This is a genomic window from Sporosarcina sp. Y1004 (genome assembly GCF_057669665.1).
Genome location: NZ_JBYHFQ010000033.1, coordinates 1 through 43,017 on the forward strand (window position 1 = coordinate 1; position 43,017 = coordinate 43,017).

At 38.8% G+C, this 43,017-nt stretch carries 36 protein-coding genes and 1 pseudogene; 29 read left to right on the top strand and 8 right to left on the bottom strand.

The genetic code is table 11. The features are described from left to right. The 6 genes from AC25Y6_RS17045 to AC25Y6_RS17070 form a co-directional block, all read left to right on the top strand. The coding region (locus tag AC25Y6_RS17045) for a CAP domain-containing protein (RefSeq protein ID WP_488143863.1) at positions 1 to 526 on the top strand (526 nt) is incomplete at its 5' end. Between the two features lie 92 nt (positions 527 to 618). Further along, positions 619 to 903 carry a CobW C-terminal domain-containing protein gene (locus AC25Y6_RS17050; RefSeq protein WP_488143887.1) on the top strand — a complete coding sequence of 95 codons (285 nt, stop codon included), beginning with the start codon at positions 619 to 621 and terminating at the stop codon, positions 901 to 903. A 146-nt stretch (positions 904 to 1,049) separates the two neighbouring features. Further along, on the top strand, positions 1,050 to 1,889 hold the full coding sequence (locus tag AC25Y6_RS17055; RefSeq protein ID WP_488143864.1) for a CAP domain-containing protein: 840 nt from the start codon (positions 1,050 to 1,052) through the stop codon (positions 1,887 to 1,889). Between the two features lie 234 nt (positions 1,890 to 2,123). Beyond that, positions 2,124 to 3,563, top strand: a complete 1,440-nt coding sequence (locus AC25Y6_RS17060; RefSeq protein ID WP_488143865.1) for a spore germination protein — start codon at positions 2,124 to 2,126, stop codon at positions 3,561 to 3,563. Beyond that, positions 3,560 to 4,579 carry a GerAB/ArcD/ProY family transporter gene (locus AC25Y6_RS17065; protein ID WP_488143866.1) on the top strand — a complete coding sequence of 340 codons (1,020 nt, stop codon included), beginning with the start codon at positions 3,560 to 3,562 and terminating at the stop codon, positions 4,577 to 4,579. Before AC25Y6_RS17060 ends, AC25Y6_RS17065 begins: the two co-directional genes overlap by 4 nt. Beyond that, a complete protein-coding gene (locus AC25Y6_RS17070) occupies positions 4,576 to 5,655 on the top strand; it encodes a Ger(x)C family spore germination protein (RefSeq protein WP_488143867.1) in 1,080 nt (359 codons plus the stop codon). The genes AC25Y6_RS17065 and AC25Y6_RS17070 overlap by 4 nt, the downstream gene beginning before the upstream one ends. 45 nt (positions 5,656 to 5,700) lie before the next feature. Here AC25Y6_RS17070 and AC25Y6_RS17075 read toward each other — a convergent pair whose 3' ends face one another. Continuing rightward, entirely contained in the window at positions 5,701 to 7,047 is a 1,347-nt protein-coding gene (locus AC25Y6_RS17075) for an MATE family efflux transporter (protein ID WP_488143868.1), read from the bottom strand. Between the two features lie 117 nt (positions 7,048 to 7,164). Between AC25Y6_RS17075 and murG the strand changes: the two genes are divergently transcribed. From murG to AC25Y6_RS17105, 6 genes are all read left to right on the top strand, one after another. Next, positions 7,165 to 8,241 carry an undecaprenyldiphospho-muramoylpentapeptide beta-N-acetylglucosaminyltransferase gene (gene murG, locus AC25Y6_RS17080; protein ID WP_488143888.1) on the top strand — a complete coding sequence of 359 codons (1,077 nt, stop codon included), beginning with the start codon at positions 7,165 to 7,167 and terminating at the stop codon, positions 8,239 to 8,241. 200 nt (positions 8,242 to 8,441) lie between these two features. Then, on the top strand, positions 8,442 to 11,252 hold the full coding sequence (locus tag AC25Y6_RS17085; RefSeq protein WP_482102594.1) for a 2-oxoglutarate dehydrogenase E1 component: 2,811 nt from the start codon (positions 8,442 to 8,444) through the stop codon (positions 11,250 to 11,252). A 69-nt stretch (positions 11,253 to 11,321) separates the two neighbouring features. After that, positions 11,322 to 12,545 carry a 2-oxoglutarate dehydrogenase complex dihydrolipoyllysine-residue succinyltransferase gene (odhB, locus tag AC25Y6_RS17090; protein WP_488143869.1) on the top strand — a complete coding sequence of 408 codons (1,224 nt, stop codon included), beginning with the start codon at positions 11,322 to 11,324 and terminating at the stop codon, positions 12,543 to 12,545. An 85-nt stretch (positions 12,546 to 12,630) separates the two neighbouring features. Beyond that, entirely contained in the window at positions 12,631 to 12,828 is a 198-nt protein-coding gene (locus AC25Y6_RS17095) for a DUF6501 family protein (protein WP_482102592.1), read from the top strand. A 101-nt stretch (positions 12,829 to 12,929) separates the two neighbouring features. Next, positions 12,930 to 13,793, top strand: coding sequence for an ATP-binding protein (locus tag AC25Y6_RS17100; RefSeq protein ID WP_488143870.1), 864 nt, complete (start codon positions 12,930 to 12,932; stop codon positions 13,791 to 13,793). A 10-nt stretch (positions 13,794 to 13,803) separates the two neighbouring features. Further along, positions 13,804 to 15,723 (top strand): vWA domain-containing protein, encoded by a 1,920-nt coding sequence (locus AC25Y6_RS17105; protein WP_488143871.1) that lies wholly within the window; start codon positions 13,804 to 13,806, stop codon positions 15,721 to 15,723. A 129-nt stretch (positions 15,724 to 15,852) separates the two neighbouring features. Here AC25Y6_RS17105 and AC25Y6_RS17110 read toward each other — a convergent pair whose 3' ends face one another. Beyond that, positions 15,853 to 17,037: a toxic anion resistance protein gene (locus AC25Y6_RS17110; protein ID WP_488143872.1), complete on the bottom strand. Its 1,185-nt coding sequence runs from the start codon at positions 17,035 to 17,037 to the stop codon at positions 15,853 to 15,855. Next, on the bottom strand, positions 17,024 to 17,686 hold the full coding sequence (locus AC25Y6_RS17115; RefSeq protein WP_488143873.1) for a 5-bromo-4-chloroindolyl phosphate hydrolysis family protein: 663 nt from the start codon (positions 17,684 to 17,686) through the stop codon (positions 17,024 to 17,026). The genes AC25Y6_RS17110 and AC25Y6_RS17115 overlap by 14 nt, the downstream gene beginning before the upstream one ends. Positions 17,687 to 17,890: 204 nt before the next feature. On the opposite strand from AC25Y6_RS17115, the gene AC25Y6_RS17120 reads away from it, so the two are divergent. Beyond that, positions 17,891 to 18,187, top strand: a complete 297-nt coding sequence (locus tag AC25Y6_RS17120) for a DUF1033 family protein (RefSeq protein ID WP_482102587.1) — start codon at positions 17,891 to 17,893, stop codon at positions 18,185 to 18,187. A gap of 86 nt (positions 18,188 to 18,273) precedes the next feature. Here AC25Y6_RS17120 and AC25Y6_RS17125 read toward each other — a convergent pair whose 3' ends face one another. Together AC25Y6_RS17125 and AC25Y6_RS17130 are read right to left on the bottom strand one after the other, a co-directional pair. After that, positions 18,274 to 18,942 (bottom strand): hypothetical protein, encoded by a 669-nt coding sequence (locus AC25Y6_RS17125; RefSeq protein ID WP_488143874.1) that lies wholly within the window; start codon positions 18,940 to 18,942, stop codon positions 18,274 to 18,276. Between the two features lie 134 nt (positions 18,943 to 19,076). Further along, positions 19,077 to 20,693 carry an ABC-F family ATP-binding cassette domain-containing protein gene (locus AC25Y6_RS17130; RefSeq protein WP_482105992.1) on the bottom strand — a complete coding sequence of 539 codons (1,617 nt, stop codon included), beginning with the start codon at positions 20,691 to 20,693 and terminating at the stop codon, positions 19,077 to 19,079. 442 nt (positions 20,694 to 21,135) lie between these two features. On the opposite strand from AC25Y6_RS17130, the gene AC25Y6_RS17135 reads away from it, so the two are divergent. Next, positions 21,136 to 22,335 (top strand): MFS transporter, encoded by a 1,200-nt coding sequence (locus AC25Y6_RS17135; RefSeq protein ID WP_488143875.1) that lies wholly within the window; start codon positions 21,136 to 21,138, stop codon positions 22,333 to 22,335. 213 nt (positions 22,336 to 22,548) lie between these two features. Here the strand turns inward: AC25Y6_RS17135 and AC25Y6_RS17140 are convergent, their stop codons facing one another. Beyond that, positions 22,549 to 22,686, bottom strand: coding sequence for a YjcZ family sporulation protein (locus AC25Y6_RS17140; RefSeq protein WP_482102583.1), 138 nt, complete (start codon positions 22,684 to 22,686; stop codon positions 22,549 to 22,551). A 217-nt stretch (positions 22,687 to 22,903) separates the two neighbouring features. Here AC25Y6_RS17140 and AC25Y6_RS17145 point away from each other — a divergent pair, with 217 nt between their 5' ends. From AC25Y6_RS17145 to AC25Y6_RS17190, 10 genes and pseudogenes are all read left to right on the top strand, one after another. Beyond that, entirely contained in the window at positions 22,904 to 23,863 is a 960-nt protein-coding gene (locus tag AC25Y6_RS17145) for an LCP family protein (RefSeq protein WP_482102582.1), read from the top strand. Between the two features lie 92 nt (positions 23,864 to 23,955). After that, positions 23,956 to 25,131: an AI-2E family transporter gene (locus AC25Y6_RS17150; protein ID WP_482102603.1), complete on the top strand. Its 1,176-nt coding sequence runs from the start codon at positions 23,956 to 23,958 to the stop codon at positions 25,129 to 25,131. 3 nt (positions 25,132 to 25,134) lie between these two features. Next, positions 25,135 to 25,512 (top strand): sporulation protein, encoded by a 378-nt coding sequence (locus AC25Y6_RS17155; RefSeq protein WP_482105990.1) that lies wholly within the window; start codon positions 25,135 to 25,137, stop codon positions 25,510 to 25,512. 105 nt (positions 25,513 to 25,617) lie between these two features. After that, positions 25,618 to 26,028, top strand: a complete 411-nt coding sequence (locus AC25Y6_RS17160; RefSeq protein ID WP_488143876.1) for a MarR family winged helix-turn-helix transcriptional regulator — start codon at positions 25,618 to 25,620, stop codon at positions 26,026 to 26,028. Between the two features lie 168 nt (positions 26,029 to 26,196). Next, a complete protein-coding gene (locus AC25Y6_RS17165; protein WP_488143877.1) occupies positions 26,197 to 29,367 on the top strand; it encodes an ATP-binding cassette domain-containing protein in 3,171 nt (1,056 codons plus the stop codon). Positions 29,368 to 29,919: 552 nt separating this feature from the next. After that, positions 29,920 to 30,189 (top strand): annotated as a pseudogene (locus tag AC25Y6_RS17170) (radical SAM/CxCxxxxC motif protein YfkAB); the annotation flags it as partial. A 485-nt stretch (positions 30,190 to 30,674) separates the two neighbouring features. Further along, positions 30,675 to 31,862 (top strand): radical SAM/CxCxxxxC motif protein YfkAB, encoded by a 1,188-nt coding sequence (gene yfkAB, locus AC25Y6_RS17175; protein WP_488143878.1) that lies wholly within the window; start codon positions 30,675 to 30,677, stop codon positions 31,860 to 31,862. A gap of 309 nt (positions 31,863 to 32,171) precedes the next feature. Next, the gene (locus tag AC25Y6_RS17180) at positions 32,172 to 33,983 is read left to right on the top strand and encodes a choline/carnitine O-acyltransferase (protein WP_488143879.1); all 1,812 of its coding nucleotides are present in this window, start codon (positions 32,172 to 32,174) and stop codon (positions 33,981 to 33,983) included. 239 nt (positions 33,984 to 34,222) lie between these two features. After that, positions 34,223 to 34,927: an EcsC family protein gene (locus AC25Y6_RS17185; protein WP_488143880.1), complete on the top strand. Its 705-nt coding sequence runs from the start codon at positions 34,223 to 34,225 to the stop codon at positions 34,925 to 34,927. 27 nt (positions 34,928 to 34,954) lie between these two features. Continuing rightward, on the top strand, positions 34,955 to 35,755 hold the full coding sequence (locus AC25Y6_RS17190; RefSeq protein ID WP_488143881.1) for a DUF4097 family beta strand repeat-containing protein: 801 nt from the start codon (positions 34,955 to 34,957) through the stop codon (positions 35,753 to 35,755). Positions 35,756 to 35,769: 14 nt separating this feature from the next. Here the strand turns inward: AC25Y6_RS17190 and AC25Y6_RS17195 are convergent, their stop codons facing one another. Both AC25Y6_RS17195 and AC25Y6_RS17200 read right to left on the bottom strand, forming a co-directional pair. After that, on the bottom strand, positions 35,770 to 36,384 hold the full coding sequence (locus AC25Y6_RS17195) for a nucleotidyltransferase family protein (protein ID WP_488143882.1): 615 nt from the start codon (positions 36,382 to 36,384) through the stop codon (positions 35,770 to 35,772). Between the two features lie 456 nt (positions 36,385 to 36,840). Continuing rightward, the gene (locus AC25Y6_RS17200) at positions 36,841 to 38,112 is read right to left on the bottom strand and encodes a glycoside hydrolase family 18 protein (protein WP_488143883.1); all 1,272 of its coding nucleotides are present in this window, start codon (positions 38,110 to 38,112) and stop codon (positions 36,841 to 36,843) included. Between the two features lie 244 nt (positions 38,113 to 38,356). On the opposite strand from AC25Y6_RS17200, the gene AC25Y6_RS17205 reads away from it, so the two are divergent. The 5 genes from AC25Y6_RS17205 (at position 38,357) to fni (ending at position 42,959) form a co-directional block, all read left to right on the top strand. Next, positions 38,357 to 39,658 carry a CitMHS family transporter gene (locus AC25Y6_RS17205; protein WP_488143884.1) on the top strand — a complete coding sequence of 434 codons (1,302 nt, stop codon included), beginning with the start codon at positions 38,357 to 38,359 and terminating at the stop codon, positions 39,656 to 39,658. Between the two features lie 168 nt (positions 39,659 to 39,826). Next, positions 39,827 to 40,495, top strand: coding sequence for an HAD family hydrolase (locus AC25Y6_RS17210; protein WP_488143889.1), 669 nt, complete (start codon positions 39,827 to 39,829; stop codon positions 40,493 to 40,495). 151 nt (positions 40,496 to 40,646) lie between these two features. Further along, on the top strand, positions 40,647 to 40,805 hold the full coding sequence (locus AC25Y6_RS17215; RefSeq protein WP_482102571.1) for a hypothetical protein: 159 nt from the start codon (positions 40,647 to 40,649) through the stop codon (positions 40,803 to 40,805). Positions 40,806 to 40,970: 165 nt separating this feature from the next. Next, positions 40,971 to 41,405, top strand: coding sequence for a GNAT family N-acetyltransferase (locus tag AC25Y6_RS17220; protein ID WP_488143885.1), 435 nt, complete (start codon positions 40,971 to 40,973; stop codon positions 41,403 to 41,405). A gap of 519 nt (positions 41,406 to 41,924) precedes the next feature. Beyond that, positions 41,925 to 42,959, top strand: coding sequence for a type 2 isopentenyl-diphosphate Delta-isomerase (fni, locus tag AC25Y6_RS17225; protein WP_488143886.1), 1,035 nt, complete (start codon positions 41,925 to 41,927; stop codon positions 42,957 to 42,959). The last annotated feature ends 58 nt before the right edge of the window (positions 42,960 to 43,017 follow it).

Below are 43,017 nucleotides of genomic sequence, written 5' to 3' on the forward strand. Positions count from 1 at the left end.
AAAACCAGTAGAGAAACCAGTACAGGAAAAACCGGTAGAGAAACCTGCTCCTACTAAACCAGCACCAGCGCCGGCACCGGCTCCGGCTCCGGAAAAACCTGCTGAAGTAGCACCTACTAAACCAGTAGAATCAGCGCAAAACACATCTGTTTCCGCGATTGAAAAAGCAGTGCTTGACTTAACAAATGTGGAAAGACAAAAAGCAGGTCTTAATCCATTGCAAACAGATGATAAGTTGATGAATTCTGCACGTCAAAAGTCGACAGATATGGCTTCAAAAGGATACTTTTCACATACTAGTCCAACATACGGTTCACCGTTTGATCAGATGAAAGCAAATGGCGTTTCGTATAAATCAGCAGCAGAAAACATTGCGATGGGTCAACGTTCAGCTGAAGAGGTTGTAAAAGGATGGATGGAATCACCAGGACATAGACAAAATATCTTAACACCTGAATTCACTCACATTGGTATCGGTTATGACAAAAGCGGTAATTACTGGACACAACAGTTTATCCAAAAATAATATAATCGAAGAGTTGTCCTTTGCATTGGAAGCATTCCAGTACAGAGGATGACTCTTTTTTTATTATATTACAGTTTTAGCAAACCATTTAAATTGATTGTACACACTACGCTTTTAACCATCTTCTAACATTTACGAATAGCGTTAATAAAGAAGAGTTTGAGTACTGGGTAAAATCATTACCGGAAACAGTATATAGAATGAAAGGTTATGTTCCAATCAACGGATTTAAAAACCCATATTTATTTCAATATGCTTATGGAATGGTCAACTGGATGCCAGAATACATTAAAATGGAGGCTCGTCTAGTTGTCATCGGAGAAGGAATAGAATCAATATATTACGAGGGTGTCAACCCCATTTCAGATGAAATATAAAGATAGTCGCCCAAAGTTATCCAATATCATGAATCATGAACTCTCTTACTAAGACACTTGATTAAGAATTGGATAGGTTGGTAATAAAAACCGATAATCTGATTCTCTCCCGCGTTATGATAGTTTGCGAAGGGAGGAGTAATGAGATGAAAAAATCGATTGCAGTACTCATGCTCGGTTCGGCGCTATTACTGCCGAACAACAATAATGTAGAGGCTTCATATTCAGAAAACAATGTACAGGTGCAAAAAGTACAACAGTATATTCAATTGTACATAGGGGGGGAGAAACAATCTTTTTCCTATAATCCAAAGTTCGGTAAAGATATTGATTTTGAAAAGCTTTACAGCTTGTTAAAATCATATGAAACAAATAAAGAGGTCGCTGTGCCGACCAAACCAGTAGAGAAACCAGTACAGGAAAAACCGGTAGAAAAACCAGTACAGGAAAAACCAGTAGAAAAACCAGTACAGGAAAAACCAGTACAGAAACCTGCTCCTACTAAACCAGTACCGGCACCAAAACCAGCTCCAACGCCAGCACCGGCTCCGGAAAAACCTGCTGAAGTAGCACCTACTAAACCAGTAGAATCAGCGCAAAACACATCTGTTTCCGCGATTGAAAAAGCAGTACTGGACTTAACAAATGTGGAAAGACAAAAAGCAGGTCTTAATCCATTGCAAACAGATGATAAGTTGATGAATTCTGCACGTCAAAAGTCGACAGATATGGCTTCAAAAGGATACTTTTCACATACTAGCCCAACATACGGTTCACCGTTTGATCAGATGAAAGCAAATGGCGTTTCGTATAAATCAGCAGCAGAAAACATTGCGATGGGTCAACGTTCAGCTGAAGAGGTTGTAAAAGGATGGATGGAATCCCCAGGACATAGAGAAAATATCTTAACACCTGGATTCACTCACATTGGTATCGGTTATGACAAAAACGGTAATTACTGGACACAACAGTTTATTCAAAAATAATATGATTGAAGAGTCGTCCTTTGCACTGGAAGCGTTCCGGTACAGAGGATGACTCTTTTTTATTTTGTTCTAGTTTTAGCTAACCATTAAAATTGTTTTTAACCATTTCATATTTTTCGAGTATGTCAGATAATATAGTTATGTAAACCAAATAGATTTTTGCATCCTAGACACACTTCCGGAAAAAGTTTAAAACTTTTTTACGTTGCGCATACTCTTAAAGAGGTGAGTATGATGAATGAAGTGAAGTCGAATGACAGTTTGATTTTATACATAAAAAATTTATTTCATGATTCGACGGATCTTATCGTACGGGAAGTCAATTGGAAAGATGGGGTCGGCATCGTCTGCTTTTTTAATACGATGACGGAAAGTGGTGAAGTGAATCTACAAATTGATATTATCCGGAAACGCGAGATTGATGAGCTTCCGAATTGGGGTGGAACTGCCGTATCGAGTGTGGAAGCATTTTCAGTACCGAAATTGGTCGAAAGTGTTACAAACGGGTTTGTTGCAATCTATTTCCCTGCAACGAACCTGATTATGACAATTACGATACCAGTTCATGAAGTTCGATCAACGTCTGAACCCACTAATGAATTTGTCATTCGGGGTGCCCATGAAGGTTTTGTAGAAAGCACCGACAAAAATATTTCCCTCATTCGCAAGCATCTTACAATCCCTGATTTAGTCGTAAAGGATATTCGGATTGGTAAAGTAACGAATACGAAAGTCACGTATGTCTACATTGAGTCAATCGCTGATAAAGACGTTGTTCAGGACGTTAAAAGTCGATTGGAAGCTATCGATGCACCCAAAGTATACAGCAATGGACAAATCGAAGATTATTTGGAGGATTCCGTTTGGTCCCCTTTCCCGCAGTTCCTTAACACGGAAAGGCCAGACCGTGTTGTCGCGAATTTGCTGGAAGGTAAGATAGCCATTTTCACCGACCAATCTCCTGCAGTGCTCGTTGCGCCGGTTACTTTTTTTTCGTTTTTCGAGTCACCGGACGACTTTAATGGACGTGTTTATGTCGGAACTTTCTTTCGTATACTCAGATTGATTTGTTTCATGATTGCTATTTTCTTGCCCGCATTTTATATTGCGGTAGTCGGTTTTCATTCTGAAATTTTGCCATTTGAACTAAGTGAAAAAGTCAAAATTGCTGTACAAGATATCCCATACCGTCCAATTGTTGAAGCTCTTATTGTCGAAACTTTCATTGAAGTCATACGTGAAGCGACAATCAGGCTGCCGGCACCGGTTGGACCTACAATTGGTATTGTAGGAGGCCTCGTTATCGGAGATGCAATTGTTAAGGCAGGACTTGTATCAAACTTGATGGTTATCGTCGTGGCGATGACCGCAATTTCAAGTTTTGTCATTCCAAACCTTGAAATGAACACGTCAATCCGACTCATCAGATATCCGATGATGGTTGCTGCAACTCTTTTTGGTTTTTTTGGCATCGCTATTGCGACACTCATCCTCTTTATCCATATGATGAATCAATCTTCACTGAAACAACCCTATTTGTCACCGTTGATTCCATTCGATCCTTCCCGATTCAAAAATGTATTCTTTAGGATTCCGTATTATAAAAACCATAAGCAACAACAGACATTAACGCACGGAGGAGAGGGCAAGCAGAAGGACGGTGAAGAAACTTGAATTTCAATTTGTCGAGGCTTCAGTTTTTTCTACTTCTTTTCATTATACAGACCGGATCGTCATTCTTTTCCTTTCCATCACCGTTCATTATTGCGTCGGGCAGAGATGCGTGGCTTGTGTTTCTCGTTGCCGGAGTCCTTCACTACTTGCTACTACTCTTTTATGAACGGTATTATAAGCGTTTTACTATTGGTCCATTTGTCGGTTGGGTGTATAAAGGGTACTGGCTTTTTGTTACGGTATCATATCTTGCATACATCGACTATACACTTGCAGTCTGGGGGTTCCCGGAAACACCTCAATTTATCGCCCTAGCGGCGATGGTTAGTGTATCGCTGTATGCAAATTTGAGCAGGGCAGAAACTGTCATTAATTTAACGGTCATTCTTATCCCGCTCATTATTCTTTTTATGATATTTCTGCAGTTTGCTTGGGGTGATCTCGTATGGACGAACATTTTCCCTTTAGGGGAATCGACTGGAAAGGAATGGGTTGGAGGTCTTATAAAGGCACAGACTGCTTTCTTAGGAATTGAATTATATTTGTTTTTCAGAAGGCACGTCGATGTAAAGGAGAAAATAAAAGGTTTCCCGTTATTCGTCTACCAAATGACGTGGTTTTCGTTCTTCTTTATATCCATCATGATTACAATGTTATATTTCACGTTCACCGGCTTGCAAACGATCCCGGAACCGCTTCTTTATATTTTGAAATCCCAGGAAGTAACTTTTGTCGAGCGTCTCGACTTGTTTTTCCTTTACATTTGGATGATTTGGAGCATCATTACCGTTGCAATCCTCTCTTTTTCCGCTTTGTATGTCCACCGGCTCCATGCAAACGAGCATCACAAAAGGGATACAATTATTTGGCATGTTTTGCTTGTTTTATTGCCCTTATTCTTTGTGTCAAAAAAGTATATAGAATTATTGAATGACGTAATCCCTTATGTGCATCTCTTATTTGCTATCATTATTCCAGCCATCGTCATCATTGCGAATAGGAGGAAAGAGAAATGAAGAAAATTGTAGTCATTTTCATCACATGTTCTTTCCTGTTGGCAGGATGTTGGGATGAACAATTATACAAGGAGGTCTCCATCGTCCCGCTCATTGGTATTGAGGAAGAGGACGGGAAATTCACGGGATACTACTCCTTCTCCGAAATATCCAATGAATCCATCAGTTATGGGACTGTTAAAGGAACTGGTGTTTCAAAAGTGGATATGCGATTTGACGCAAATCGGAAGACCAGTGAACTTCTTGATTTGTCGCACTTGCAAGTACTACTCATTACTGCAGAGACAGCGAAGTCGGATATAGCAAATACTTTTGATGCAATCTACAGAACGCCACGTAACCGGATGAGCGCTAGAGTGGTGGTTGTAGAAGGGGAAATGGCTCCATATATGGAGAAGTCAGAAAAGCTCTCCATAGAATTACCTGATTACTATCACGACATTTTAGAAACTGAATTAGCTTTATCTGTTCTGCCAGACATTGATATTCAGAACGTTGCTAGACTACTAATTGACGAAGGAATTGACCTTACACTGCCTTTCATTAAAATGTCCGAAAAGATGGGTACTCCTGAAGTGTCGGGTATAGCCTTATTCAGTGAAAAAGTTTTCACGGGACACACATTAGACAAGAAGGAATCCATAATCGTCCAAGTTCTTCAAAAGAAACCTGGAAAGTATGCACTGTTCACATATATGTGGAAAAAAGACGGCAAATCTTATCCACTTACGGTTGAGCTGTCGAGATATAAACGGAAATGGGACATTCGGGACGGCAAGATCGATGCAACTTATAAAATAAAATTCAGTGTAGAGGAATTTCCTCACGATCATTTGGATGAAGAAAAAACAAGGAAAGAAGTAGAGGAATTCCTTTCGAAAGAACTAACAAAGGATTTCAACAAAGTAATCAAAAAATTGCAAGAAGCTAAAAGTGATGCCGTTGGTTTCGGCAGGACAGTTCGCGCCTTCCATCCTAACTTATGGAACAAAGGGAAATGGCATGATACATTTTCGGAACTTGACATAAATGTTAAGGTCGAGGCGGAAATTACGCGGACGGGTATATTGAATTGAATTTATAGAAAACCCGCGAGCTTATATGCATCGCGGGTTTCATTTTTAACTGAATTTCTTTTTCTGAATATAGATGAGTCGAATTGTCAACGTGATAGCACCCACAGTCAGTCCGGCAATGAGTCCGACCCAGTAACCATACGGACCGAGATCAGTGAACGTCGCCATCACATAGCCGATGGGTAAACCAAGGACCCAGTAGGAGACAATCGCCATGATGAATGTCATATTGACGTCCTTATAGCCCCGTAATGCACCTTGGACAGGAGCCTGTATCGCATCCGACATTTGGAACAGCGCGGCATAGATGAAGAACTGTGTTGCCAATCCGATAATTTGTCCATCTGTGGTATACAGGGAAGCAATTGGAGCCCTGAAAACGAGAAGAATCGCAATTGACACAAAGCTGAACGCAATGGCAAGCCCAACACCGAGATAACTGTACTGTTTAGCATCGCGCATCTGTCCTGCACCGACAGCCTGACCGACAAGTATTGTTGCGCCCATCGAAATGCTCATTGGCAGCATATACAACAGCGATGTGAAATTAAGCGCAATTTGGTGTGCGGAAATAACCGCAGTTGAATAGTTACTCATCATTAGTGTTACAGCGGAAAAAATACTCGTTTCCACGAAGATCGAAATCCCAATCGGCACGCCGATGAATAAAATCTCTTTCCATCTTCTGAATGAAATTTTCCCCCATGCTTTAAACAGTTGGTAGTCACTGAATGATTGGTGTCTCCAGGCGACACCATAGGCAATGAAAAAAATGAGCCAATAGGTAATCGCAGCCGCATATCCCGCTCCTGCTCCACCGAGTTCGGGAAAGCCCCAGTTCCCGTAAATTAGAAGATAGTTCGTAAAGATCGTGAGAGGTGCTGATAAAAGAATAATGGCCATTGAAACGCGCGTTGCGCCGAGTGCGTCGAAGAAACAACGTAATACAGTATAGGCAAAAAGAGGAAATAGCCCTAAGCTCATCGCTTCTAAATAGTCGGCCGCAACAACCCGAACTTCATCTTCAAGCGGCATCGATTCAAGTATCGGTGAAACCCCATATCGTATGATCAGAAATACAATAGCAGCGAGGGCAACTGACACGTAGAGCCCTTGTTGTACAGAAAATTTCACTTCATCTTTCTGGCGAGCTCCTATAAGATGAGCAATAATCGGCGTTAGCCCCATCAAAATTCCAGCAAGCCCTGTATAGACAGGCACCCAGAAAGAAGAACCTATAGTGACGCCGGCAAGATGGTATGTATCATATCGCCCTGTCATAAGAATGTCGAAAAACGTCATCATATACAGTGCGACTTGTGTAACCAGAATCGGCAATACGATTGTCGCCAATCTTACCGATTTTTTCTTTAGTGGAACTGCAGTTTCCAAACAAATCACCCTTTATTCTTCAATTAAACACTATTATACCATGCTACGTTTGCTATAATAGCAAAGAGGTAACGTAAAGTTGTAGCATATTTCTTAATGTAGAAGAGGTGAGTGGACATTAAAACGCCGGTTATATTATTAACAGGGGGCGGTACAGCAGGACACGTATCTGTGAATGAAGCACTTATCCCTGTATTCAGTGAAAAAGGATATGAAATCCATTATATAGGCTCCCACGATGGTATCGAAAAGGAATTGATTGGTGATGGTCATCCCGAAGTTATTTATCATGCCATCCAAAGCGGGAAACTGCGTCGTTACTTTTCTATGAAAAATTTCACGGATCCTTTCCGTGTCGGGGCTGGTGTTATCCAGGCATTAGCAGTCATCCGGAAAATCAAACCGGAAATCATTTTTTCTAAGGGTGGATTTGTTTCAGTCCCTGTCGTATTAGCTGCGAAAATGACGAAAGTGCCTGTCGTTATCCATGAATCTGATGTGACGCCAGGGCTTGCTAACAAAATGGCATTGCCTTTTTCAAATCATATCTTTACCGTGTTCGAACAGACGCTGAATTATGTTCCAGCTGGGAAAGCGACGTGTTCGGGTGCAATCATTAGACCGGAATTGTTCAATGGTGTTCGGAAAGAAGGTTTGCGAATTGCGGGTCTATCAGGAGAAAAAAACGTGCTGATCATTATGGGAGGCAGTCAAGGTTCGGCCGTGCTAAACGAAGCTGTTCGGCAAGATTTAACTAGGATTTTGTCGAAGTTTGATATAATCCATCTCTGCGGGAAAGGGAACCTTGATGAAACTCTTGAAAGTACCATGGGTTATAGACAATTCGAATACGTGACGGATGGTCTTCCGCATTTATTGGCGGCATCTGATTTTGCGGTTTCAAGAGCGGGTTCGAATGCAATCTTTGAATTGCTGGCATTACGAAAACCAATGCTACTTATTCCGCTCTCCGCTGCAAAAAGTAGAGGGGATCAGATTTTGAATGCTGCTTATTTCGAATCACTCGGTCTTGCGCATGTGTTGAAAGAAGAAGATATAGGGCTTAGTCCACTATCCGAAGAATTCTTCACTTTTGTAGAAAAGAAGGGTAACTTGATAGAGAATATGAAAAAAGTTGCTACTCCTATAATACCGGAAGAAATGGTTGAAATGATCTTGTCACACCGGAAATAGTCGAAATGGAGATTCTCTCATTCTTCACTTATATCTCGAATAGTTGCAAGGCATGAAAATTCGGTGTATTCTTGTTCGTGGTAATAAAGTTAATGATTTTAACGCTAAACCCTTTCAGTTAAAGTGTTTGCGTGGTAATATTAACAAGAATTAAAATATAAACACAATATGCCTGTTGGCAAATGTGGAGGTCATTTTACATGTCGAATAATGCTGACGCCCATCGTTCCCCGTATGCTGCTTTTTCGGGTCCGAACCTTGGGTATATAATGGAAATGTACGAACTCTTCAAAATGTCACCTGAGTCTGTAGATGCTGAACTTGCCGAGATGTTCAGCCGTTTTGGTGCGCCTGAAATGAACGATTTGGGACATAACAAATCGGTGGAAGCAGTATCTACCGGAGATTTTGGAAAAGTATTATCCGCTTATCAGTTGCAGTCTGCCATCCGTACATACGGACATCTAGCAGCAGATATCTATCCGCTCAGTGATCGTCCAAAAGATTCAACACGACTGGAGCTTTCCACTTATGGACTATCTGAAAATGACTTGAAGGCAATGCCGGCTTCACTCTTCTTCAAAAATGTCCCATCCAGTGTAGAAAACGGACTTGAAGCAGTAAACTACTTAAAGTCCTTGTATACGGGTAAAATCGCCTATGAATTCGATCACGTAATTGATGAAGAAGAACGAAATTGGATTCAATCCAAAATAGAGAACGGAAATGTATCCACAGTATTTTCCGCTGATGAGAAAAAAGCACTTCTCGAACGATTGACGAAAATTGAAGGTTTTGAGAAATTCATCCATCGTACTTTCGTCGGTGCGAAACGATTCTCTATTGAAGGTCTTGATACACTAGTCGTCTTCCTAGACGAACTGGTTCGTCTTTCTGAAGAACAAAAAATGAAAAAAGTATTGATCGGGATGGCCCACCGTGGCCGCTTGAATGTACTAACACATATTTTAAATAAACCCTATGAAATGATGTTTGCACAATTTGCGGGTGTCCCTGAAGACCCGTTCCTTCCTGCCGACGGTTCACTTGAAACGACACGGGGCTGGTTCGGTGACGTGAAATACCATATGGGTGCTCTCTATAAAGGCGAATCAGGCATGCAACGTTTTCTTGCATATAACCCGTCACACTTGGAAGTCGTCAATCCCGTTGTTACAGGGCAGACAAGAGCTGCACAGGAAAACACGGATAATCCTGGTATACCTGTACAAGACCCTGATGCTGCATACGCTGTACTCATTCATGGAGACGCCGCATTCCCAGGACAAGGTATTGTTCCTGAATCATTCAATTACAGCCGTGTACGCGGTTTTAAAACAGGCGGTTCCATTCACGTCATTGCGAACAACATGATTGGCTTCACGACGGAATATTACGATTCTAGATCGACGCATTATTCATCAGATCCTGCAAAAGGGTATGAAGTACCCGTCCTGCATGTCAATGCGGATAGCCCAGAATCAGTTATCGCGTCAGCTTCATTCGCATTTGAATACCGTAGAAAGTTTGGCAAAGATATTCTGATTGACCTTCTCGGCTATCGTCGTTATGGACACAACGAGATGGATGAGCCCCTTGTTACGAACCCGGTAATGTATCATACAATACATGAGCATCCGACGGTTCGTGAACTTTACGGTTCTGAACTAGCCTCAGCTAACATCATGACTGAAGAAGATGTGACGAAACTCGATTCAGATGTTTTTGCAACGATGCAAGCTGCATACGACAGGGTTAAAGAAGAAACAGCACAAAAAACACTTCTTTCAAATGCTACACCTGAAGCAGTTCTCGCAGGATATCCAAGAGACCTTGAAACTGGTACGGATGAGGCAAACTTGCGTCGCATGAATGAGGAGTTGCTCATGTACCCTGACAGCTTTAATGTGTTCGGAAAACTGGGTAAAATTCTGAAACGCCGTGAAGAACCTTTCAATGGAAAAGGAAAAATCGATTGGGCTCATGCTGAAACGCTAGCATTTGGTGCTATTCTTCAAGATGGAAACCCAATTCGCATGACAGGTCAGGATGTGCAGCGTGGAACTTTCGCGCATCGTCACGTTGTACTACATGATGAAAAAACTGGTGATGAATTAGTGCCACTCCATCATATCAGCGGTTCAAAAGCTTCATTCGTTGCATATAACAGTCCTTTGACTGAAGCAGCAATTGTCGGCTATGAATTTGGCTATAATCTAGAAGACCAAAAAGTGTTATCTATTTGGGAAGCGCAATACGGGGACTTTTCAAATATGGCGCAAGTCATGTTCGATCAGTTCGTCTCGGCTAGTTACTCGAAATGGGGCCAACAGTCTGGACTCGTCTTGCTACTTCCGCATGGATACGAAGGCCAAGGACCTGAACATTCAAGTGCTAGGCTCGAACGTTACTTACAACTATGTGCTGAAAATAATTGGACGGTCGCAAATCTTTCTAGTTCTGCAAACTATTTCCATATTCTTCGCAGACAAGCAAAAATGCTTGGAGAAAAGTCAATGCGTCCGCTCGTGATTATGTCGCCTAAATCACTTCTTCGTCACCCGCTTGTCGGTGCTGACGTCAACGATTTGACAGAGGGTCATTTCCAAACCGTGCTCGAACAACCAGGAACAGGCAAGAAGACCGATAAAGTCGAGAAAGTCCTGTTCGCAAGTGGTAAAGTGGCAATTGATCTTGCTGAACGAGTGAAAGATGGCAAAGGCTATGATCATTTGCATATCGTCCGTGTGGAACAACTTTATCCGTTCCCAGCTGAAAAAATCAGTGATATTATTGCACGTTATCCTAATGTAAAAGATCTCGTTTGGGTACAAGAAGAACCTAAGAATATGGGATCATGGCATTTTGCAAACAATTATATCCGTGAAATTGCAGGCGATAAGAAAGTTTCTTACGTAGGAAGAATTCACCGTTCGAGCCCATCTGAAGGCGACGGAGAATCTCATAAAATTGAACAGAACCGCATCTTGGATGAGGCATTGAAGAAGTAATGTAAAGTGAAGTTATACTAAATAACAGCTATAACTCATTGTAACGGTAGACTAGAGGAGGAATTTATTGTGGCAGAAATTATAGTACCAGAACTTGCAGAATCGATTACAGAAGGAACGGTTGCACAATGGTTGAAACAACCAGGTGATAGTGTTGAAAAAGGTGAGTTCATCGTTGAACTTGAAACAGATAAAGTAAATGTTGAAATCATTTCTGAAGAAGCTGGAGTTGTTCAAGAGCATCTCGCAGCAGAAGGCGATACAGTACTTGTCGGACAAGTCATCGCAATTGTTGGTTCTGGATCAGGCGCACCAGCAGCGGCAGCTCCAGCTGCACCGACGGCAGAAACTGTTCAAAAAGTGGAAGCAGCACCAGTTGCTCCAGCAGCTACCGAAGATGCAAGCGGTTCTGAACGAACGATTGCCAGCCCAGCAGCACGTAAACTGGCTCGCGAGATAGGCATCGACCTTGCAGCAGTATCACCAGTTGATCCAATGGGACGCGTTCGTGTTCAAGACGTAGAAGCTCATGGTACAACTCCGAAAGCAGCACCAGCTGCAGCAGCGGCTCCAAAAGCAGATGTAGTAGATGATGGTCGTATAACTCGCGAGAAAATGACGCGTCGTCGACAAACAATTGCTAAACGTTTACTTGAAGTAAGGCAGTCTACTGCAATGCTTACAACGTTTAATGAAATTGACATGACAAACGTTATGGCACTTCGTTCACGTAAGAAAGACCAATTCTTCGATCAGAATGATGTTCGTTTAGGCTTTATGTCATTTTTCACAAAAGCAGTTGTAGCAGCGCTTAAGAAATATCCTTACGTTAATGCAGAAATCGACGGAGATGAAATTCTTCTTAAGAACTTCTATGATATCGGTGTCGCTATTTCAACTGATGGAGGATTAGTTGTACCGAACGTTATTGACGCAGACCGTAAAAACTTTGCTGAAATCGAAGGTTCTATCGTTGAACTCGCGAAAAAAGCACGTGATAACAAACTTACGATTGCTGACATGACAGGTGGTTCATTCACAATTACAAACGGTGGAGTCTTCGGTTCATTGATGTCAACACCAATCATGAATGGAACTCAAGTCGGAATCCTTGGAATGCATACAATTCAAAAACGTCCGATTGCGGTTGGAGACAATGTCGAAATCCGTCCGATGATGTATGTGGCCCTATCTTATGACCACCGTGTTATCGATGGTAAAGATTCAGTTGGCTTCTTGAAAATGGTAAAAGAATTAATTGAAAATCCTGAAGATCTTCTTCTTGGTTCTTAATTCGTAGAAATAGTTACTAATCGACCCGTTACTGTTAGCGGGTCGATTTTTCCTTATTCATTCCACAAGAAAGGCGTGATTGGCTATGACATTCAAAGATTGGACTACTGCACCTGCAATCCGTACTGTTGTTTGTAAACATGCAGAGGCTGAAAAGTATGTAGTTACAAACGTTCTGACACCTGGTAAAGAGTATGAAGTGAAAAATGAAACTGATGAGTTCATTTTCATACTTGATAACTCTGGGAAAGTCGGGGGCTATTACAAAACATATTTTGAATAATATGATGTGAAGTCTCTATGTTGAAATTTATTTACAAGACAATAACTAAAAGACCGCTAGCCACTCTATGGCATGCGGCCTTTTTAATAGGAGGACTACCCATGAACGCTCTCGTAGAAAAAGAAAAGAAAATTCGGTCGAAAAAAGCACATGGTCACGAAGCGATTCGATTAATACAAGAAGGGGGTTATGTATCCCCTAATCCTAATTTATGGGAAGATGTGCTAATTAGTATCGTATTAAAAAAACCTGTTCTATTGAAAGGTCCTTCTGGTTCTGGAAAAACGAAATTAGCGCAGACAATTTCAAGTTATTTCAATCAACCAATGCAAAGTATAAACTGTTCTGTCGATTTAGATGCGGAAGCGCTTCTTGGTTTTAAAACGATTATTAGTAAGGCGGGGGAAACATTTATAGAATTCGTTGAAGGTCCTGTAGTGCAAGCCATGAAAAAAGGACATATCTTATACATCGATGAAATCAATATGGCTAGGCCAGAAACGTTACCTATTCTTCATAGTGTCCTTGATCATCGCCGTATGCTGACGAATCCTTTTACTGGTGAAGTGGTTTTTGCACATGAAGATTTTACCGTTATTTCCGCTATAAATGAAGGGTATGTAGGAACCTCTCCAATGAACGAGGCCTTGAAAAATCGTTTTGTATCATTTACAGTGCCTTATTTGAGTGGAGCACAATTGGAAGCAGTCATAACAAATTCTCATCCGAATGCATCAAAGAAACTTATCGAGACATTCCTTCAAATCAGTAATGATTTAAAAAAACAAGTCATGAATGGACTGCTGTCCGATGAAGCAGCATCAGTTAGAAGTTTGCTGGATGCAATCGGCTTAGCGGAACATATACCCACAAAACGTGCTGTTCAGTACGCTATCGCAGAAAAAATGGATGATGTTATCGAACGCAGACTTGTCATGGAGTTAGTAGATACTTGGGTGAAATGAGGCGATTAGTATGGTGAAAATGAATCGATTCATACAATTCAATGATGAAACTGTTGATGCAAAAACTCTTTTATTATATGAACGGTTAGGGCGTGCATTGGCGGATGCACCCTTTCTTGAGTTAACCGAGCGAAAGTTGCTTGAATTCCGACCTAAAGAGTCAATTATTTCAATGAGCGTATTTTGGCGTCATCGAACAGAAGAAATAATTCATGCTGGAAGACTCTCTGATATATATTTACTAACATTGGGTTATTGGAAGCATTTCAGCGTTAATGCGTGGATTAATTTCAACATAAAAAACACCTCACAACCACTGCGAAATTTCGCCTCAGAACTAGTAATGATGTTGGAAGAGTTTCGATTAAGCGATTTAATTATTAAAGAAAGAGTAGGGACTACAAGCGTTTTTGATGTGAGAAGGGAAGCGTATGTACATTACCATCGTGGTGTTTTGTTATCAAATATACATAAAAACCACTATGCAGATGCTTTGATGAATCAGCTATTTATATGCCTTCATGAAGGCATATTTACGGAGATGACGATTGACTGGAATGAGGAAGTATTACCACACAGTGTCGATTTCATAACGATTCAAACTATTTTACAACAAGCATACGATTCAAGAAGTACCGAAGACAATATTATAATTGTTGAAAGAATTTTACAGATTGTTGTGATGTCTTTTAGCAAAGACTTGATGCATCAGTACTATTCAGCAGGGGACTCCATTACTCTGGATAATACGGTATTCCACTATCATAAAGGGATGGCTGACGCCGAACAGGGGGAGGAGGCTCCAAAAGAAACAATTGAAGAAGTATTCCGTTCTTGGCATCGTGAGAGCGAAAGTGAATCAGGTATTCATCTGGAATTTGAACTAGAACATGGACGCTCCGGGAAAAGTGATGCCAACGATGCTGCAAGTGGAGATGAAAGGGCTGCAATTGAAGAAACTGGATCTGGAAATTCAGAAGGTAATGATGATAACCAATGGACAGATGATACGAGTGATAAAACTGAAAAAAAGGATCACAGAATTAAAGCAGGAAAGATGTTCGGTAAAGAGCATATGAACGTGGTATACGAAGCGAAACGGATAGAAGTAGTGGATGAGGTTGACAATCGTCAAAAGTTGTCCATTTGGCGTGAAAATCAAAGGCCATATGTCCGATCTTTTGTAGTAGAAATAAAAAAACGTATCGATTTGAAAGAAGATTCGAGACGAGAGAGACTTATGAAAGGCCGGCTTTCAACAAAGTTAACGACATTAGTCGTCGATGAAAGACCCAAACCCTTTTACAGGAAAAATGCACCTTCTGTCAATTTGGATGCCGTGTTTGGTCTGCTCGTTGATGGGTCAGCATCCATGCTTGATAAATTGGACGAAACAAAGGGAGCTGTACTATTGTTTCATGACGTACTCCGTCATCTTGGGATAAAACATTTAATTTCATCTTATTATGAGGATGCATACCATGCGACGAAGGAGGTACAGCCAAATGTTTTTGGCCTAATGCACACATTTAATGATAGTTATAATGATAACGGACTTTCCATTTTATCGTTCGATGCGAATGAAGACAATCGCGATGGATTTGCGATTAGATGGATTGCAAATCAGCTGGCAGGAAGACAAGAAAAGCATAAATTTCTGCTTGTTTTCTCGGATGGAGAACCTTCTGCATTTGGCTATGATCGTAATGGAATACTTGATACAGCAGAAGCAGTGATGGAAACTGAAAAAAAAGGTATTTCCGTCATCCATTTATTTCTCTCGACTGAAGAACCTACAGATGATGAAAAGGCTATCATTTCAATGATGTTTGGTAATAAATCCGCATCTTCCAACTCCGTAGATAGTTTTACTGATCAGACATTACGGATATTGCGAAAACTTCTCTCGATTGTGATTCGAAATACGTAATTTTTTTAAAGGCAAAGTCCAGGAAGACTGTTTAGCTAGTTTATTTAATGACTGTCTGAAATTGGTGAAATCTCAAGATAGAAGGGATCCACTGTGTGGAAATTTAATTTTTCGAGAAAAAAACCGCCTTCAAACTGGGCGGTTTTGTGTTCTTTCATGGACAGCAAGAAGTCGCTGTTTTAGTTCTTCTTCCATACGACCGATTTCTACTTCGGCGGCTTTTCGTTTTGCACGACCATCTGCTTGGATAACAAGCGTCTCTTCAATCGTTTGAATTAAGTTTTCTTGTGTCTTTTTCAATGTATCGATTTCAATAATACCACGTTCGTTTTCTTTTGCAGTTTCAATAGAATTGATTTTCAGCATTTCTGAGTTTTTCAGTAACAAATCGTTTGTTGTTTTTGTAACTAGTTTCTGGGACTCGACTGCTTTCATTTGTCGGTTCAATGTCAATGCAATAGCGATTTGGTTTTTCCACAAGGGAATGGATGTCATAATGGATGATTGGATTTTTTCTGCAAGTGTTTGATTTGTCTGTTGAATCATTCGAATTTGTGGTGCGCTCTGAATCGTTATTTGTCGTGATAATTGCAAATCGTACAATCGTTTTTCCAACCTGTCTAGAAATTGAGCCATGTCATTCACTTCTTGAAATGCCATTTGGTCATTGGATAATTCGGCTTCTTTACGCATTTTTGGAATAATGTCATTAGCAATTTCTTCCTGTTTTAATTCAGCCGCAGCTATAAAAATATTCAATGCTTGAAAATATGTTTTATTTTGATCATATAAATTATCAAGCATCTGAACATCGTCTAATAGGCCGCGTTTTGAATGTTCAAGTTGGATACCAATCCGGTCAATTTGTGTACTTAGTTTCTGATACTTCGTCATCATTTCTTGTACAGATCGTGTAGCCTTATTAAATAACCTGCTTAAACCGGACTTTTTCTTGTTGGACAAATCGTCTGGATCTATTTCCGAAAGTTTGTTCATCAAGTCTTTTAAAACATCACCGACAGGACCGATGTCTTTACTTTGAACATGATCAAGCATCTGCGATGAGAACTTTGAGAGTTCGCCTTGTGCACTTGCTCCATACGTAATTATTGCCTCGTAATTGCCAACTGGAATTTGTTCAGCAAGCAATTTTGCTTTATCCCTTTCCTCACTTGATAAACGATCAATCAGTTTAAGACTTTTATCAGGCTCTTTATTGATAGTTTGCATTTCTTGGGGGAGGAGTGGCTCTTTAACATCAAAAGGACTATTTAGTAAATCATCAATGGTTTTTGAAGTGTTATTTTCTGTCATTGTTTGTATCTCCTTTCAGTTCAAGCGGTGTTTTACTATTTTTCATCGAGATATCGACAAAGTCAATCTCCATTTGGAGCTGTTCAATATCAGATGATAATGCGTTCTTCAAGTCTTGCTCTAGTTGTTTGTTAACGTCGCCAAGCGTTTCGCGCGTATTTTGAAGAGCAATGCGAAGATCTTTATCTTTTAGTGGCTGATTGACCAATAAAGCATATTTTGAAGTCAGTTCAACTGCTGAATCAAGATGGGCATAAAAAAACTTTTCTACATAATAGAATTTTCTTGGGTTGGTTCGGACAATACCAAGAATCCTTCGGGACAGATTATTCATTTCATGCAGTTGCTTAAATGCTTGGACTGAGCGTACTTGTCCGTATAGACTGTTTAGTTTTCTGACTTTAATTTTAGCACCTGTAATTTGGTCTTTTATATGACTGTATTCAGAACGGGACATCCCGAGTTTTTTTAAATTGGTTGAATGTTGAATTTGCTTCAAAGCGAAGTTTCCGCCAAGATAAATTGCTACGAGAAGGCCCGTGGCCACAACAATATGCAAACCTAATCCCAGAACGAAAAATAGCCAGGATCCAAAGCTGATCGGTGCAGTGATAAAGTGTCTAGTTAAAAATTGTTGGATTTCTTTCATAATATGTTCAAACCTCCTTTGACCTTATACTTTATACGTTTGAAAACGAATAAAGTTTCATGTCAGTACTTCAATTATACCCGATAAATGCACTGTGTACCTACCATTTGAATTTGCATGTAAAAGCAATTAATTGGACATTAGGTAGGAGTTTGTTAAAATGAAGGACATTAACCTACGAGTTACATAGGGAGGTTTCGAAAAATGTTTGAAGTTATATATATGAAAGCTGATTATGAGCCTTGGTGGATGTTTGATGAATGGGAGGAAACAATCCGTTCACGCCATTCATTCGACGATATTGTTTTGGCCGAGGCTCATTTTAAAAAACTGACTAGCGAATTAAGAACAAAACACAAGAGGGAAGCTATGAAAGAAAATTGCTTTTATGCTTTTTGGTCTGAGGATGAAATAAACTTCTGCGATGGCTGTGATGAAGATCTTCAATTATATCACGGAGTTATCTTGATGAAAGACGGGAAGCCCGATGCTTTCTGTTAAGATAAATAGAATTTATAGTACTTGGACTTAAGAAACGTACGTTGATTTAAAGAGGCGTCCTGAGAAGGGACGCCTCTTTTTCAAGCCTATTCTTCGATTGTTGACAAAGTTGAAGTAACAACGACTTCACCATCATCCATATACATTATAGATTCCCGTTTAACTTCGCCATAACCTTCAACAATATATTTTCGGTTGGTATAATCCTCAGTCTTTTCCTCAATAACTATCGCATGGTCGAATTTCTTATACGGTGTATCTATCGTTGTTTCGGTATCAATAATTGTCCATGTACCAAAAGTAGTTCCTGCTTCAAGAGGCTTTTGTAGATAAACACCACTCGGCTCTAACTTATCCAATTCTTCTTGAGAAGGGAAATCTTTTTGCAATTCCACAGTCATTTCTTCTAAGATGCTTATTTTGTCAGATTCAATTTTATAGATATGTCTAACAAGTGATCCTCCGTTGTTTTCATGGATGACAACATAATTTTCGAATGGACGTGTCACCTGGATATCAAGTTCTGCAAATTCATTTCCTTCTCCTAGATAATGCGCTTTTGAGCCATCCGGCATAAATAGGTCTGACAGGGGAATTTCACCGTCATTTTCATTTTCACTTTCGTTAACGACATTATCTCCAACTGTACCATTAGTTGATCCGGAATTATCAAGGGTAGTTGGCTCTTTTTTCGAACATCCTGAAAAGACTAAGATCATCACTAACAAAAAGATGGGAAACTTTATTCTCCTCATGAAAAACACTCCTTTCTATATGGTTATACCCATTTATACGGTTATCATACAGAATTTTTTATATTCCAATTAGACAGCAAACACCATTTAGTAGAAAAAATTGCCGTTTCCAGTTAAGAGGAAACGGCAATTGCTTATTTCTTTTTATTTTGTTTTTCTTGTAATTCTTTCCATTCAAGGTATTCTTCGTAGTTCATTAGCTTATCAAAAATCGAACCGTCTTCACGTATTTCAATGATTCGGTTTGCGACAGTTTGAATGAACTTTTGGTCATGTGATGTGAATATCATTGCGCCTTTGAATGCAATCAGGCCGTTGTTAAGCGCTTGAATTGACTCTAGGTCCAAGTGGTTCATAGGTTCATCCAGAAGGAGTACATTTGAACTTGTTAGCATCATTTTTGATAACATACAACGAACTTTTTCTCCACCTGATAAAACGGATGGTTCCTTGTTCACTTCTTCACCAGAAAACAGCATACGTCCAAGGAAACCACGTAGGAATGTTTCGGTTTGGTCATCAGGTGAATATTGTCGTAACCATTCAACAAGTGATTTCTCCGAGCCTCTAAAGTATTCGCTGTTGTCGATGGGAAGGTAGGCATGAGTTGTCGTAACGCCCCATTTAACTACACCAGAATCCGGATCAGATTCACCAGCAAGCAGTTGAAGAAGTGCTGTCTTAGCAAGTGGATCTCCAAGAAGAATAACTTTATCTTCTTTAGAAATAGTAAATGAAGCATCTTTCAGCAACACATTTCCATCTTGAGTTTTACTAACATCCTGAATGCTTAGTACGTCATTCCCAATCTCACGACCTATTTGGAAGTTGATAAACGGATAACGTCTAGATGATGGTTTAATATCATCCAGCTCTATTTTTTCTAACGTTTTCTTACGAGAAGTTGCTTGTTTGGATTTCGAAGCATTGGCACTGAAGCGGGCAACAAATGCTTGGAGTTCTTTGATTTTCTCTTCTTTTTTCTTGTTTTGGTCTTGTGACATTCTCAGTGCAAGTTGACTTGACTCGTACCAGAAATCATAGTTACCAGGATAAACTTGGATTTTCGAAAAGTCGACGTCTGCAATTTGCGTACAAACTTTGTTTAAGAAGTGACGGTCATGGGATACGACAATAAGCGTATTCTCAAAATTCATTAGAAACTCTTCAAGCCATTGAATTGCTTTTAAATCCAGTGAGTTTGTAGGCTCATCTAGCAGAAGTACATCAGGTTTACCGAACAATGCCTGTGCAAGTAGAACTTTCACTTTATCGGAACCGTTTAGTTCAGCCATTTTCAATTGATGGAATTCATCAGCGACACCTAGACCTTGTAATAGAATAGCAGCTTCGGATTCTGCTTCCCAACCGTTTAGGTCGCCAAATTCACCTTCAAGTTCAGCTGCACGCATGCCGTCCTCATCTGAAAAATCTTCTTTTGCATAGATAGCATTTTTCTCCATCATAATGTCATATAAACGTTTGTGACCCATAATAACTGTATCAAGAACGACGCTTTCTTCGTATTCGAAGTGATTCTGTTTCAAGAATGCAAGTCGTGCTTCCTTGTCCATAATGACATTTCCTGACTGAGGTTCTAGTTCACCCGACAAAATTTTAAGAAATGTAGATTTCCCCGCACCATTTGCACCAATTAGACCGTAACAATGTCCAGGATTAAACTGTATATTCACATCTTCAAAAAGCTTGCGATCGCCGAATTGAAGACTTACATTACTGACTGCTATCATTCAAAATCCTCCTAAATTCACAATGCTCCTATTATAGCACGAAAGAAAACGCATACGCAACAATGCTAATTCTATATGGTATCTATATTCGATATATCTGAAATACCTTATATTATATCAACAATTCGGCGACGCTGATTAATCGTATCAGTTCTGAATTACCGCATAACTTAGAAAAATGAATCTCTTAGGAATGCTTCTATATTACAAACAATCATGTTGCTGAATTGAGAAATACTGACTTCGTAGGGGCCCGCAAAGATTGTGTGAAATCAAGGTATATTGTAGCAATACATGCTTTCTAGGTGGTAAGCTAAGGAGTATTCCATAATTGTTTTTTACTGCACATACTATTACATCATTTACACTTTCATAAGAAATTATGTATTTTGGTTGAAACGGGTACAAGTCTGTAAATCTGAATTTTGAAGGAGAAATAGAAATGCCAAAACAACTGATAGATAGAAAGAATATTTATATCATTATCGCTATATTTGTTCTTTCCGTTAATATGAGACCAGCAATTACCTCGATTGGTCCCATGCTGGAAACAATTCGTGAGCAATTGATGTTATCGAACGCACAGGTAAGTCTTTTGACGGCAGTTCCAGTCATTTGTATGGGGTTATTTGCCTCATTGGCCCCCATAATGAGCCGTAAGTTCGGTTTAAAACGTACAATTTACTTAATGATAATTATTATTGGGATAATGACTGGATTGCGTGGTTTCGTTTCCGGTTTCCCAGTGCTTATCGCAACAGCGTTTTTTATCGGGATTGCCATCGCTATTATTGGACCACTTCTTTCTGCGATGATAAAACAGTATTTCCCCGAGCGTACTGCATCAGTTATTGGAATCTATTCGTTCGGAATGGGAGTAGGTTCTGCGGCTAGTGCGGGTTTAACTGCAGTATTTTTTGAATCAACTGAGTCTTATCCATTTTCACTAAGTATCTGGTCTATACTTGCTATTGTTGGTATAGCTGTTTGGTACCAGGCAACGAAAACAAGCATGAGCGTTATTCCGTCTAATCCCCAAATTGCCCGGCTGAATTTAAAAACGCTGAAATCTCCGTGGAAAATACGTAAAGCCTGGTTATTTTTACTGTTTTTTGGTTTACAATCATCTGCTTTTTTCTCTATCATTACATGGCTCGCTCCACTCGGAATTTCAAGCGGAATGACATTGTTACAAGCTGGACTGTTACTCTCTATAATGACAACAGTTCAACTTTTTTTAAATATCATTATTCCTTTATTAATGCAAAAATTTCCAGCCCGTAAGTTTTGGCTCTTTCTAATGCTTACTGCAGGTATGATAGCTTTAGGTCTATTATGGACTGGCATACATCCACTGATGTACGCAGGCGCGTTTATAATGGGGATACCGCTTGGAGGATTGTTTCCAGTAGCACTTCTTTTACCGCTTGATGAGACAGACACAGTGGAAGAAACAAACTCGTGGACCGCTATGATGCAAACAGGTGGTTTCATCATGGGTGGATTATTACCTCTTTTGATCGCTATTGTTTATGATGGTACCGCAAACCATAATTACACACTGGTCATCATTTTATCTTTGTATGTATTGATGTTCATTCTGGCATTCAAGATTGGAGATAAAAAAGTATCAAACAAATAGTAAATAAAACTTATAAAAGTGGACGATGAGCCAGATACTATATCTGATTCATCGTCCACTTTTCCTATGTACATATTTTAATTGTGACATAGTTGAATTGGAGGAAATAGCTGATTGCATTAAATTTGATACTAAAGTGAAAAGAGCGCGAGTTAAGCGCTCTTATAGCAGAGTGGTTCAATGGGTAATTAAGATTGAAAAAGCTTTATTCTATTAACAGATGAAGCTTGCGCCAATGATTATCAACAGAATGAAAAGCACAACAATCAGAGCGAAAGAGTTACTTTCGCCTCCTTTGTAATCACGTCCCATACCATACACCGCCTTCCTATACGAACATCTATGTAACATATGCATGAGTGCGTAATAGGGAGTGGGGGAATTATCATTTATCTTCTTGAGTAAGTGAATTTCAGGTCAATTTACCCAAATAAAAGAATGTTTATTGCTAATCAAACAATAACCGTTAACACCATGGGGCTTCATGGTATAATTGAGATAGATTACTGCAACCAAGTGGCCTCCTGTTCGTCCTAGCTTAGATATCATTTTTTGGAGGAATTTACTTATGGAAGATAATTATGAAGGACCTATTCCTAAAAGAAGAAGAAAGAAGAAGCTTCGTATCGGCAGGGTCTTATTTTTAATAGTTACGCTCTGTTTTATAGGAATCGGGCTATATTCGTATATTGAATACAATGCAGGAAAATCGTTGGCTGAAAGCAACGGGATCGACCCAGGTCCTTTCAAGGGCGATGCGGTGGATCCAAAGTATACATCAATTGAAAACTACTTGTTACTTGGTGTAGACGATGATGGAAGTGGTAGATCCCGGACTGACACAATGATGGTCTTGTCATGGGACAAGAGTGAAGGGAAAATGCGAGTCATTTCCTTCATGCGTGATATATATGCGGAAATCCCGGGCTTTAAATCATATAAGCTAAATACCGCTTATTATCTTGGTAAATTACAGACGACAAAAGATACCATTACAGGCATGTTTGGTATACCTATTCACCATTATGCAATTGTCGATTTTGCTAATTTCGAATCAATTGTTGATATCGCTTTCCCTCAAGGTGTTGAAATCGATGTCAAAAAAGAAATGTCTGAGAAAATCGGCGTTACACTATTGCCTGGCAAGAAGAATTTAAACGGTAAGGAATTGCTTGGTTATGCTCGTTTTCGCGCAGATGAAGAAGGTGATTTTGGAAGAGTTGCACGTCAACAGGAAGTGATTTCCGCCATGAAAGATGAATTAGTCAGTCCAGGAATGTTAGCCAATGTCCCAAAACTTTCTGGTGCATTGTCCGGATTCATTAATACCGATTTATCATCAAAAGACGAAATTTCAAGAGCAATTTCACTTTTGATGAAGAAGGGTGCGAAAGTCGAAACAATGACAGTGCCTGTGAAAGGCTCGTATTCCTATAATTCCTATTCACATGCAGGGTCCGTCATTGAGCTGGATATCGCTAAAAACAAAGAGGCAATCTCAAAATTCCTCTCAATGCAACTGAATTAGTAGAACAATGTTAACCAGAAAAGGGGATGTTTATGGAGTTGAATGAAGAGAAGTTGTCGACTACAGCCCTAGAAACGAAAAAAAACGATGGAATGACTTCAAAAGTAATTCGGTTTTTCGGAGGACGAAGTACATTATTCGTCCTCGTTTCAATTTTGTTAATTGGTTTAATCATTTTTATCTTCAATCGAATATCGTTCATCTTTTATCCGATAACGGTTTTCTTCTCCACTGTTGTGTTGCCTGTCATTCTTGCTGCAATTGCTTACTATTTATTGAGACCGATTCTGCGTCTGTTAGAAAAAGTAAAAATACCCCGAATTTGGGGAATACTAATCATTTTCATTGGAGTGATTGGTCTTATAACGTTGCTGGTCTTTCTAGTTTTGCCTTTTCTGAAAATACAGTTTCATAATCTTATTGAAGAATTCCCTACATATTTCGGTCAATTATTAGTCAATACGGATGCTTTTTTACGTTCTTCTATCTTTGCTTCATATTATGAAGGTTTGGATATTAACGTTAATACACTCTTGGATTCCGTACAAGGTAATATAGGCAAGTTCTTCACTGATACAGTTGGCGGAATTGCGAGTGGTGTAACTTCATTCATCTCAGCGCTTACGGGTTTCATCCTTGCGATTGTGACGGTTCCTTTCATCTTATTTTATTTGTTGAAAGATGGAGAAAAGTTACCACAGCTCATCATTAAGATGTTGCCGCCTCGTATGCGCAAAGATGCTAAAGTCATTTTTCATGATGCAGATCACCAAATCAGTTCCTATATTCAAGGACAAATTTTGGTTGCGATTTGTATTGGGGTTATGGTTTCTATAGGCTTTTTAATAATTGGAATGGAGTATGCATTATTGCTAGGGGTTCTGGCGATGTTTACGAGTGTAGTTCCATATCTCGGACCTCTTATCGCGATTATACCTGCCGCCATTATTGCGATTGTCACATCACCATTAATGCTCTTCAAATTAGCTGCTGTATGGACAATTGTTCAACTGATTGACGGGAAGTTTATATCACCTCAAATTATGGGTAAATCTTTACGTATCCACCCCATAACGATTATTTTCGTGCTATTGACGGCAGGCTCATTGTTTGGGGTTGCGGGTGTCGTCCTAGGAATTCCGGGTTATGCATTATTAAAAGTCCTTGTAAATCATTTATTTAAATTGTTGAAATTACGGTATAATAAGTATGAAGATAATGAGAATCTGCATTATAATGATATTGCTAATCAAGAATCGGGGGAATAAACTATGGTGAGGCAATTTACGTCAACAATCGAATACGGCGAAATGACTGTTAATACAAATGTTGATGGACCAAATATTGCTTTTGGAGAAACACTATCAGGAACTGTTTATATTGAAGGTGACAACAGTGATGAACTTGTCGATTTTATCGTTATTGAATTGTTAAAGAAAACGGAAACTGAGGAAGTTATCATTGCAAAACAATCGATAGAAATGATGAGTGATATCAAATCAAAAGAAACATGGATGATTTCTTTTGAGATGGTACCTGATGAGCGTTGGGAGACAGAAGCTGAAGCCCAGCCGCTCATATTAAAAACAATCGTGCATCTTAAAAATGGGATTGATATTCAAGACGAAGACGAAATTATATATGCCTGACGGTGAACGCACCCTATTAAACTAGGGTGCGTTTTCTTTTTCATTTGGGCAGGTAACTTTTCTTCCTGTATAATTGCGAAAAGGGTTCATAGGGGGAGATTCATAATGGATAAGATCATTCCTGTTTTCCACTCGCTATCAAAAAGCATGCGTAACATTCATAAAACGAGTTGCTCTGCGATTTCTGTTGTTCAAAGTTCAATCCTATATGAGATATCAATACTAAAAAAGCCATCCATGCAGACAGTTGCTGATGCTGTAAGTATGGATATCACAACATTCTCCAGACAAATTGGTACGCTTGAAAAGAAAGAGATGCTCGTTAAAACACCATATACAGGAGATCGAAGAATATATCTACTTTCTTTAACAAGTAAAGGGTGGGGTATGGTTGAAACTATCAATGGTGAAATTTTAAATAAAATGGAAAATGCTCTCGCCTCTATGAACGACTTTGAGCGCGAGACAGTACTTCGTTCTATGCATGTATTGGAAGTTAAACTGCGGGAGTCCTAAACCATTTCACTAATAGAGGCTCCGTTGGCAAAATGGGGATTTCCAACGCTAAGCCTACTATCGCATGAATTTGGAATGGTTTTGTCGATTCGAAAAAAATACTGCAAATTCATTTGAAGTTTTACTAACATGGCAATACTAATTTTACAGAACGGAGAGGATATCACTGTGAAGATCAATCAATTAATTGCGAACAATATTAACAAATTAGATGCAGCACTACCAGTAGATAAATCGTTAGGAATTGCTGGTTTATCAGGTTCTGGTAAAACAACTTTTTGCCAAACAATCGGTGAGGAATCTAAGAAGCGTCTCGTTTCCTTATTGCCAAAGGCTGAATATCAGTATTTATTCCCCGATATTATGCAAACAAATTTCAGTGCCATCAAGATGGGAGAAATGCCTCTAGTCCTTTTTCTAGGAAAATCGTCCATATCGTCCAATCCACGTTCAACAATTGGCACACATACTGGCGTGTTTAAAGAGATTCGTGATACGCTTGCTGAAAAATTTAATCTTTCTCCAGAAGTTTTTTCCTTTAATAATGAGCTAGGCTGGTGTCCAGGTTGTAAAGGACGCGGTACTACCAAAAATGTAGAATGTAAAAAGTGTGAGGGTAAACGCTATAATCCAGACGTTTTACAGAAAAAAATAGAATTATTGGGTCAACCACATAGTGTTTCTGACATCAATAATTTAAGCATTGAATCGATTCTTTCCCTTGGAGAGGAATTACATATTGGTGAAGCGAAACAGCATATTCTTAGAAATATTATCAATATGAATATAGGTTACTTAACATTAAACCGCATTATGGGGACATTGTCAGGCGGAGAATTAACACGTCTTTACTTGGCTGAATTCATGGCAACTAGTGAAAACACCGTTATTATTATTGATGAAATCTCCGTGGGTCTTGATCACCAAACCCTATTGAAAATTTTAGAACAGATTAAACAATTAGGGTATAAGAATCAAATATGGCTCATTGATCATTCTGATACGGTACTGGACACAACGGATGAACAATTATATTTTGGACCTGGTAGTGGTAAATACGGAGGGGAAATTGTTGAAGAATCTCCACGTCCAAAACCAATCTCTTCGGAACGAAATCAGGAAATGCCAACAGAATACTATCAGTTTCAGGATTTATACTGTCGTAATATTCAAATGGCTGAAATTCAAATTCCGAGAAATAGACTTGTAACCTTTACGGGTGAGTCGGGATGTGGTAAATCTACTCTTGTCAATGAATGCATGGCCAAAGACTTTCTGAAGCGATATTCAAAAGATAAGCTGGTAATGGTAGGGCAAAATCGAAACCAATCGATTACTAGTCGGTCAACAGTTGCAACTTTTCTAGATATTAAAAGAAAACTTGCAAAGTATAGTGAAGATATTAATGATATTTTTCAGAGCTCGATTGAAGATATTATTGATGAATTGCCAAATGGAGATATCGCTCATAAACGCTTGAGTTTATTGGTAAAACTTGGACTCGGTTATTTGACGTTAGAAAGAAAAACACAGTCTTTATCGAATGGTGAATTTCAATGTGTCCATTTAGTTTCTGAGCTATTTGCTAACTCAAGGAACCCACATACATTATTTATTTTTGACGAACCTTCAAAAGGGTTATCGCAAAATATATTAAATCAATTCATTGATAGTGTCAGGCTTATTTTGCAGGATGAATCCGTCTCGATAATCATGATTGAACATAATGCTTATATGATGGAAAACTCTGATTTCATCGTTGATTTTGGTGAAAGAATACTTGCGCCTGTAGAGCACCTTGACGTTGTCAGTCATGATGAATATTATCGTCAACAAAACAGCGCGGATAGAGTTGCACCGGTGCAAATTTCTTCAACCATCCATCAAACACATGGAATTAACCGCTTGAATGAAAATCAAATTGCCTATTTTAAAAATGCAGAAAACGTCTATAAGGGCGGAATCTTAAAAAGTTTATCCTCAATGGCTCGTTTGATATATGGGGAGTACGAATCTGAAACAATTGCACCTGTCATTGCCATTGATCTGGAACGTCACTTGTATAGTCAATATAGTTTTCTCTATGAAATTGGCGGCTTGATCAACCATATTGTGGCGTCGCATTCTACCAATAAAGATACGCGAAGCTTCGATTTCTATTATCAAGACAATCATTGTCCAAGCTGTTCGGGCCGTGGTGTGATAGAAGAATTTGATATAGATGTTGTTATTCAGGACAAAACCGTGCCATTCTGGGAGGGTCAATTACATCTAGACGTGATGGAGGTATTAAAATATTATCAATATCCAAGACTGGAATTCATTTTTAATGAAATTAAGAATGAGCTTGGTCATGATATGAGTAAAAGCTATAATGAATTGACAGCAGAAGAAAAGCATACTTTTTTATATGGGTATTGGGAAAAGTCATTTTATGATAAAGCAGCTAAGGCACAGAGAACATGGCAAGGATTTAATAATGTAATTGGGATGTATATGTTCATTTCGAAATCCATTATTAAAGAGCATATGAAAGCATCTAAAGAGATGATTTCATGTCCGATTTGCAAAGGTTCCGTGTTAAATCATCACAAACAGCTCAAATTTGGCGACACGGATATTCGTGAAATAATAAAGCATCCACTTGATCAAGTTTTGAAAACAGTAGGGGAGTTACCGGAACTGGTAAAATTGAAAGCTATTGTAGGCGGCGATATGACTTTGACAGAAGATGTTTCACTGTTAAGTAGGGAAACGCAAGTCGCTTTGAAAATGCTTGAATTAGAACTAGCAAGTTTTGCTGGGTATGAAATGGTACTGCAAAATGTATTGCCATTCTGGGACAGTATTAAAGGAAATATCGAATCCATCAGCAACAATAATCAAGTAACTATTTGTGATTTTGACAATATCAATGAGACGAGAGAAAACATCATTGTTAGGTATTTCACTAATGGAAAATACAAAAAACTAACATATGTTTATGAAGCGTTTGGTTACAAAAAACTTATTACCCAAATTAATAAGATAAAGAAAAGTCAGCCTTGCCCATTCTGCAAAGGAAAGAAAGTCATTACTGAAGATAATCTACATGAGGGTGTAAATAAATTAACGATACCTTGTGTGAGCTGTAATGCAAGTGGTATTAATGATGAGGGACTTCAGGAAGTTGTCGAAGGCATAACAGTAGAAACATGGCTAAATGGAAATGTAAATCATATAGTTGATGAAGGATTATATATTGAGACTGTTGCCGATATTCCAATCTTCAATCGTATTCGTGAGTTAAATAAACAAGATTTAATGGCGGTTTATCAATGCCTTGACCACAATAATTAGAGTAGAATTATTGTGGACGAAATTTATTGCAGGTCTAGACTCGAATTAATAGAAGGAAATCCGAAATATATAAAAGTATTATTCAACAATCGGTTGCTTTAATAAAGTAACGGAAAAGCCCATTTTCTCTGTTTTCATTTGCAGAGAAGTTGGGCTTTTTAATTTGGAATTTACTGAGGGTACCCTAAAAGAAGCTTCATTTGTTAATTAATTGCACTTTACAAATTATTGTAAGGGGTTGTAATTGCAAAATACAAGTATTGTTTTTAGAATATTTGCATTATGCAAGTGAGCGGTGATATCAGCTCCCTAATTAAGGATAAAAGGGATGGTACTTGCATTATGCAACTAATTATTCATAGAAAAAGCAATAATAAATTTCCCGAACTTCAAGCTGATGTTTCAGGTCGAGAATCTAAATGTTAATGCGAAAGTTGTATTGAAAGTGCATACTATTTGAGTAGCTAATTTAATTCGTATAGGGGTTAATAAACAAATGATAAATGATTTAGCATTTTAAAAGAAGATGTCACCAGCATATGATCCATGGGAAGCCTATGCAATATTCGTTGTGAACATTGTGCGGTGGGTTATGTGTGGAGGTGTAAAGACCTAGAGTGGTTTAAGGTATAATTACTTATGTCCGGGCTAGAGGAGATCCCTCATTCGTGGTCCATAAGTATCACAGGCGGCGATCCGATGTTCTCTAGAAAATCGGTAGATCGTTACGTTTTACCATTATTGACGTACACGCATGAACGTGGAGTGCGTACACAGATGAATTCGAACTTAACAATGCCGTTGGACCACTATATGGCGATTGAGTAGGTGCTGAGGCATCTGCTATTTTTTATTGTGTAGCTCTATCTCTAAGAAAGAACATGACTGCTTGAATTGTGTAATCCACCTATCAAGTGCAGATGCGGCTAATTCATATTCTTTGACAATATCTTGTCGGCTTTTTCCATTTCCATATAGGGCTACCACCTGTTTTTGAAATCAGTAGATAACGTTCTACTTTTTACGGACATAGTAGATCTCATCACTTCTTGTGTATTATTCTATTTTCCCTTAATTTATTTGTCCAACTATGTGTAACCTATCCAAAGGTTGAGGAGATTACTGTATATGGTGGAGATAGGTACTCTTAATGTAGATAAGCTAATAAGGAAAGCATTGAGCCTCTAGGGTTTGGTGCTTTTTTGTTTGCTGTAAAGAGACAGATGATGCATAATGGCATCTCACATTGACATAAATTATACCCCCACTCATAATAAAGAGGTATTAATTAGATAGGAGTAGTTTATATGAATAATCAAGTTATCTCTAAATCCAAAATGTCTCCAAAAAATGATCCATGGGAGGCTTATAAAGATATAGAGCAGTATGGTAGATTAACTCTTTCTAGTATAGAATTTACTACCACTTATCTCTGTAATATGAGGTGTAGACATTGTGCAGTAGGACATACTCTAAGCCACAAAGACCCTAAAGCTCTATCTATAGAGTTATTACTGCAAAGATTAGATGAGATTCCTGCACTAAGAACACTGAGCCTTACTGGTGGAGAGCCTATGATGTCCTTAAAGTCAGTAGAAAATTATGTACTGCCTCTATTGAAATATGCTCACGAGAGAGGGATATACACTCAAATAAACTCTAATCTAACATTAGAATTAGACAGATATAAGCTCATAGCACCTTACTTAGATGTATTACATATCTCTCATAACTGGACTACAGAGGATGAGTTTATAGATACTGGTTTTGCTATGATGGAAAGAAAGCCTACTAGAGAACAGAGAAAGACATTACTTGACAGGATGATTACTAACTCTAAGGCTTTATCTGAAATGGGAGTATTTGTATCTGCTGAGACAATGCTCAATGGTAGGACAGTACCTCATTTAGAAAAGATACATAAGCAAGTCATAGAAGAAATGGGATGTAAAAGGCATGAGATACATCCTATGTATGAGCCAGGATATGATAGAGGGACTGCCACTAATGAGAGGCAAGATTCTCTACAAGGGATGAACCCAAGTGATTTTGCTTCACAATTAGAAGTGCTCTCGTTGGAGGAAACTAGAAATGCAATTCATGACCTCTTGGATCACCGTAATGAAGACGTCTGGATGTTGTTTGGCACACTACCCTTTTATCCATGTAGTAACAACAAAGAAGATTTGACGCTGTTAAACAGGATTTACAACAGTAAGAATGTGTCCGTTCGTAATGACCCGGATGGCAGATCCCGTTTGAACGTAAATATCTTCACTGGCGAAGTGATTGTAACTGACTTCGGAGACACTCCACCAATGGGCAATATTCAAACCGAAGCACTTCCAATAATGTTAGACCGTTGGCTTAATCGGCCACTTGCAAAGACAATCAGTTGTCATTGTCCTGCTGTGAAATGCTTAGGACCAAATCTTTTGGTAAAAGACGCTTATTACCCTGAGATGGATTTCACGAGAACGGAATCCAATATCTAACTAAGAATACAAATTGTTAGCCTCCTACCTATAATTCCTAGGGTAGGAGGCTTTCTAAAGTTGTCGGAATTACTTCAATGGAATGGTCATATGTTATACTTAATGCCAATGCCGTGCTATTACTCCGAAAAACCTACAATTTAAAAAGGCAAGTTCATTTGTCTATGAGAGAAAGGATTAACAATGCTCAAACTTCCCTCTATTGGAAATTGAACGACAAAATAATACCCTAAGATGTATTAGAAAAGAACGAGGACACTACTAACAATCTATCGCAAGTAAGACAGCCCACAGACATTAAGTTTATGGGTGAAGAAGGGACTAATTATTATAAATAATACATATGATATCCAAAATAAATTACCATCCTTACCCATTCCGCAATTGAATGGCACGAAAGATAAGCTTCTCGAATGGATTGAGCCCCTAGTAAGCGAAGAGCAATTTCATGAAACGACGAAAGTAATCACTCGATTTTTTGAGGGTAATGGAGAAGCTGAAAAACTGCAAGGAAAGTTATATGAATGGAATAAAAGCATAGAAGGAAGTTGGCTTAAACCATTTTGGAATGCATCCTATTTAAAATATAGAGGTTCTTTGTCAACTGGTATGAACTTTAATGTTTTATTGGATAATAAAAAGTATAGAGAAGACTACACAACGGCGGATTTGATTGGGAAAATTGGTTATTTGATTACTGAGCTGTACCATAGAATTATTGATGGAGAAGTAGGGCCAGTATCGATTAATGAAATCCCCCTAGATATGAGTCAATATAAGAAGTTCTTCCGATCTGTCCGTATTCCTAGATTAAAAATAGACGAATACAAAGTTGCTGAATTTGATAAAAAGAATAATCATGTCGTTATTTTATACAAGAAAAATTTTTATAAAGTCAATGTATCGAATAACGAAGGGGTTATTTATCAAAGTAATGAAATCACAAAGGCAATCGAAAGGGCATTTTCGAATGAGAACGGTGATGGTGAAAATATTGGTATATTTACGACTGCTGAGAGGGACCAGGCTGCAAAGGCATACGAACAACTCATTGTGTCAAATGTAAATGCTGATAACCTTCAGACCATTGCAGATTCGCTTATAGTCATCTCAGTTGATGAAGAAAGTCATGATTCCAAAGAAGCAATCGAAAATATGATGTTAGATGGTACTAACAAATATTTTGATAAGACAATTCAAATTATCATTACTAAAAATGGAGAGTTAGGATACAGTATTGAACATTCTGCTGTAGACGGGACTACGATATTTGCGGTTATTAGCCATGTAAATGCCGGGCTCTGCAAAGAGGACACCGAAGTTATTTACACCAAAGAGAAGACCGAAGTAGAAAAAATGGAGTGGGAAATTTCAGAGGAACTTCAAGAAACCTTAACGAAGTTTCAAAATGATAACATTCGAACCAAGAAAAAGTTTCATGTAAATTCGGAAACCTTTGAAAAATTTGGTTCAGATGAAATAAAGAAATTGAATATAAGTCCCGATGCCTTTTTCCATATGGCGTTGCAAATTGCGCAATATAGAACCTTCGGTATACTGAGGAGCGTTTATGAACCGGTTGCAGTACGTGTCTTTCATGAGGGGAGGACAGAATGCGCAAGAGCTACAAGTATGGAAAAACTGAAATTGGTGACTGCGCTTGAAGCGGGTGAAAAAAGTAATGAAATCCTATATTCTTTAATGAAAAAAGCGGGTGCAGCTCATTCAAACCGAATCATAGAATGTCGAAAAGGATTAGGTGTTGAAAGACATATGTTTGGCCTTGAACAAATGTATTATTTAAATGGAGCAAACCTAGGATTAACAGAACTACCGGAAGTTTTTAACGACAAAGGTTATTTGACGATGAGGCATGATTTCATTTCAACAAGTGGCATGGCATACGACAATGTTAAATATCGGATTTTTGGACCAGTCGTTGAGAGAGGATATGGATTAGCCTATATTTTATTAGCCAAAACCATTTCCATCAACATCTCATGTAATTCTTCGGAAAAAGAAAGTGCAAAGATGCTAACCGATAATTTAGTAGTAGCATTAAATGAATTAAGACATATTGCGCAAAATGGTGTGGATCATGAAGAAACAAATGCAGATTAATTAACCTTTCAAACCAGAATAACGCCAATCCAGATGTCCGGATTGGCGTTATTTTTATACCGTTAACCTTCCCACTTAAAGGTATTACATTTATCATTTTGTGGCTGTTGATTAGGAAAGCTCAGCTACTTCCGAAGACTTAGACAGGTTTACGTCAAAAGTCTATTCAATAAACTGTTCATTCGACTATACTTGATAACATGAGTTGAATAATTGAAAAATACAGAAGGAGGGGAAAAATGGTTGATTATGCGATGGAGGTTCAAGAGGAAATTGATTTTTGGAAGCAAAAAATGACTCGAAGGTCAGGTTTTATTAGTCGTACATCCAAGACCGCACAGAACAGGATAAATGGTTTGATTCCGGAGAAGTTTCATACAGTAATGACAGAGAGTATTAAAAACATGGTAAAAGCAACGCTCTTCGGTTCAAATATGACGACGAAAAAACCACAAACAACCGTATTAAGTTTATTTGAACGCGATAAGTTATTTAAGGAAAAACTCTTGATTTTTAGAAAAACGGCAGTTATTGAAGGAGCTGGAACAGGTGCGGGCGGCATTATGCTTGGACTTGTTGACTTTCCACTTCTATTATCGATTAAAATGAAGTTTTTGTTTGAAGCTGCTAGCGTTTACGGTTTTGACACGGATAATTACGAAGAGCGTTTGTTTCTCTTGCATGTCTTCCAACTCGCTTTTTCAAGTGAAGAAAAACGGAGAGAAACCTTGATTATCATTGAAAATTGGGAGGTTGAGAAACACCTAATTGCGGACATGGACTGGAAGGACTTTCAACAAGAGTATCGGGATCACATCGATTTAGTGAAGATGTTTCAATTAATCCCTGGCTTCGGGGCAATCGTCGGTGCGTTCGCTAACTATAATCTACTTGACCAACTTGGGGAAACGGCAATGAATTCATATCGGATACGCTTATTATAATCCTTTTGAAAGGTGGGGTATTAGTAGATGTTTTTCAAAAATAAATTGTTCATCGTTTTAGTGCTCGTGTTACTTATTATAGGTGGGATATCGTTGGTGATTACATTAGGAGATTCAACAGGAAATAATGCCCGAAAAATAGTAGTGGATGATTCCTCGTTCACGAATATTGAAATTACGGCCGGCAACGCAGCGGTGGAAATCGTACCGACCAATGATTCGGCAACAACAGTAGAATATATAGGGGAAACAAAGAAAAAATCGAAATATGTATTCAAGGCGGATATAAACGGAGACACACTGTCTATTCAATTTAAAGAAAAGCGAGGAAGTTTCTTTAGCTTCGGATTTTTTAACAACGACTTAAAGTTGTTAGTAGAAGTACCGCAAAAACAATATAACAAAATCCAAGCGGAAAGCGATAACGGACGAATCAATGTGGAAAATATCCATGCAGAAGAAATAGTGTTGGAAACAGATAACGGCACGATAGATCTGAAAAATGTCAAGACTTCTACAACCGATGTTGAAACGGATAACGGTAAAATTCTGCTTGAATCAGTTGAGGGCAAGATCAAGGGGCAAACAGACAACGGGAGAATTTCACTTGTAACTGACAATTTGGATCGCCCGATTGAGCTGACGACAGATAATGGCAGAATCGAAATTCAATCCGAAAAAGAACCGACGAATGCTACGATTGATGTGAAAACGGATAACGGAAGAATTGATGTTTTCGGTTATGAAAACAAACATACTAAGTTTGGTAAGGGTGAAAATTTGATTACATTAAGAACGGATAATGGGGGAGTAACTGTTACGAAATGATAGGAGACATTCTATCATTTCGTTTTTTCTATTATTTGGCGTTTTTGATAATCATCTTTTGTATCAACATCGAATACAAGCCTTTTATCGACGCAGGGCAATAGCTTTCCTTTCTGAAGAAAATCCCCTTGTAAAATTTCATTCGCTCTTTTGTCCCCACGTTGTGTTAAAAGGTAATTGTAAATAGATGATGAGATAAGAACAGGCGGCGTTATTGATTGTTCATATGTAGTGGCGACGAACCTGCATGTCGGGTTGTTCTTCATACACGCAATCATTTCTTCAATCATTTGAACGGTGATGAAGGGTTGGTCCGCCAGCATGACGAGGGCGGCATCGGCGAGATTAGCTTGGGCATGTTTAATCCCACATCTCAATGATTCAGACTGGCCTTCATCAGCCGTGGAACATTGGATAATTTTACATCTTGGGTCCGACTTCATTTCTTCAGGCAGCCAATTTGCATCATCCGTATCTTTTGTAATGACATAGATTTCATCGAGCGGCGACTTCAAAGCTGATTCAAGCCCCAAGCTACCTACTGTCATTGTCCCGACAGGCAGAGCCAATTTATCGCTTCCCATACGGCTGCTGCTTCCAGCTGTAAGGTAAATGCCTACAATCTTCATACCTTTTCCCTCCATCTCACTGCTATCAGTTCCACTACCAAGTAAGTGTAAATCCAGTTTCAATCATTTGTTTGATTAACCACTTACTCTCACTTAATTTCCTTCTATCAACTATCGCCATCCAGTCAACCTTCTATTCGTTAGTGACATTCCCGCAAAAACAGTTGTTCAACGATTGAATGAGATGAAGAGGTTGCGCCAACACAGCTCCTTACACCTGATTCGACATCTGTGACGCTGATGCTGCCTTAGTGGAAGGTTTGCTTGCGCCAACTAGAAGTGTCTTGCCAAATCGTTTGTATGACCTGTTGCATCGTTTAAAGCGGTACTGAATGCTGTAAATTGTTCAGTCAGTGTAATAGCGGCATTTTAGCATAAAAAATAACCCATCCATGAGTTATCGGCTCAGATGGGTCATCCCGTCATTGTTCTGACAATTACTTTAGCTATTCAGCACTAGCTTCTTTTCCTAATTGTAAAGTTGTCCTCCAGTAGTAACCAGTTTTGCGGAAATGGATAACCAAGAACCCAGTAACTAATCCCGCGTAAATTATAGTCTTTAACCATATCAAACTTAGCTTGTGCACTGCGGGCATCTTCGAACCAGACTTCGTGAATACGCCCCTCTGCATCAGTGTATCGGTAAAAAGGGGACTGAGCTGTCAAGTCATATTGAATGGACGCTCCATACTGTAGTGCTCGGCGAATGGCTTCCTGTTGACTGAAGGTTTCTGCTTCTTGTCCTTCCTCGTATGGAAGCAGCCAGTCTCGTGCGTAGATTTGAAAACCAAATAAAATTTTATTTCTTGGTATCACGGTAACGGCGTAATCTAGCACTTTTTTTATTTCGTTCAAGGGTGAAATAGCTTGAGGCGGACCTAATCGATAACCCCATTCATAGGTCATCAACACAGTGAAATCAACAATTCTTCCATGTGCTTCGTAATCATGTGCTTCATATAATAACCCTTTTTGTTCACCACTAATTTTCGGGGCAAGGGCCGTTGAGACGGAATAGCCTTCGGGATGCAAACGATCAACCGCACGCTGTAAAAACTGGTTATATAACTCACGGTCCGCCGGAAACACATTTTCAAAATCAATGTTTAAACCTTGATACCCTTTTTCTTTCATGACGTTTAAAATATTGGTTAATAAAACATCTTGGATATCAGTACTTGCTAGGACTGTCTGCGCAAGTGCAGATCCGGCAGCCGTGGCACTGAAATTCGTGATCACTATCACAGGAACGACTTTCTCGGCAGCGGCGGATCGAAGCATTTCAGTATCGTCAATTGAATTTAGTCCGCCATCTTCACGTATCGTGTAGACAAAAGGCATCCAGTACGTTAAATACCGACCAACTTCTTGAATTTCCCTCGCTCCGGTTTCTCCAGTATTGATGGTATAAGCATTTACGTCTATAACCGGTTTATGGACGGGAATGGTTATACGTGTACCCGATAAAATCATATTCGGGTTTTGGATTTGATTCGCTTGTACGATATCTTCTACAGTTGTACCGTAGCGATGTGCAATTTCGGATAAGTTCTGACCAGGCTCAACTGTATGTGTACGTGATGCTGTGGGAATGACAAGGGCTAGACCGCTTACTAATTTACTTGGATTCTCCAATTGGTTAGCCGTTACAATTTGGCTTACTGTGACGCCGTACCGCTGGGCGATTAACCATAACGTTTCCCCTGGGCGTACCACATGGATTTGCATATAGCTCACTCCTTAGCATTCATATCTTACATGTTATTCAAAATGACAAGGAGATATAATCATTTAAATGATTAACATCTATACATTTCTAGTAGTAAATTAATTAGCATAATTGGAAAATCGAGAGTTTTCTGCAAAGTTCGACTTGACTAAACATATTATATTAATTAAAGTAATGTAATAATTGTGATATTTTATTATAATGTGTGTTTTTTAGTTAGCACAGAAAAAGGAGATTTTTGAGATGTTGTCGTTTTTGGGATTTTGTATGATTGCTACCTTTCTTATCTTAGTTATTACTAAGCGTCTGTCAGTAGTCGTAGCTTTCATTTTTGTAGCTGTAGCTTTTGCCTTAATCGGTGGATTTTACGCTGACATGGGTGAAATGATGATGGCGGGTATTATTAAAGTTACACCTACCGCGGTCATGATTGTTTTTGCTATTCTATATTTTGGATTGATGATCGATGTTGGTTTGTTTGACCCTATGATTAACCGGATTCTACGTTTAGTAAAAGGTGACCCATTAAAAGTCGTTTTAGCCACTGCTATTATTACAATAGTAGTCGGTTTGGATGGAGATGGTTCTTCAACATTTATGGTTACAGTTTCGGCGATGTTACCGCTATACAAGAGGTTAGGCATGAATCGTCTAATATTAGCATGTGTGGTCGGTTTAGGAGCAGGTGTAATGAACATCATTCCATGGGGAGGTCCTTTAGTTAGAGCTGCGGCTAGTCTTCAAGTGGAGGTTTCTGATTTGTTTATACCACTGATTCCCGTTATGATTTCAGGGATTTTGTGGACACTGTTTTCTGCCTATTTACTTGGCAGAAAAGAGAGGGAGAGATTAGGAGTTATTAAATTAGATGATTCTTTTAACGCTATTCCAGAGCTAGCGGCTACATCTATAGTAAATAAAGGAGTCACTAAAATATATTGGTTTAACTTACTTTTGACGATTGTTCTCATGGTATTACTCGTAATGGATGTATTGCCAATCGCAATTTTATTCGCTGTGGCATTTGCAATCGCATTATTTGTTAATTTCCCTAATGCCCAAAAGCAACAAGAACAGATTCTAAGCCATGCAAATAACTTTGTCATGATTAGCACGATGGTTTTTGCAGCTGGTATTTTTACAGGTGTATTTACAGGAACACACATGATGGATGCGATGGCGGCGACATTGGTTTCCGTTATTCCTGAATGGCTCGGATCACATATGCCTATTTTAGTTGCACTTACCAGTATCCCTATGGGGTTTGTCTTTTCACCTGACGCCTATTACTTTGGAATTCTTCCCATCCTTAGTGAAACTGCGGCTGGATTTGGCATAGATCCTGTTGAAATCGGACGAGCTGCCTTATTAGGCCATTCAACAGCAGGATTCCCATTATCTCCTTTAGTTCCTGCTACGTTCATTCTTATTGGTTTGGTAGGGGTCGGATTTGGAGAACATCAAAAGTTCCTGTTTAAATGGGCTTTTGGAACAACCATAATCATGACCATTACGGCGGTTTTAACAGGAGCCATTTCATTATAAATTGTGGATATGGATTGAGGTAGTTAATTAAAACAAATGGTACATCACTTCTTACAGGTGGTGTACTATTTTTGTAGGCAGACTTGAAAACTTTCAAGTCTAGAATAATTAAAATGATAAATATAATCCGTATTCATATTGGAAAGTAGAAGGGAATTGAAAGTTAAAATGATAAAAGCAGTACTCTTTGACTTGGATGGTACTTTATTAAATCGTGATGCATCTGTAGAAAAATTCATAAATGGACAATACGAACGTTTATATGAGTGGGTCGGACATATTCAAAAAGAGAAGTATGTTTTAAGGTTTATTGAGTTAGATCGCCGGGGATACGTTTGGAAAGATCAAGTTTATCAACAAATGGTTGCGGAGTTTAATATAACGAGGCTAACCTGGGAACAACTCCTACAAGATTATGTAAATCATTTTAAAGAGTATTGCGTACCATTTCCAAACCTTCATGAAATGTTAGCCTCACTTACAAGTCAATCGATTGTCTTAGGGATTATTAGTAATGGAAAAGAGCAATTTCAAATGGATAATATAATCGCCCTGGGTATTGAAAAGTATTTTAAAACAATTTTAATATCCGAAAAAGAAGGCATAAAAAAACCAAATCTTCGAATATTCAAGAAAGCGCTAGAGCAACTTTCTGTTTCTCCAAACGAATGTATTTTTGTTGGGGATCATCCGGAAAATGATGTGAAAGCATCAAAAGATTTAGGAATGCTAGGGGTTTGGAAGAAGGATTCAGAGTGGGAAGATGTAGATGCAGACTTCATCGTCACTGATTTAATGGAAATAAATCTGCTAGTAGAAAATAATGCCCATCAATGACGGACTAAGGCAATTAACGGACTTCCTCGTTGTGATAGCGAATTGCTAAGATTAGATTTTGATAAAGAATTTAGTGAACTACCCATGCCATTTTCCGAGACCAACATTAGATAAAGAGAAAGAAGATTTTTCACTCTGGGGGTGAATGGTCATGGCGAAAAGAAACCGAGGAAAAGCATTAAAAAAGCTCCCTTCAAAAGGAAGAGGAGACTGTCCGTTGTGTGACCGAAATCGCATTAAGTTATTGTACAATCATAAAACAGAAGCAAAAGAACTCATTAAGGTTTGTAAAAACTGCAGGGATAGATAATTCAACAAATTGTTCAGCGATCCTTCAATACAATGTGAGACTTCCTTTACAATAAGGGAAGTCTTTTTTAATGAAATCAAGTATTTAATCTGAATAAGCATAGCATACAATTTTATCATACCTTGTTGAAACGTATGGTATATTTAAGAAAAAGGAGTTGCGGTGATGAATGATTTAACGATTAAGAAACTTCAATTACGTGATGAAATTTTGGAAGCATATCCGATTATGAAACAATTACGAACACATTTGGATGAAGTTACCTACTTGGAATTGGTTCTTGAAGCACAAGAAAAAGACCACTACCAACTGGTTGCATTACATATTGGAGGAGAAATCGTAGCAGTAATTGGTTTCAAACCAATGATTACACTCTATTATGGCAGATTTGTATGGGTTTGTGACTTGGTAACTGACACAACTAAGCGTTCAAGCGGCCACGGAGAAAAACTGCTTACCTATGTCCATGAATGGGCAAAGGAAAATAGCTATGAAAGTGTCGCGTTATCATCAGGCTTGCAGCGTATGGATGCACATCGTTTTTATGAAGAGAAGATGGATTATGACAAGGTGAGTTATGTATTTAAAAAGTCGTTATGATGGATATTATGTTATGAACCAGTAAGTGTTACTATTCCAAGAACGTATGTATGGTATAATACAAGAGTAATAGAATAGGTGACTCAAGGGTGGTCGGCTCACTCCCGCACGAAAGGGGGTGGTGCCAATGTCAGTATTCGAATCGTTAATGTTTGCAATTGCTTTTGCAACATTGGTCGTAATGATACTTGCATTTAACCATAAAAAATAGCCCATCCTTGAGTTAGAGGCTCGTAGGGATGGGTTAATTCCACTCTGTAGGTGCTGATCCCCTTGGTGGGAACCTTCTATTGCATTGATTGATCGATGCGACAACATCGATCAATCTTTTTTATTGTAATCAATCTATATACTCATTATACGTTTGAACTTCAACTCTGACAACTAATTTGTTGTTTATTGGTGTATGTGCATGGCTTAAAGTGAGTAAGGGAGGTACACCACGGCAGGACGGTGACTTCTATTAAAAGGACTAATGCGTTATCATTAATACCAACATGAGAGGCGTGTGTTTCCAAATTGAATGAACCAATCAACCAAAGAAAATCAGAGCATATACAAATCACTTTGAATGAGAATGTAACTGGTGAGACTGTCACAACCGGCTTCGAAAAGGTGAAATTCATACATAATGCATTACCCGAAATCAATTTCAGTGAAATATCCATTGATACGAAGTTTTTAGGATATGACTGCAAAACACCATTCTTAATCAGTTCAATGACTGGCGGGGCCGCATTTGCCGAAACAATCAATCAAAACCTCGCGGAAGCAGCGGAAGAAAGAGGTTGGGGCTTGGCTTTAGGTTCGACGCGCGCACTGATTGAAAGTGCGGAACATCGGGCTTCTTTTCAGGTACGTAAATTTGCTCCCAGCATTCCGATAATTGCTAATTTAGGAGCTGTTCAATTGAACTACGGTTTTGGCGTAGATGAATGTCTCCGTATCATTGATATAACAGGGGCAAATGCACTTGTCCTTCATTTAAATAGTATTCAGGAAGTGATTCAACCAGAAGGGAATACGAATTTCAAACATCTATTAGAGAAAATAGAAAGATTATGCGGTGAGTTGGATGTTCCGATCGGCGTGAAGGAAGTCGGGTGGGGCATCGATCAGGCCACAGCTAAAAAATTATGTGATGTAGGTGTTTCCTTTATAGATGTGGCAGGAGCTGGAGGTACGTCATGGAGTCAAGTTGAAAAGTTCCGTTCAACATCTCCTGTGAAAAAATTAGCCGCTGAGGCGTTCAGTGACTGGGGAATCCCGACAGTTGAATGTATCACTTCAGTAAGGGGCATTATTGGAAAGCAACCGATAATCGCTAGTGGCGGAATACACACTGGTGTGGAAGGGGCAAAAGCCATTGCGATTGGAGCGGATATCGTTGGTTTTGGCAGATCAATTCTAAAAGAGGCAACTTCGTCTGCAGAGGAAGTACTGGTCGCGATGGAAACAAGAGAATTGGAACTTCGAATGGCGATGTTCGGCATAGGAGTGGCTTCACTCAGCGAGTTAAAAAAGACAAATCGGGTCAATTATCAAGTATTTTAACGTTAATATATTTAATCGAGTAGGAGGCTAATCATTAGTTGATTAGCCGACCTCTCAC

Coding starts and splice junctions, on each gene's coding strand:
- AC25Y6_RS17055 (WP_488143864.1), top strand. CDS start 1,050: ATGAAAAAATCGATTGCAGTACTCATGCTCGGTTCGGCGCTATTACTG.
- AC25Y6_RS17060 (WP_488143865.1), top strand. CDS start 2,124: ATGAATGAAGTGAAGTCGAATGACAGTTTGATTTTATACATAAAAAAT.
- AC25Y6_RS17070 (WP_488143867.1), top strand. CDS start 4,576: ATGAAGAAAATTGTAGTCATTTTCATCACATGTTCTTTCCTGTTGGCA.
- AC25Y6_RS17085 (WP_482102594.1), top strand. CDS start 8,442: ATGTCGAATAATGCTGACGCCCATCGTTCCCCGTATGCTGCTTTTTCG.
- AC25Y6_RS17095 (WP_482102592.1), top strand. CDS start 12,631: ATGACATTCAAAGATTGGACTACTGCACCTGCAATCCGTACTGTTGTT.
- AC25Y6_RS17100 (WP_488143870.1), top strand. CDS start 12,930: ATGAACGCTCTCGTAGAAAAAGAAAAGAAAATTCGGTCGAAAAAAGCA.
- AC25Y6_RS17105 (WP_488143871.1), top strand. CDS start 13,804: ATGGTGAAAATGAATCGATTCATACAATTCAATGATGAAACTGTTGAT.
- AC25Y6_RS17110 (WP_488143872.1), bottom strand. CDS start 17,037: ATGACAGAAAATAACACTTCAAAAACCATTGATGATTTACTAAATAGT.
- AC25Y6_RS17115 (WP_488143873.1), bottom strand. CDS start 17,686: ATGAAAGAAATCCAACAATTTTTAACTAGACACTTTATCACTGCACCG.
- AC25Y6_RS17120 (WP_482102587.1), top strand. CDS start 17,891: ATGTTTGAAGTTATATATATGAAAGCTGATTATGAGCCTTGGTGGATG.
- AC25Y6_RS17125 (WP_488143874.1), bottom strand. CDS start 18,942: ATGAGGAGAATAAAGTTTCCCATCTTTTTGTTAGTGATGATCTTAGTC.
- AC25Y6_RS17130 (WP_482105992.1), bottom strand. CDS start 20,693: ATGATAGCAGTCAGTAATGTAAGTCTTCAATTCGGCGATCGCAAGCTT.
- AC25Y6_RS17135 (WP_488143875.1), top strand. CDS start 21,136: ATGCCAAAACAACTGATAGATAGAAAGAATATTTATATCATTATCGCT.
- AC25Y6_RS17140 (WP_482102583.1), bottom strand. CDS start 22,686: ATGTTACATAGATGTTCGTATAGGAAGGCGGTGTATGGTATGGGACGT.
- AC25Y6_RS17145 (WP_482102582.1), top strand. CDS start 22,904: ATGGAAGATAATTATGAAGGACCTATTCCTAAAAGAAGAAGAAAGAAG.
- AC25Y6_RS17150 (WP_482102603.1), top strand. CDS start 23,956: ATGACTTCAAAAGTAATTCGGTTTTTCGGAGGACGAAGTACATTATTC.
- AC25Y6_RS17155 (WP_482105990.1), top strand. CDS start 25,135: ATGGTGAGGCAATTTACGTCAACAATCGAATACGGCGAAATGACTGTT.
- AC25Y6_RS17160 (WP_488143876.1), top strand. CDS start 25,618: ATGGATAAGATCATTCCTGTTTTCCACTCGCTATCAAAAAGCATGCGT.
- yfkAB (WP_488143878.1), top strand. CDS start 30,675: ATGAATAATCAAGTTATCTCTAAATCCAAAATGTCTCCAAAAAATGAT.
- AC25Y6_RS17185 (WP_488143880.1), top strand. CDS start 34,223: ATGGTTGATTATGCGATGGAGGTTCAAGAGGAAATTGATTTTTGGAAG.
- AC25Y6_RS17190 (WP_488143881.1), top strand. CDS start 34,955: ATGTTTTTCAAAAATAAATTGTTCATCGTTTTAGTGCTCGTGTTACTT.
- AC25Y6_RS17195 (WP_488143882.1), bottom strand. CDS start 36,384: ATGAAGATTGTAGGCATTTACCTTACAGCTGGAAGCAGCAGCCGTATG.
- AC25Y6_RS17200 (WP_488143883.1), bottom strand. CDS start 38,112: ATGCAAATCCATGTGGTACGCCCAGGGGAAACGTTATGGTTAATCGCC.
- AC25Y6_RS17205 (WP_488143884.1), top strand. CDS start 38,357: ATGTTGTCGTTTTTGGGATTTTGTATGATTGCTACCTTTCTTATCTTA.
- AC25Y6_RS17210 (WP_488143889.1), top strand. CDS start 39,827: ATGATAAAAGCAGTACTCTTTGACTTGGATGGTACTTTATTAAATCGT.
- AC25Y6_RS17215 (WP_482102571.1), top strand. CDS start 40,647: ATGGCGAAAAGAAACCGAGGAAAAGCATTAAAAAAGCTCCCTTCAAAA.
- AC25Y6_RS17220 (WP_488143885.1), top strand. CDS start 40,971: ATGAATGATTTAACGATTAAGAAACTTCAATTACGTGATGAAATTTTG.